This window comes from Streptomyces sp. NPDC006655 (assembly GCF_040703965.1).
In the GTDB taxonomy this organism is placed as follows: domain Bacteria; phylum Actinomycetota; class Actinomycetes; order Streptomycetales; family Streptomycetaceae; genus Streptomyces.
This window is the reverse complement of record NZ_JBEYJU010000027.1, coordinates 1-56947: the sequence shown is the minus strand read 5'-3', so window position 1 is coordinate 56947 and position 56947 is coordinate 1. Positions and strand designations below refer to the sequence as shown.

Below are 56947 nucleotides of genomic sequence, written 5' to 3'. Positions count from 1 at the left end.
AGGCACTGACGCCCCGGCTGCAGGACCGGGCCCTGAGCAGCTGCCTGGAACAGCTGCGTCTCGCCGCCGACGGCGGCCTGGTGTTCCTGTACGGCCTGACCAACCTGGGCCACCCGCAGCGGCATTGCATCGACATGGCGGTGGGCTCCTCGGACCTGTCCGAACTGGGCCTGCCGCCGCGGGACCTGATGAGCATCAACCGCTCCCTGCGGATCGGCGCCTCGGGCCGGGCGATCCTCGCCCATCTCTCCGACAACCTGCAGCAGCGCGTCCTGGCCGAGAAACTGCCGCCGGCCGTCGGTCCCGGGGTGTACCGGGGCCGCAACGAGCTGCTCGCTTCCCTTGCCGAGATCCGGGCCAAGGGTTACGCGGTCGGCTATCAGGAGTGTGTCCGGGGCTGGGACTCCGTCGCGGCCCCCGTGCTGTGGGGCGGCACCGTACTCGGCTCGGTCGTCCTGATGAAGCCGTCGTCCCCGCCGACCGTCGCCCGGGACCGGTACGAACGTGCCGTCACTTCCACGACCGCCGAAGTGGGCCGGCTGATCGGGGGGTTCTGACCGCACAGCGGTCGTCCGGCGATCCACCCCTCGTCTCCCCGCGGGGCCCGCGCGCGTGCCGTCGTCCGGCCCGCGCGGACCCCTCGGGGTCCGCGCGCTCAACGCGGTGCCGTGACGGCCCGGCCCTCCGCCAGTGTGTCGCCGCTGTCGTCCTGCGACCGGCGCAACCCCCGCCTGATCAGCAGGTGACCCGCCTCGCCGATGAGCAGACCTGCGACGACGATCGCGGCGGACGGCACGCCGAGGTAGCGCATGTCCACCACGTGATCGAGGAGGAACGCACCGATCACGGGGGCGAGGGAGACACCGATGTAGTTCGCCGACGAGCTGAGAGAGATGGACATCTGCGCCACCGCCGCGTTCACCCCGGCGAGCCGGTGCTGGATCGGGACGAGCATCGCCCAGCCGCAGGCGCCCCACAGCATCACGGCGACGAAGGCGGTCGCCAGGTGCCGGCTGGTCCACGGGGTCGTGGCGAAGACGACGACCGCGACGACCCCCGCCGTGTTGATCACCACCCGGTTGCCGAACTTGTCGGTCAGCCGTCCGGAGCTCATGTTGCCGACGACGGCCGCGATGCCCCAGGCGAACAGCAGCCAGGCCAGGGTCCTGCCGCTGCCGCCGGTGGCGGGGGCGAAGATCTGGCTGACATAGGTGTAGAGGATGAACAGGCCGCTGTAGCCGACCAGAACCAGCAACAGGGTCAGACCGATCCGCGGATCGGCGATCGGCGACAGACGCTGTTTGAGCGTCGCCGCCGGCGGGTTCGGCACGGAGGGCAGAGCCGCCGAGATGGCGATCGTGGCCAGGACACCGACCGCGGCGACGAAGAACATGGTGCCCCGCCAGTCGGTGAATCCGCTGATCGCGGTGCCGATGGGGGACCCGAGGGCGGTGGCCGCGCTCAGGCCACCGAACAGGATGGACAGCGCGGTTCCCCGCCGCTCCGGTCCGGCGAGCGCAACCACGGCTCCGGCTGCGGTCGGGGTGAACATGGCACCGCCGAGCGCGGCCATCACGCGGAAGCCCAGTGCCGCCCCGAACACGGGCGCGAGACCGGTGCCGATGTTGCCCGCGATGAACACGCACAGGCCGCTGATCAGCAGCACCCGGCGAGGTACCCGGGCGGCGACGGCCGCCACGACAGGCGAGAGGATGGCGTAGGACAGCGCATAGGCCGTGATGAGCTCCGCGCTCGTGGACACGTCGACGTCCAGGTCCTTGGCCACGCTGGGCAGGATGCCGGCGACCACGAAGCTGTCGGTGCCGATGGCGAACATTCCGATGGCCAGCGTGATGAACCGCAGGATGAGCCCTTTGTCTGTCTTTGCCATACGAGATTCCCCTGGTCGACACCGAGTCCGGACGCTGCCCAACGGCAAAAGGCTCAGCTATCCGTTATACGGAATCGGACCTTACTCCACCCTCACGGCATCCCTCAAGTGTTACCGTTAGGCCATGGACGCTGCCGACTCCCCCGCCGCCACGCCGATGACGCAGGTGCCCGGCGAGGGCCGCCATGTCGCCCTGGCACTGGTGAACACGGAGTTCGACCGGCCCCAGGGCCCCTACGACGGACTGGGGGACGCGCACGGTGCGATCGCCTGGTTGACGGAGCGCGGCCTGGTCCCCCCGGGAGTCGCGATCGGCGAGCGGGAGAGGGAGCGGCTGTGCCGGCTGCGCCACTCCCTGAGGAAGTTGCTCGACGCACACGTCAAGGGCACCACCCCCGATCCGACGGCCCTGTCCGCGCTGAACAAAGCGCTCGCGACGGCTCCCGCCGTGCGTGAGGTCCGTTGGGAGGAGGAGGGGGCCGTGGTGGTGACGCGCCATCCGGGCGACGATGCCCTCGACGTCGCCGTCACCGTGATCGCGGAGGATGGCGTGGACCTGCTGACCGGACCGCCCAGCGGGCGTCTGGCCGTCTGCGGCGCGTCGGGCTGCACCCGCCTGTTCGTCCGCAATCATGGCGCCCGCCGCTGGTGCTCGGACCGCTGCGGCAACCGCGTCCGTGCCGCGCGCCACTACCTCGACCACCGCTCGGCACAGCACCCGCCCGCGTGAACAGCCGCTGATGCGCGGAGCCGGAAGATCTCCGGTGCCGCCAGACCAGCACGATCGAGCCGCCGAGCTGCTGGTGGGCGGTCTGGATCAGGTCGCGGTAGTCCTTCCAGGAGAAGCTCTCGCGTCCGCCGGGCCGCGCGTCCGGGCAGGGCCGGTGGATCAGCCGTGAGGGTTCACCGGACGTGTAGCAGGCCAGTGCGGCCACCGATGAGCGGCGGCGGCCGCGGCCCCGCACGCGGGTCACCGGGGTGTGGCCGCGACGGGACCAGGTGCGGGTGAGCCAGGCGTCGAGCGCCGCCACGGACCGTCCACGCTCGGCCAGGTCTCCTTCACCCAGCCGGCCTTGGCCGGCTCCCGCTCGAGCGCGGCGAACAGTTCGTCACTGAGCAGCGGCAGCGATGCCGGGCCTTTGGAGGCCAGAGCCCGGGGCCCGTTCTGCGACCAGGCTCTGCGCCACCGCTGAACCGACCGGCCCAAGAAATTAGCAGGTCAGAGACCCTTTGCAGCAGGCTCGAGGATCGCCACGCACTCCACGTGATGCGTCATCGGAAGCATGTCACCCGGGTGAACTCAGAGAAAACCGCAGGTCAGGTCCGTCCCTCGTCTCCGTCTTGGGGCCACCAGGTGCGAAGAGCGTCAAACGAGCGTCACGGCGGACGCCCAGTGATCCCAGCAAGGAGTGCACCAGGCGCCGTCCCCGTGGTCAGGTTCAGGCTTCGGCGCTCACACGAGGGAAGCATGATCCTTATCAGCGTCGATCGTTTGGGACGCCCCATTCAGACGGCACCTCGCTCAGGAAGCGGATGACGTACTCCCCGCTGACTTCGTTCCGGCCACCGGAAGCACGTACTCACCGTAGACGGAGAAGCGGTCGCCGGCGACGGAGAGGTCGCGGCGGGCAGCAGGTGTCTCGGCGTCCGGTACGTCGTAGGCGCGCACCCTGGGGTCGAACCTCTGGTAGGTGTCCAGCGCATCGAGCCAGGTACGGCTCCGGCGCAGCGTCCACAGCGAGTACCGGGCGATACGCAGGGTCTTCGCCGCGTCGGATGACAGCGGTGCCCGGTGCGCCTCGGCCCACGGAATGAGGTTCTGGGAGCGGTGCTGGCTTCTGGCAGTCCGCCGGGGGACTGACCCGTTCGTTCAGCGGGGCCCACGACGTCGAACGTCAGGAAACGGGGAACCAGGCCGACAGGCGCTTGGCAATAGCCGGTACATCGATGTTGTCCTGCGCGACTTCCTCGACGAACGGGCCAGCCACGGAGACGGGTGGCGGGGCGGTACTGGCGCTGACGCCGTTGAACCGCAGGAAGACACGCATGGCAAGCCAGGCGGTGCGCTTGTTGCCGTCGATCAGCGCGTGATTGCGAGCGACGGAGTGCAGCAGTGCCGCCGCCTTCTCGTGCAGCGTGGGATACAGCTCGGCCCCGAACACGTTCGTCCGGGGCCGTTCGATCGCTGACACCAAAAGTCCCATGTCACGCACGCTGTGCTCGGTATCGTTGACCGTGCGAGCGATGGCCAGGATCTCGTCGATATGGATGTAGCGCACTTGGGTCACTTCAGGTAGTCCAGGATCTCCGCATCGCTGTCCATCAGCTCGGCCAGGACGTCATCGACCTTCAGCTCGGCCCTGTGCTGGGCGTCACGGATGGCCTCTATGGCAAGTTCCTGCTTACTGCGACCCTCCCGACGAGCCCGCTCGGTGAGCTTCGCGTCAAGGTCGTCGGGGAGTCGGAGTGTCATCGCCATACAGGAATGATACCGGACTGGTATCTGGGTAGTGAGGTGATACCGGCCACTCAAGACCTCGGACCACGACGCCGTCCTTCGTGGCCCGGTCGGGCCGCGGTCTCGGTTCCGAGGTACGTGCGACGAGACAGCAGCACCCCCGCCGCCGGCGAGGTGCAGTCGGCCCCCGGAACCGGAGTCCTTGCCCCGCGCCGACGGCCCGTCTGCGGCCCAGGGCCGGAGAGGTCCGAGGTTGAGGCTTCCGATATTCGAGCGTCATCCGAGCGTCAAAAATTCTGCATTGTGCATCGCCACGTCGCCGCGAGACCTACGCCGGCCCTTGAACCTGCAGCTCAGAGCGTTCTGCACAATCGAACCTCAGTCGACGCATTCCGCGAGCGAAAACAGGTCGAGCTGACCACCTGAAATGCAAAACGGCAAGTCAGCGGCCCTTTTCGGCAGGCTCCAAAAGAGCCACGCACTCCACGTGATGCGTCATCGGAAACATGTCCGGATTCCCCAGCTGGAGAAAACCGCGGGTAAGAGAGGGCCTTTCCCGGGCACCGGAACGGCCTGCCCCGGGCCGGAGCGTCATATGAGCGTCACGGGCGTGCCCCTCTGAGGCCGTCATTCGGCCCCGGCTGCTGCCCTTGATCAGCCCGCTTCGGTCAAGGCTGCGTGCGCGGCGGCGAGGATCTCCCCGGAGAGCGGGGAGCCCTTGGTGGCACGGGACAGGACCAGCGCACCGAACAGCGTGCAGAGCCGGACGATGCCGTCCTGGTCGTCACTGGCCAGGAAACCGGCGAAGTCGGCCACCCCCTCGGCGTAGACGCGACGGGCCTCGCGCCCCCCGCCCTCGCGCGCGATGTCGGTGGCGAGCGCGGCGACCGGGCAGCCGTCCGCCGGGTCATCGCGGTGCTCGACGGAGAGGTAGGTGTCGATCAGCGCCTGCTGGGCGGCGGCACGCTCACCGTCGTACCGCTCCAGCCCGGCGCTGTGGCGTTGGGCGAGCTCGGCGAAGGCGTGGGCGGTGGCCTCGTCGACGAGCGCTTCCTTGGAGGCGAACTGCTTGTAGAAGGCGCCGTGAGTCAGACCGGCCGCCTTCATCAGGTCGGCGACGCTGACCTGCATGCCCTGCTCCCGGAACAGCCGGGACGCGGTGTCCACCACCCGCCTGCGATTCTCCTCCGCCTGCGCCTGTGATGCGCGACCCATGACCACCTCACATTTGGATGTCAATTGGCATCTATCATAGCCCCCGTGTTTAGATTGCCATCATCATCTAATTCCTTGCGGGTGGCCGACGGCGCCCCCGACAGCCAGGAGTGAGCATGGAACTGGAGAACGCGGTCGCGGTCGTGACCGGCGCCAACCGGGGCTTGGGACGGCACCTGGCCGCCCAGCTCGTCGAGCGCGGCGCGAAGGTGTACGGCGCGGCCCGACACCCCGAGACGGTCGACGTGCCGGGCGTCATCCCGCTGCGGCTGGACGTCACGGACGAGGCGTCGATACGGGAGGCCGCGCGCGTGGCGTCCGACGCGACACTGCTGATCAACAACGCGGGCATCTCCACCGGCGCGTCGCTGATCGGGGGCGAGGTGGCCGAGGTGCGCCGGGAGATGGAGACCAACTTCTTCGGCCCGCTCGCCGCGACACGATCCTTCGCCCCCGTCATCGAGGGCAACGGCGGCGGCGCCGTACTCAACGTCCTGTCCGTCCTGTCCTGGTTCCACCCGGCGGGACTCGGCTCCTACGCCGCGTCCAAGGCCGCCGCCTGGGCGCTGACCGGTGCCACCCGCGACGAGCTGGCGCCCCGCGGCATCGCTGTCTCGGCGCTGCACGTCGGCTACATGGACACCGACATGGCCGCCGGTGTGCCCGCCGAACAGAAGGTCGCCGCCGCCGACGTCGCGGCCCAGGCCCTGCACGGGATCGAGACCGGCCTGCCCGAGATCCTCGCCGACGAGACCAGCCGGTACGTCAAGCAGAGCCTGTCCGTGGCACCTCAGCCGAACGCGGACTGACGCTCACCCCTCCACTCCAGCGCAACCACCTTCACACCCCTTCACACCCCTTCGTGCCCCTTCGTGCCCCTTCATGCGAGGACGTCTCATGCGTTACACGACCTTCGGCCACCGGACCGGACTGCGCGTCTCCGAGTACGCGCTCGGCACCGCGAACTTCGGCACCGGCTGGGGCGCAGGCGCCGAGCCGGACGAGGCACGCCGGATCTTCGACCGGTTCGCCGAGGCCGGCGGGACCTTTCTCGACAGCGCGGACGGCTACCAGTTCGGCGAGGCGGAGGAACTGACCGGAAAGCTGATATCCGCCGACCGCGACCACTTCGTCCTGGCCACGAAGTTCGCCCTCGGCGCCGCCCCGCAGCCGGACATCTCCAGAACCGGCAACAGCCGCAAGACCATGGTCGCCTCGGTCGAGGCCAGCCTGAAGCGCCTGAGCACCGACCACATCGACCTGCTGTGGGTGCACTTCCCCGACCAGCTCACACCGATGGAAGAACTCCTGCGCGGACTCGACGACCTGGTGAGCGCCGGCAAGATCCACCATGCCGCGCTGTCCAACTTCCCGGCATGGCGCGTCTCGCGCGCGGCAACCCTCGCGGACCTGAAGAACTGGGCCCCGATCGTGGGGATCCAGCACGAGTACAGCCTCGTCGAGCGCACCGCCGACCGTGAGCTCCTGCCCATGGCCGAGAGCCTCGGGCTCGGGGCCGCCCTGTGGTCTCCGCTCGGCGGCGGACTGCTCACCGGCAAATACCGCAGCTCCTCCGAGGGGCGCCTGCGCGACCTGGGCATGGTCATCCACACCGAGAGCACCGACCAGAAGACCGCCGTCGTCGACACCGTTCTGGCGATCGCCGAGGAGACCGGCCTGAGGCCCGCCCAGGTGGCGGTGGCCTGGGTGCGCGAGCGCGCCGCCCGTTCCGTGGCCACGCTCGTCCCGATCATCGGCCCGCGCAACCTCTCCCAGCTCGACAGCTACCTCGGCGCCCTTGACGTCCACCTGACCGATGAGCAGTACACCCGCCTGACCGAGGTCAGCGCGGTGCCGCTCGGTATACCCCACGAGGGGATCGCCGCCTCCCTGGACCGCCTCCAGGGAGGCGCCGCCGACCGCGTCACCGCCCCGGTCGTGCCGGTGGCCTGATGGGTGAACGCGGCTGAGGACGCGGTGCGCCAGCGCGCGGCCAGAAAAACAACACGAACCATCTCGTACTGGGAAAAGCCCGGGGCGAACGGAGCCCCCGGCCTTTCACGGACGGGAACGGAACGGAGACGACGATGAAGGCTTTCATGGTCGAGAACTACGGCGCCCAAGCCGGGATGCGCGCCGCCGAAATACCCGACCCCCAAACAGGTGCCGACGACGTCCTGGTCAAGATCCACGCGGCGGGCATCAACCCGCTGGACCTCAGGATCCGCAACGGAGACTTCAAGGCGTTCATGCCCTGCCGTCTCCCGCTCGTTCTGGGCAACGACCTCGCAGGAACGGTCGTCCGGGTCGGCCCGTCGGTCACCCGCTTCGCGGTGGGCGACGAGGTCTACGCCCGGCCCGACAAGGACCGCATCGGCACCTTCGCCGAACTCATCGCCGTCCACCAGGACGACCTGGCACCCAAACCGGCCACCCTCACCATGGCCGAGGCCGCCTCCCTCCCCTGGTCGCCCTGACCTCACGGCAGGCACTGGCCGAGCGGGCACGGGTTCAGCCAGGCCAGAAAGTCATCATCCACGCGGGCGTCGGCGGCCTCGGCTCCATCGCCGTCCAGCTGGCCAAGGCGCTGGGCGCGCATGTGGCCACCACCGTGAGCACCGCCAAGGTCGACTTGGCCAAGGACCTCGGCGCGGACGTCGTCATCGACTACCGCACCCAGGACTTCGAAGAGGTCCTCGACGGCTACGACGTCGTCCTCGACAGCCTCGGCGGCGAGAACCTCGCCAAGTCCCTGCGCGTTCTCAAGCCCGGCGGCACAGCCATCAGCGTCGCGGGGCCGCCCGACCCTGCCTTCGCCCGCGAACTGGGCGGGAACCCGATCCTCCGCCTGGCCATGACAGCCCTCAGCTTCACAGCCCGGCGCAACGCCAAGCGCCACGGTGTGTCGTACTCGTTCCTGTTCATGAAGGCCAGCGGCAACCAACTGCGCGAACTCACCCCCCTCATCGACACGGGGAAGGTCCGTCCCGTCATTGACCGCGTCTTCCCGTTCGAGCAAACCCTCCAGGCCATGGAATACGTGGAGAAGGGACGGGCAAAGGCCGGCAAAGTCGTCGTCGCAATGACGTAAGGGCGGTGACGAGTCGCAGGCGCCCGTCACCTCCGGCAACAAGAAGTCCCCGAACACCCCGCTCCCCGCCACGCCACCTGAGGACCCGGCCATGAGCACGCCGCCCAGCTCCCCCACCCCGACGTCGTACAAGAACATCCCGAACCGCTCCGTTTCCGTGCGTGGCGTGACCTTCGTCTACCGGCAACTCGGCCCGGACGACGGCGTACCACTGATCCTCCTCAACCACCTGTCCGCAGTCCTGGACAACTGGGATCCCCGCGTCGTCGACGGACTCGCCGCCCGGCGCCCGGTGGTCACCTTCGACAACCGCGGCGTCGGCGGGTCCGGCGGCACCACACCCGACACGATCGAGGCGATGGCCCGCGACACCGTGCTGTTCATCCGGGCCCTCGGGTACGACAGGGTCGACCTGCTCGGCCTGTCGATGGGCGGCTTCATCGCCCAGGTCATCGCGGCAGAAGAACCCGATCTTGTACGCAAACTCATCCTCGCCGGCACGGGACCCGCCGGAGGCCCCGGCATCGACAAGGTCACCAGCCTCACCATCAGGGACACCATCGAGGCCGTCCTGACCCGCAAAGACCCCAAGCAGTACCTCTTCTTCACCGGCACCGCGGATGGCCGCCGAGCGGCCCACGCCTTTCTGGCCCGGCTGAAGGAACGCACGGACGACCGCGACAAAGCCATCTCGCTCTCATCATTCCGCGCCCAGCTCAAGGCCATCCACCACTGGGGCCGCCAGGCACCGGCCGACCTGTCGCGCATCCACCAACCGGTCCTGGTGGCCAACGGTGAGAGCGATCGCATGGTCCCGAGCGTCAACTCAGTCGACCTGGCGGCCCGGCTGCCCCAGGGCGAACTCGAACCCCTCTACCCCGACGCCGGACACGGCGGTATCTTCCAGCACCACGACAGATTCGTCCCGCGGGCGCTTGAATTCCTGGAACCGTAGCCAGCCGCCTGGCAGGTCCAGGCCCTGCCCCGCACCCACGAGGTCGGCACCAGGAAATCCGTCCTCGCACATCGCCACCATGAACAGTTACCTCGGCTTCAGCCGGCACCCCATTCGCTGCTTCGCCGCGCTCGCGGCCGGGCCACCCCGTCTGCAGTGCGCCGGGGCGTGCCTGCAGACGGCGGAACCATCGTCTACGTGACCGCCCCTCTCCGGGAGAGAAGGGCCTGAGCTCTGGCGAATCCGGCGAGCAGGTGAGCGGAGCGCCCGGGGTCGACAACCGTTCCCGCAGGGTGGGGTCGGCTATGACCAGGACGGCCTTGAGTTGGTTGATCGCCTGGGTGCGGGCCTTGACCGCGGAGTCCTTGGCAAGTTTGTACATTCCGGCGCTGTGCACCGGACCGTCGCCGGATGTGGCGCGGGCCTGGGCGCGACCACTGAGCCCGGCCCGCTCAGCAGCCAGCGCATCGAGCGGGTCCGACTTCTCGAGCAGACGGCGGACCGTGCGGTCGGGCCGGTTCACTTCGTAGGTACGGTGCGCCGGGCCGGTGTGTTGGGCACCGGCACCTTCGGAGCGGGCCTGTCCCGCTACCTTCTCGCTCAGCACGTCCAGGTTGACCACGGCGTACGCCGCCCCCTGGCGAGGCCGGAGTGGCCAGTCGGTCAACGCTCTGTCGAAGTCTGAGGCGGCCCGAGGAGGCAGGGCCGACTGTGCCTCCGCCGGGCCCCGCCGGGCCCATGCTCGGGCACCGGCAAGGGAGGCCGTCATGCACTACGGCCACCGGCTCATGCCTTGATCATCAACGCTTCGGCCGGGCTGAGCCCCTCATCGCGGGCACGGGCCCTCCGGCAGGAACAGGGCGGGCTGGACCGGCCCTCACGTCATTCGGGTCCACGGCCACCATGCGGCCTCCCTGAGAGCACCCGCGGTCACGGATACTTCGTACGGGCGGCTGAGGCTTGCCGGGTGTCCGCGCCGGAGCTGACGTGTCGCTGGGTGTGCTGGGGGCCGTGCCAGTCGAGGCACATCACGGTGACGTCGTCCTCGAGGCGGCCGCCTGCCGCGTCGAGGACTGCGGAGGTCAAGATCAGCGCGGTCTCCCGCGGGTGCAGATCCCGGGTCTTCTCCAGCAGGTCGGCAAGGTCGACCTTGTCTCCGTGACGTTCGAGCATGCCGTCGGTCAGCATGAGCAGACGGTCACCGGAGCGCAGATCGATGTCCTGGACGCGGTAGGGCTGGGGTAGGCGTACGGACAGCCCGAAGGGATGGTCCACCTGGCAGATGATCGTCTCCGTGATCCCGTCGCGCATGCGCAGGGGCCAGGGGTGGCCGGCGTTGACGAGCTGGGCCCGCCCGGTGTGGAGGTTGATGCGCAGCAGCTGCCCGGTGGCGTGGCCGCGGTTGTGGTCGGCCAGGGCCTGGTCGGCCAGGTGGGCCTGCTCCGCGAGACCGGCTCCTGCGCGGCGGGCGCCGCGCAGGGCGCCCACCAGGACGGTGGCGGCCAGGGCGGCGTCGATGTCGTGGCCCATGGGATCGGTCACCGAAATGTGCAGGGTGTCGCGGTCCAGGGCGTAGTCGAAGGTGTCGCCGCTGAGGGCCGCGGAGGGCTCCAGACTCCCGCACAGAGTGAACTGGGCGGCCTCGCACGAGAGCGACGGCGGCAGCAGCTGGTACTGGATCTCCGCTGCCAGGGTGGGTGGCCGGGAGCGTTTGCCCCAGGTGTACAGATCGGTGAAGCGCCCGTTGGCGATCACGACGTACGCCAGCACGTGGGCGGCTTCCCCGACCGCTTCCAGGACGTCCGGGGCGGGGGTGGCCGGCAGGAACAGTTCCAGCAGTCCGATGGCGTCTCCGCGGTTGGTGACCGGCACGATCACCCGCTGCCCCTGGTCTGTCGCCTTTTGATAGGGCCGCTGGGTTCGGATCACGACCTCGTAGACGCTGCCGAAGAGAGGGATCCGCTCCGCCTCCCGCCCGTCCTCCACCGCCCCGGCCGTGGAGAGCCGCGCCACTGCCCTCCCCGTCAGATCGACGATGAGGAATGAGACCTTCGTGGCGCCGAAGCGCCGCAGCAGCTCCTCCGCGAACACGTCGACGGCCTCCACCGGCGCCGCCGTCTCCGCAGCCGTCAGCAGCTCGGGATACCCACTGCGCCCACCACTCACGACCGCGGTCCTTTCACCCCCCTAACAGAGTGGAAGCTGCCACGCCGAGCGTCAACCGCGGCCGATCACGGGCCATGCTTCACTGCACCGCCGCGATCAGGCGACGGCCTCGTTCGCTGACGGTCAGGATGCGACCGACGGCCGGCGTGCTCGAGTCAGGCTGAGGTCTTCGGCTGCGCCCCGCCCCGGGTGCGCATTTGCTCGTTGATGCGCTGGGTTTCTTCGAGCCGGTCTTCGAGAACGACGATGCGGCAGGCGGCTTCTGTGATCGACCTTGACGGACGTCCGAGTGGCCCGCCGCACCGCACCGGTTGTCCTACGTCGACGCTCACACGAACGGCTTCGAATCTTTATTTTCCACTCCTGCGGTTGCTGCGCGAGTTCGGCCTCGACCTGCTGCGATCTCCGCTGCGGTGCGGGGGCGCGAAGGCGGCACGCCGACTGAACGCCGCGTGTCGACAGAGCCCGCGGTGCGCTCGATGGCGTGCCGGCGATCACCGACGCTGGGCAGGCTGACGATGCGGATGTGGTCGGCTCGGGCCGTACCCCGCGACGTGGTGTAGGGGGTCAAGCGCTCCGCGTTCCGGTTCGAGGCCCGTGGCGATCTCCGTCGAGGCGGCCGTCCGCGACGCGCCCCGCCGGAGCAGGGCGAATGCCCGAACCCGCGTAGCCACCGTCTCCGACCTGCGGATTCCGGCGCCTTGATCCCCTACACCACTTGGCGGGACGCCACCTCGGCTGGTTGCGTCCAGGGAAGTGGTGTACGGGTTCGACCTGATCCGGGGGTTTGCTCCGGCATCGGGATGAGGCCCGCACAGATGAACGGCCACCGGCTGATCTTCGAGGTGTCGAAGCCCGAAGGAGATCAGCACGATGTCCGCACCCGACAGTCTGCCCCTGCACGTCCTCGCCGAGGACAACCTCGCCGCGGCGAGTCCCGATCTGCTGCGCACGATGGTCAAGACGTTCGCCGACGCACTCATGTCCGCGGAGGCCGACGCCCTCTGCAACGCCGAATACGGGCAGGTCAGCGACGAGAGAGTCAACCACCGCAACGGATATCGCCCTCGCGAGTGGGACACCCGTGCGGGCACCGTCGAACTCGCCGTTCCCAAGCTGCGTCAGGGCAGTTACTTCCCGCACTGGCTCCTCGAACGCCGCCGGCGGCCGAGCAGGCCCTGATCTCGGTGGTCGCCACCGCCTACCTCCTCGGCGTCTCCACCCGCAGGGTCGAGAAGCTCGCCGAGTCCCTCGGCGTCACCCAGCTGTCGAAATCCCAGGTCAGCGCGATGGCCAAGCACCTGGACGAGCAGGTCGCCGCGTTTCGCAACCGGCCTCTGGACGCGGGCCCGTATGCGTTCGTCTGGGTGGATGCGCTGACCCAGAAGGTCCGCGAGGGCGGCCGCATCATCAACGTCCACGCGCTGATCGCCGTCGGTGTCCACGCGGACGGGCACCGCGAGATCCTCGGCCTGGACGTGGCCACCGCCGAGGACGGCGCCGGCTGGCTCGCCTTCCTGCGCTCCTTGACCGCCCGCGGCCTGTCCGGCGTCCAACTGGTCACCTCCGACGCCCACAGTGGCCTGGTGAACGCGATCGGCGCGGTTCTGCCGGGCGCCTCCTGGCAGCGATGCCGCACGCATGACGTCCGGAATTTGCTGAGCCAGGTGCCCAAGTCGGCCCATTGGTGGGTGGCCACGCTGCTGCGGACCGTCTTCGAACAGCCCGATGCCGACGCGGTCCAGGCCCAGATGCGGCAGGTGCTGGACGCCCTGGAAGCCAAGTTTCCCAAGGCAGCTGCCCACTTGGACGCCGCCCAGCACGATCTGCTGGCGTTCACCGCCTTCCCGCGTGAGAGCTGGCGGCAGATCTGGTCGAACAACCCGCAGGAACGGCTGAACAAGGAGATCCGCCGCCGCACCGACGTGGTCGGCATCTTCCCCGACCGCACGGCTCTCATCCGCCTGGTCGGCGCAGTGCTGGCCGAGCAGAACGACGAGTGGGCCGAAGCCCGCCGCTACATGGGCCTCGACCTGCTCGCCAAGGCCCGCCTCCACCCGATCGAGTCAGAAAACGACGACACCGACCTGCCCACCGAACTCACCGCATAGCCTCAAAGAAGAGATCACCGAGTGGCCGTCGATACACCACTCCAGCGGACGTGACCCGGGCCTGACCCGCGCCGGTCCCGATGACGTGAGCTGGTGGAGCTCATGCGACCGAGTACGTGTCCTCCTGTAGTGGCGCCCACGCCAACTCAGGCTTGGCGGGAGGGCGGGCTCAGGGAGCGAGGCTGAGTTCCGCCCAGACCGTTTTGCCGGGGTGGCGTCGGGTGACGCCCCAGCGGTACGCGAGCCGTTCGAGGAGCTGCATGCCGAAGCCGCCGGGCTCGGTGTTCTTGGTGGCACGCATGCGCGGCCAGCGGTCGCTGTCATCGCTGACCGCGATGCGCAGCAGCCGGCCGTTCCAGGTGAGCCGGATCAGGGGCGGGCCGACGCCGTGGCGGATGGCATTGGTGATCAGTTCCGAGACGAGCAGTTCGGCGGTCTGGATCATCCGGTGCTGGTGCAGCGGGCCGCCGAAACCTTCCACGCAGTCGCGGACCCAGTGCCGGGCGGCCGCGATGCTCGCCGTAACAGCGGGGAAGCGCGACTCGCAAGTCGGGAAGGTCGGTTCGCCATTCACGAGGTTCCTCCAGCCTGGGTGACGGCCCTGCTCTGCCGCCGGCCGGCGCCGCGTTCAGCCGGTCGCAGTCGTCTGTCGGGTTACCCCTGCCTGCCTGGTGAACCATCTGCGTCCGTCGGGTGACGGGCTGATCCTGTGAAGGGTTGATCGCCGCTGTCGACGGGACTGGTGGTGGCGGGCTGGAGTGCGCTGGCAGAATCTTCCCGTCACACGACATGAGGCCATGCCGGTCGCGCTGCCGCCGGGGCCCGAGGGTGAGGAAGCCGACATGGAACAGATTTCGGATGTGGAGATTCCGCTGGACCGTGATGTGTTCCTGCGGACTCTCGTGCGTGAGTTGGCGACGTCGCTGGAGTCGGTGATCGGTCTGGAGGAGGCGTCCGGCTACGTCAGCCTGGTGGGGCAGGCCGTCGGCACGCAGATCGACGAGATGTACCTCAAGGCACTGGGAACCGACCGTCTCAAGGGTGAGCAGGTCGCCGAGGCGCTGGTGGACCTCAAGCGTCGTATCAAGGGTGACTTCTACGTCATCGAGCACGACGAGACGAAGATTGTGCTGGGCAACCGGGTGTGCCCGTTCGCGGAGAAGGTGGTGGGCCGGGAGTCGATGTGCATGATGACGTCCAACGTCTTCGGCACCGTCGCCGCCCGAAACCTGGGCTATGCGCGGGTGGAGTTGGAGGAGACCATCGCGCGCGGCGACGCGGGCTGCCGGGTGGTGGTGCACCTGGTGCCCGACGTGGATGTCGAGACGGTGAGTGGCCGTGAGTACTTCGGCGACCGGGCTGTGGCTCCGTGACCCTTGGCCTCTTCCGGGCCATCACCAGACCGCTGCCCCATCCGGTGCTGTTGTGCGGGGCCGACGGCCGCGTGCTGGCCGCCAACCCGGCTGCCCGCCGCTGTGACGACCGGCTGCGCCCGGGCGCCAGCGTGTTCGATCTCCGGCCGGACGACACCCCGCAGCTGCGTCAGCAGTTGGCTGTGTGGCTGCGCAGCGGCAGTCCCGTGCCCGGCGCGCTGGTCCTCAAGGACGCCGACGGCCGCACGCGGCGCTTCCGCTGTCACGGAGCGCGGGCCACGTGGTGGGACGGCCCGCAGCCGGCCGTGCAGTTGCATCTCGTCGAGGCCGGGGCGTCGGACCAGTTCGTCGTGCTCAGCCAGCAGGTGGAGGCGCTGAACCGGGAGGTGGCCTTCCGCCGGGCCACAGAAGTGGACCGGGCGCGGCTGCTGGCCGCCGAACAGGCCGCCCGTGCCCAGTTGCAGCATCTGTACGACCTGACCGCCGCCCTTGCCGGTGCGATCACACTCGCCCAGGTGTCCCGCGCTGTCAGCGACGTGGCGCCGGCGGCCCTGGGGGCCACCGCGGCCGAGCTCTATCTGCACTCGGCGCGACTGGTTCCGCCCCTGCAGCCGGAGGACAATGGCCTGCCGGCCGGCGCGGGCGGCTGGACCGACCTGGACCGGCCGTCGTCCGCGGACGGCCCGCTCCCCCGTGAAACCGCGGACACGGTTCCCTTTGCCCTGTCCCTGGAAGCGGACGGCGTCCACCTGGGCATGCTGATCGTCTACGGCTCGCCCAACGCCACCGCTCCCGAACACGTGACAGCGGTCGCCCAGCAGATCGCCCAAGCCCTGCGCCGAGCCGGCCTGCACGAGCACGAGCACCGAGTCGCCGAACGCCTGCAGCTCAGTCTGCTTCCCCAGCTGCCACAGCTGCCCGGTCTGGAGTCGGCCACCTGCTACGCCCCGGGCAGTGACCTGCTCTCGGTCGGCGGCGACTGGTACGACGTCTACGACGTGGACTCCGATCACATCGGCCTGAGCATCGGCGACGTCGCCGGCCACGGACTTCACGAAGCAACTGTCATGGCACAGATCACCGCCGCCCTGCGCAACATCGTGCCGCGCTGCGGCACCGACCCCGCAGCCGTCCTGGACGAACTCAACACCTTCCTGAGCCGCTACCACCCGAACCGCATGGCCACCGCCTGCTACCTGGTCTTCGAGCGCCGGACACGCACCCTGACCTACGCCAGAGCAGGCCATCCGCCGCCGCTGCTCATCCATTCCGACGGCACCAGCGCCTACCTCGACCACGCCACCTCACCACCTCTCGGGCCCGTCCGGAACATCCGCTACCGGCAGGCCGACACCACCGTGACCGAGACCGACACACTGCTGCTGTACACCGACGGCCTGATTGAGCGCCGTCGCGAGGACCTCGCCATAGGAATGGAACGGCTGACCGAGTTCGCCCACACCACCAGCAGCCTGAGCATCACCGAGCTGTGCGACCGGTTCCTGCACCACCAGCCCGAAGCGGCGTTCCCCGACGACCGCGCCCTGCTCGCCGCCCGCTTCCCCTCACCCTCCTGAGCGCGCCTCCGCTCAGCGACAGCAGGGCATAGGGGCGCCGAGGACGGCGTGAGCCCTTGCCCCTGGCAGGCCGGTGCCTGGCAGAACGAGAACGCTCAGCTCCGTCGACACACTCCCTGGCCTCCTGAGTCGCCATGCCGACCAGTGTCTTCCGGCGCCTTCCCTCGCCAGCCGACGGCGACGGGCCGCTCCTCGACGAGGCGGCCGGACCTCGCCCTTGTCCTGTGGCGGGCGGAGGCCGTCCCGAGGGGGAGCGGGCCGGCTGTCCCGACACGGGACAGAGCAGTCGCAGACCGAGTGGGTCGGGGCCAGTTATGACCAGGTATCCCGCGTGCCACCCACCTGATGGTCCGTCGGAAGTAGCCTCAAATGAGCGTCGGGACGGTTTCCCCTTCCCGAAATGCACAATGTGGCACGTGTCCTGGTACCGAGGGGGGTGACCTGCGGCTTCGTGGGTCGAGCACGAACGGCCAGACCCGAAGAACCCGAGAAAACCGCAGATCAGAGCCTCTTTACCGCAGACTCAAGAATCGCCACGCACTCCACGTGCGACAGTCATGAGAACAGGTCGACCCGACCCGCCCAGACCGGCATCATCCGGGGAAACGGCAGGTCATGAGCCCTTTGGCGCGGGCTCGAGAATTGCCACGCACTCCACGTGCGACGTCATCGGGAACAGGTCGAACGCGCGCAGCATCCGCACCCGGTACCCCCCGTCCCGGAAGTACGCCAGGTCGCGGGCGAGGGCTGCCGGGTCGCAGGCCACGTAGGCGATGCGGCGGGCACTCAGGGACGTCAGGTGTTCCACCGTCCTGCGGCCCGCGCCCGCGCGGGGCGGGTCGAGGACGATGAGGTCGACCTCGGTGATGCCGGTGCGCGGGAGGACCGACTCGACCTTGCCCTGTTCGATGCGGACCCGCGGGAAGTCCGCGAGGTTGTGGCGCGCGTCCTCGACCGCTCGCTTGCCGGACTCGATGCCGAGCACCGCCCCCTTCTCGCCCAGGCGGTCCGCGAGGGCCCCCGCGAAGAGGCCGACACCGCAGTACAGGTCCAGCGCCATCTCGCCCTTGCGCGGGAGCAGGCCCTGCATGACCGCGGTGACCAGGGTGTCCGCCGCCTTCGGGTGGACCTGCCAGAAGCCGCCGCTGCCGACCCGGTGGGTGCGGCCGTCGGCGCGCTCACGGACGAAGGCGCGGCCGTGGACGCGGTGGATGCCGCCGTCGTGCTCGTCGACCCGCATGACCGAGACCGGCCTGTCGAGTTCGACGAGGGGCAGGCGGGCGCCGGGACGGGGTTCCAGGATCACCATGCGGTCCTGGGAGCCGGTCGCGGCGATCGCCTCCACCGAGGCCATGCCGGACCAGTCGCGCTCCTCGATGCCCAGCTCGCTGACGCCCGGCGCCGCGATCATGCAGTGCTCGATGGGCTCCACCTCGTGCGAGCGGTGCCGGCGCAGTCCCGCGTTGCCGTCGGCGTCGACGGCGTACTGCACCCGGGTCCGCCACTGCGGCACCTCCCCCGCCGGCAGCTTGTCGCCCTCGGCGGGCATCACCGTGCCGTCCCAGCCGACGTCCTCGGGCGTGAGACCCGCGAGCCGCCGCAGCTGTTCGGCGATCACCTCGCCCTTGAGGCGGCGCTGGGCGCCCGGCTTGGCGTGCTGCCAGTCGCAGCCGCCGCAGCGGCCGGGGCCGGCGTAGGGGCAGGGGGCCTCGACCCGGTCCTTGGACGCGTCCACGATGTCGACCGCGTCCGCGCGCAGGAAGCGGGCCCCCTCCTCGCCCTCGGTCACCCTCGCCACGACCCGCTCGCCGGGCAGCGCGTGCCGGACGAACAGCACCTGGCCCTCCGCGGTCCTGGCGATGCAGTGCCCGCCGTGCGCGACCGGGCCGACCTCGACCTCGTACTCCGTCCCCACCAGCGATTTCTTCGGTTCTGCCTGCATGGCGGGATGACTCCAGATCGAGGGGAGGGGGAACGGTCCGGGCACGGACCGACGACAGCCCACCAGTCTACGCGGTCGCCCGGACCCCCCGGTCAGCTCCCGCTGTGCTCCTTCGGCCGGTGCTCCGCGGGACCGCGCCGCACCGCACCCGGGGCGTTCCACTCCTGCCGCTTGCGGGCCCGCTTCTTCGCCGCCTCGGAGGACGCCAGCTGATAGGGCACGGAGGTCACCATCACGCCGGGCGTGAAGAGCAGCCGGCCCTTCAGTCGCAGGGCGCTCTGGTTGTGCAGGATGTGCTCGTACCAGTGGCCGACGACGTACTCCGGGATGATCACGGAGACCGCGTCCCGCGGGGACTGGGCGCGCAGGCCCTTGACGTACTCGATGATCGGCCGGGTGATCTCGCGGTACGGGGAGTCCAGGACCTTGAGCGGCACGTCTATCCCGCGCCGCTCCCACTCCTCGCGCAGGGCCTTGGTCTCGGCCGGGTCGACGTTGACGGTGAGCGCCTCCAGGGTGTCGGAGCGCATCAGCCGGGCGTACGCGAGGGCCCGCAGGGTGGGGCGGTGGATCTTGGAGATCAGGACGACGGAGTGCACCCGGGAGGGGCGGGCCAGGTCGTCGTCGGGTTCCTCGGGGGCCACGATCTCCTCGGCGACCCGGTCGTAGTGCTTACGGATCGCGGTCATCGTGGCGTAGAAGATGCACATGCCGAGCAGCGCCACCCAGGCGCCGTGGGTGAACTTCGTGACCAGGACGACGACCAGCACCAGGCCGGTGAAGAAGGCTCCGAAGGCGTTGATCGCGCGCGAGCGCATCATGTGGCTGCGCTTGGCCGGGTCCGTCTCCACTGCCAGGTGGCGGTTCCAGTGCCGGACCATGCCGGTCTGGCTGAGCGTGAAGGACACGAACACGCCGACGATGTAGAGCTGGATGAGGCGGGTCGAGTCGGCGCCGTAGATGACCGTGAGCAGGGCGGCCGCGCCGGCGAGCAGCACGATGCCGTTGGAGAAGGCGAGCCGGTCGCCGCGGGTGTGCAGCTGGCGCGGCAGGTAGCGGTCCTGGGCGAGGATCGAGCCGAGCAGCGGGAAGCCGTTGTACGCGGTGTTGGCGGCGAGGAAGAGGACCAGGGCGGTGGCGGCGGCGAGCAGCACGAACAGGAAGCTGCCCTTGCCGAAGACGGCCTCGGCGACCTGGGAGATCACCGGGTTCTGGACGTAGCCGGAGCCGATCGGGACACCGCCCCGGATGAGGTCGGTGGCCGGGTTCTCGGCCATGCGGACCTTGGTGGCCATGGCGAGGGCGATGATGCCGCAGAACATCGTGACGGCCAGCAGGCCCATCATGGCCAGGGTGGTCGCCGCGTTCTTCGACTTCGGCTTGCGGAAGGCCGGGACGCCGTTGGAGATCGCCTCGACACCGGTGAGCGCGGCACAGCCGGAGGAGAACGCGCGCAGCAGGAGGAAGACCAGGGCGAAGCCCGCGAGGCCCTGGTGCTCGGCCTTGATGTGGTAGTCCGCGGTCGGGGCGCGCATCGTGTCCCCGAGGACCAGGCCCCGGAAGGCACCCCACGCGATCATGATGAAGACGCCGCCGACGAACACGTAGGTCGGGATCGCGAAGAGCTTGCCCGACTCCTTCACGCCCCGCAGGTTCATCAGGGTGAGCAGCACGATCACGGTGACCGCGCAGAACACCTTGTGCTCGACGACGAAGGGGATCGCGGAGCCCAGGTTCTCGATGCCGGAGGCGATGGAGACGGCGACGGTCAGGACGTAGTCGACGAGCAGGGCGCTGGCCACGGTGAGGCCGGCCTTGCCCCCGAGGTTGGTGGTGGCGACCTCGTAGTCACCGCCGCCGCTCGGGTAGGCGTGCACGTTCTGCCGGTAGGAGGCGACCACCGTGAACATCAGCACGACGACCGCGACCGCGATCCAGGGGCTGAAGTGGTACGCCGACACGCCCGCGATGGACAGGACCAGCAGGACCTCCCCCGGCGCGTAGGCGACGGAGGACAGCGGGTCGGAAGCGAAGACGGGGAGTGCGATGCGCTTCGGCAGGAGCGTTTCGCCCAACCGGTCGCTGCGCAGTGCGCGCCCGATCAGGATCCGTTTGGGCACGTCGGTCAGTTTGGACACGAGAGAGGATCGTATGCCTTCCGCGTGGCAGGTCTCCAGCCGCGGGGCCGGATCTGCCTCACGGGTGAAAAAGGAGACGTGGGGAACTGCGGATTCCGCGGCCTACGCCCGATCCGTGCCTAGATGACAGATCCCGCCCGTCATCGCACTTCGGAGGTCACATGCCCGCTGCCGCTGAGCTGATCGGCGCCGCGGTCGCCCTCGTCGGCCTCGGAATCCTCACCGCCTGGAGCGTGCGCAGCATCACTCGCCGGTGAGCGTGTCCGAAGGGTGCCCGGCCGGGACGGTGCGTGTGTAGCTTGGGGCTCGGTCTGAGACCCTGATGTGGCTGAGCAGTAACTTTTGGACACCGGAAGGACGGTCGTGCACATCGTCATCATGGGCTGCGGCAGAGTGGGTTCCGCTCTCGCCCAGACCCTGGAGCAACAGGGGCACACGGTCGCCGTGATCGATCAGGACCCCACCGCCTTCCGCAGGCTGGGTCCCGGGTTCGGTGGCCGCCGGGTCACCGGGGTCGGCTTCGACCAGGACACCCTTCGTGAGGCGGGCATCGAGGAGGCCGGCGCCTTCGCCGCCGTCTCCAGCGGTGACAACTCGAACATCATCTCGGCGCGGGTCGCCCGAGAGATGTTCGGCGTGGAGAACGTCGCCGCCCGGATCTACGACCCACGGCGCGCCGAGGTCTACCAGCGCCTCGGCATCCCGACCGTGGCCACCGTGCGGTGGACCGCCGACCAGATGCTGCGCCGGCTGCTGCCCTCGGGCGCCGAGCCGTTGTGGCGCGATCCCACCGGCGGGGTGCAGCTCGCCGAGGTGCACGCCTCCCCGAAGTGGGTGGGGCACAAGATCAGCAAGTTGCAGGAGGAGACCGGGGTCCGGGTCGCGTTCCTGACCCGGCTCGGGGAGGCGATGCTGCCCACCTCGCAGACGGTGCTGCAGGAGGGCGATCTGGTGCACGTGATGATGCGGACGGACGACGTCGACAAGGTCGAGGCCGCCTTCGCCGGGGGTCCGGAAGAGGAGGGCGGTCACTGATGAGGGTCGCCATTGCCGGGGCCGGTGCCGTCGGCCGCTCCATCGCGGGCGAGCTGCTGGAGAACGGCCACGAGATCCTGCTGATCGACAAGGCCCCGACCGCCATCTCGGTGGAGCGGGTCCCCCAGGCGGAGTGGCTGCTGGCCGACGCCTGCGAGATCACCTCCCTGGACGAGGCCGCGCTCCAGCGCTGCAACGTCGTGATCGCCGCGACCGGTGACGACAAGGTGAACCTGGTCGTCTCGCTGCTCGCGAAGACGGAGTACGGCGTTCCGCGCGTCGTCGCCCGGGTGAACAACCCCAAGAACGAGTGGCTGTTCAACGAGTCCTGGGGCGTGGACGTCGCCGTCTCCACACCGCGTCTGATGTCGGCGCTGGTCGAGGAGGCGGTGAGTGTCGGCGACCTGGTCCGCCTGCTGCGCTTCAGCCACGGCGACGCCAACCTCGTCGAGCTCACCCTCCCGGAGGAGTCGGCCCTGGCCGGCACCCAGGTCGGTGACGTGGCGTGGCCCGAGGACACCTCGCTGGTCACGATCATCCGGGGCACCCGGGTGCTCACCCCTTCCCGGGAGGACTCCCTGGAGGCGGGCGACGAACTCCTCTTCGTGGCGGCCCAGGCCCGCGAGGAGCAGCTGGAGGACCTGCTGTCGGTACGGCGCGAGGACGACTGACGCGGAGCAGGTACGGGAGAAGGGCGCCCTCCGCTGCGGGGGGCGCCCTTCTCCGGTGTCCGGCTACTTGCGGTGGCGTCCGGCGGAGGGCTCGCCCTGCTCCGCCGCCAGGGCGGCCTTGCGCTCCTCCTCGGCCTTCTCCGCCGCCTCCATCTCCGCGAAGACGTCGATCGGAGCCGGTGCCTTCGCCAGGAAGACCCAGGTGAGCCAGACGGCGAGCAGGAACGGCGGGATCTTCAACGCGACCAGTACCCAGCCCAGTTGGGCGGTGTTGGCCCACCAGTACAGCGGGAAGAGGATCGCGCACTTGGCGAGCAGGATCAGGCCCCACGCCCAGCTGGCCTTGGCGTACGCCGTCTTGCGGCCCGGGTTGCGGGTGCGCCAGGAGAGGTTCTCCTTGAAGACCGGGCCGAGGATCAGTCCGATCAGGGGGACCCCGCAGAGGGTCGTGACGATGTACGCCAGCGCCAGGCCCAGCGTGTAGAGCATGCCGGGGAGGTAGAAGTCCTTGGCGTTGCCGGTCATCATCGCGAAGACGACACCGAAGGCGACGCCGAAGACACCGCTGAAGGCGTGCTTGACGGTGTCCCTCATGGCGAGCCGCACCACGACCAGCACCACGGAGACCGCGAGGGCGGCGATCGCCGACCAGTGCAGGTCCTTGTTGATGGTGAAGATCGTGACGAACAGCAGGCCGGGCAGCACCGTCTCGACCATGCCGCGCACCCCGCCGAAGGCCTCGAACAGCGCGGCCTCGGTCACCGCCCGCGCGTCGTCCTGAGCCTGCGTGTCTTCGGTCGGCTTGTCGAGCGACGTCACCGGCTACTCCCTACCGAGGGGTCTCAGTTCGTACTTGGGGTTGAACAGCACCCGGCGGCCCCGGCTCAGCGAGATCCGGCCCGATGCGATCAGCCTGCGCCCCGGTTCTATGCCGACGATGGAGCGCCTGCCGAGCCACACCACGTCCAGTGCGGCGGAGCCGTCGAACAGCTCGGCCTCCAGGGCCGGGACTCCGGCTCGCGGTCGTAGGGTGACCGTGCGCAAGGTACCAGTAACGGTGACGATCTGCCGGTCCTGACAGTCACCGATCCGGGTGCATCCGGTCGTGTCGGCGTCCTCGCGCAGCTCCTCCGACTCCAGGTCCTCCTGCGACGAGGAGAGCCGGTCGAGCATGCGCCGGAACCGGCCGGCCGGCTTTTCGGAACGAGGAACAGCACTCATGTCTGAAAGCCTACCGGGGCCCGCGGACACCGCCGTAGCCCAGCTCACGTCGTCCCCGAAAGCCCGGCTCACGTCGTCCCGGAAAGCCCGGCTCACGTCGTCCCCGAAAGCCCGGCTCACGTCTCGAACCGGTACCCCATCCCCGGCTCCGTGATGCGCCATCCCCCGGGGGCCAACCCCCGGACCCCCGGCCGGACCCCGGCTCACGTCTCGAACCGGTACCCCATCCCCGGCTCCGTGATGAAGTGCTTCGGGTGCGCGGGGTCCGTCTCCAGTTTCCTGCGGAGCTGGGCCATGTACACCCGCAGGTAGTTGGTCTCCGTCCCGTACGACGGTCCCCAGACCTCCTGGAGCAGCTGCTTCTGGCCGACCAGCCGGCCGGTGTTGCGGACCAGGACCTCCAGCAGGTGCCACTCGGTCGGCGTGAGCCGGACGTCGCGGCCGGCCCGGTTGACCTTCTTCGCGGCCAGGTCGACGGTGAACCCCTCGGTCTCCACCAGGACGTCGTCCTCGCCGCCCCCGGCGACGGGCTCGGCGCGCCGTACGGCGGCCCTGAGGCGGGCCAGCAGCTCGTCCATCCCGAAGGGCTTGGTGACGTAGTCGTCGGCACCCGCGTCGAGCGCCTCGACCTTCTCGTCGGAGGAGTGGCGGGCCGACAGGACCAGGATCGGCACCCGGGTCCAGCCGCGCAGCCCCCTGATCACCTCGACGCCGTCCATGTCCGGCAGGCCGAGGTCGAGCACGACCACGTCGGGGTGGCGGGAGGCGGCGAGCTCGAGGGCGGTACGGCCGTCGGGGGCCGCGTCGACCTCGTACTTGCGCGCCTTGAGGTTGATCACGAGGGCGCGCACGATCTGCGGCTCGTCGTCGACCACGAGCACACGGGTCATGAGGCCTGCCTTTCCGGTTCCGCCACTGCCTTCACCGTCTCCGCCGTCTCCCCCGCCGCCGCGGCGGAGGATCCCGCCGCGCGCAGGCTCAGGACCATGGTGAGCCCGCCGCCCGGCGTGTCCTCGGCGTCGAGGGTGCCGCCCATCGCCTCGGCGAAGCCGCGGGCGACCGCGAGCCCGAGTCCGACCCCGGCGCCGCGCGGAGCGTCACCGTAACGCTGGAAGGGCTCGAATATGCGCTCCTTGGCGTCGTCGGGCACGCCGGGCCCGCGGTCCACGATCCGCACCTCCACGCGGTCCGCGAGGGGACTGGCGGAGACGAGCACGGGCCGGTCGTACGGGCTGTACTTGACGGCGTTCTCGACCAGGTTGGCCACCGACCGCTCCAGCAGCCCGGCGTCGGCCTCGACCATCGGCAGGGTCTCGGGCACGTCCAGGTCCACGCTGCCCTCGGGGACGCCGACCAGCGCCATCGGGACCACCTCGTCGAGGTCGATCTCACGGACGATCGCGGTGACGGTGCCGGTCTGCAGCCGGGACATGTCGAGCAGGTTGCCGACGAGGTGGTCGAGCCGGTCGGCGCCCTCCTCGATGGCTTCGAGGAGTTCCGCCCGGTCCTCCTCGGACCAGGCCACGTCGTCCGAGCGGAGCGAGGTGACCGCCGCCTTGATCGCGGACAGCGGCGTGCGCAGGTCGTGGCTGACGGCCGCCAGCAGCGCGGTGCGGATCCGGTTGCCCTCGGCGAGCGCGCGGGCCTGTTCGGCCTCCTCCTGGAGGCGCCTGCGGTCCAGTACGACGGCTGCCTGGGCGGCGAAGGCGGCGAGCACCCTGCGGTCCTCGGCGGGCAGCACCCGGCCGGTCAGCGCGAGGGCCATGTGGTCGCCCACGGGCATGTCGACGTCGGCCTCCTCGGGCCGCTCCAGGGCGGGTCCGAAGCCGGCCCGTCCGGCGCAGGTCCAGGGCTCGACGTCGCCCGCCCGCTCCAGCAGGGCCGCGGACTCCATGCCGAAGGTCTCCCGGACCCGTTCGAGGAGTTCCTCCAGGCTGGTCTCGCCGCGCAGCACGTTGCCGGCGAGGAAGGAGAGGATCTCGGACTCGGCGCGCAGCCGGGCGGCCTGGTGGGTGCGGCGGGCGGCCAGGTCCACGACCGAGGCGACCGACAGCGCGACCCCGAAGAAGATCACTATGGCGACGATGTTCTTCGGGTCGGCGACGGTCAGCCGGTGCAGGGGCGGGGTGTAGAAGTAGTTGAGCAGCAGCGAGCCGAAGGCCGCCGAGGCCAGCGCCGGGAAGAGCCCGCCGAGCAGCGCCGCCGCGACCGTGAGGGTCAGGAACAGCAGCATGTCGTTGGCGAGGCCCAGGTTGACCGTGTTCAGCAGGACCGCCATGACGGCCGGGCCGGCCAGGCCGACCACCCAGCCCGCGATGATCCGGCCGCGCCCGAGCCGGGCACCCCGGGCCACCGGCAGCCCGCGGCCCTTGCCCGCCTCGCCGTGGGTGACGATGTGGACGTCCAGGTCGGGTCCCGACTCCCGGGCGACGGTGGCGCCGACGCCGGGTCCGAGGACGTACTGCCAGGCCTTGCGGCGTGAGGAGCCGAGGACGATCTGGGTGGCGTTGACCCCGCGCGCGAAGTCGAGCAGTGCCGCCGGGATGTCCTCGCCGACGACGTGGTGGAAGGTGCCGCCGAGGTCCTCGACGAGGGTGCGCTGGACGGCGAGTTCCTTCGGGGAGGCCGAGGTCAGTCCGTCGCTGCGGGAGATGTAGACGGCGAGCACCTCGCCGCCGGCGCCCTTCTCGGCGAGCCGGGCGGCCCGCCGGATCAGCGTGCGCCCCTCGGGGCCGCCGGTGAGCCCTACGACGATCCGCTCCCGGGAACCCCAGATCGCCGACACCTGGTGCTCGCTGCGGTACTGCTTCAGGTACTCGTCGGCCCGGTCCGCGACCCACAGCAGGGCGAGTTCCCGCAGGGCGGTGAGGTTGCCGGGCCGGAAGTAGTTGGACAGGGCCGCGTCGACCTTGTCCGGCTGGTAGATGTTGCCGTGCGCCATGCGCCGGCGCAGCGCCTGGGGTGACATGTCGACCAGTTCGATCTGGTCCGCGCGCCGTACCACCTCGTCGGGCACCGTCTCGCGCTGGCGTACGCCCGTGATGGCCTCGACGACGTCGCCGAGCGACTCCAGATGCTGGATGTTGACGGTGGAGACGACGTCGACGCCGGCCGCGAGCAGTTCCTCGACGTCCTGCCAGCGCTTGGCGTTGCGGGAGCCGGGGACGTTGGTGTGGGCGAGTTCGTCCACGAGGGCGACCGCGGGGGCGCGGCGCAGCACGGCGTCCACGTCCATCTCGGTGAAGACGGCGCCCCGGTACTCCAGCTCCCGGCGCGGGACCTGCTCCAGGCCGTGCAGCATCACCTCGGTGCGGGTGCGCCCGTGGTGTTCGACGAAGGCGACCACGCAGTCGGTGCCGCGCTCCACGCGCCGGTGCGCCTCGGAGAGCATGGCGTACGTCTTGCCCACGCCCGGTGCCGCACCGAGGTAGATCCGAAGCTTGCCGCGTGCCATGGCCCCATTGTCTTCCCGTAACTGCCGCCTACGCAGCGTCGACCTTACGGCCAACGGTCCCGGCGAGCGGGACGGAAGGCGGGGCCGCGGGCATCTTTGACGGAACCCTGATGGACGCGCGCGCCGGCGCCCGAGCCGAAAAGAGCCGCACCCGGAGGATGCGGCTCTCGAACGGTTCCGTCGGGCGCGGCGCCTAGCGGACCTCGGTGATCTCCGGTCCGCGCTGCAGCTGGCCCATGCCGCCGGAGAAGCGCGAGGACTCCTCCTGCTGGACGCCCTCGGGGACCATCTGGGCGTCGTTCGGCAGCTTCAGGACGATCGGGTCGCGGGGGGCCATCGGGCCCTCGCCGCGGACCACCACGGTGTCCCGGAAGATCTGCTCCAGGAGCCCGGCGGCCTGCGGCTGCACCGCCCCCTGCCCGGAGATCACCCCGCGCAGGAACCAGCGCGGCCCGTCCACGCCCACGAACCGCACGACCTGGAAGCCGCCCGTGCCGTCCGGCAGCTGCACCGGCACCTGGGCCCGCAGCTCCCAGCCCAGCGGACCCTCGACCTCGTCGACGATGCCGCCCTGCTGGGTGATGCCGGAGCCGATCTCCTCGCGCACCTCGCCCCAGATGCCCTCGCGCTTGGGCGCGGCGAAGGCCTGCAACTGGATGGCGCTGTCGCGCAGTACGACGGTCGCCGCGACGATCGCGTCGCCCGCGACCTCCACCCGGAGCTCCATGCCGTCCACTCCGGGCACGAACAGACCGCCGAGGTCCACCCGGCCCTCGCCGGGGTCGCGCACCTCACTGGCGTCCCACGGCCCGTCGGGCCGGGGCTCCGGTTCCAGGCGTACGCGCTCGCGCTCGCCCTCTTCCTCGTCCGCCTCGGTGTCGACGTTGTCGACGACCTGCTCGGCCTCGCCGGCCGCGTCCTCGGCGGCACCCTTCTTGTTGCGACGTCCGAACACGTCACTGTCCTTCCCGGTCGGATACGACCGAAGCGTATCGATTCCCACCCGTCCGACCGCCCTCGGCGGCCTGACCGCTTGTGCCGCTCACGTCGCCCACCGCGGCATGACCGCCGGTGGACCCGAAGCCCCCCTCGGCCCGCGCCGAGTCGGGAAGTTCCGCCACCTCCTGGAAGCGGACCCTCTCGACCTGCTGGACGACCAGTTGGGCGATCCGGTCGAAGCGCTCGAACCGCACGGCCTCGCGCGGGTCGAGATTCACCACGATCACCTTGATCTCCCCACGGTACCCGGCATCAATCGTCCCCGGGGCATTCACGAGAGCCACACCGCACCGGGCGGCGAGCCCCGAACGGGGGTGCACGAAGGCCGCGTACCCGTCCGGGAGGGCGATCGACACCCCCGTGGGCAGCACGGCCCGTTCACCCGGTGCCAGCTCGCACGCCTCGGTGGTGCGCAGATCGGCGCCCGCGTCACCGGGGTGCTCGTACGCGGGGAGCGGTACGTCGGGGTCGAGGCGGCGCAGCAGGACGTTCAGGGGAGCGGGGCTCACGGGTTCACCTCGAAGGCGCGGGCGCGCCTGATCCGGTCCGGGTCGCTCATGGCGGCCCGGATCTCTTCCTTGCGGCCGTGATCGGTGAAGTGCTCCACCGGCACCTCGATGAAGAGGGCGTCCGCGCGGACGGCGACGGGACCCTCCGGGCCGTCCACACGGCCGGTGGCGGTCGAGTAGATCTTCCGGCCCGCCACGGCGAGGACCTCGGCCGCCAAGTGGAGCGTGGTGCCGACGGGCACCGGCCGCACGAAGTCCGTCTCCAGACGTCCGGTGACGGCGATCTTCCGCAGCAGCCAGTTGAGCGAGCCGAGCGTCTCGTCGAGGGCGGTGGCGAGCACCCCGCCGTGCGCGAGACCCGGGGCGCCCTGGTGAGCGGGGCGCACGGTGAACTCGGCGGTCAGGGAGACCCCCTCGCCGGCCCGTGCCTCCAGGTGCAGCCCGTGCGCCTGCCCGTGGCCACATCCGAAACAGTGTTCGTAGTGTGCGCCGATGAGCTCGCCGGGCGCGGGCGCATCGGGATGCCGCTCGGGTTTCCGGCTACCGGCGGGAGGCTGAAGAGCTGCGGAACTACCACTCACAGCCGCAGACCTTACCCGCGCGTCCGGTGAATCCGGACACCGTGCCAAGCTTGCTCCATGCAGCTTTCCGCCACCCCGTACGAAGAACGCCTCACCGCCCCGCGGTCGTGGTGGTTCATCAGCTTCCTGGTCGGTGTCTCCTTCGCCCTGATACTGCTGCCCTTCGGCACCCTGCCGGCGCTCGGCGGCCTGGCCGGCGGCACGGCGGCGGCAGCGGTGGTGGCCAGCTCGTACGGCTCCCAGCGGATCCGGGTGGTGGGCGACTCGCTGATCGCGGGCGAGGCGAAGATCCCGGTGTCGGCCCTCGGCGAGGCACACGTCCTCGACCCCGAGGAGACACGCGCCTGGCGCACCTACAAGGCCGACGTGCGCGCGTTCCTGCTGCTGCGCGCCTACATCCCGACGGCACTGCGCGTGGAGGTCACGGACCCGCAGGACCCGACGCCGTACCTGTACCTGTCGACGAGGCAGCCGGAGGCCCTGGCGGCGGCGATCGAGGCGGCGAAGACCGCGCAGGCGTGAGGACCACCGCGCCGAGGTGAGGACCACGCAGGGGTGAGGGCCACGCAGGTGTGGCGGGTGTGACGGGCCCGGAGCGGGCGGGCGTCAGGCGCCGAAGTCCTCGGGCAGCTCGGCGATCGGCAGCGGCTCGGCCGGCTTCTCCAGCGGCGGCAGCTCCGGCAGTTCCTCCCAGGGCACCTGGATCTTTCTCAGGTCCTTGCGGATCCGCGCCGCGAGTTTCCTGGTGTCCCGGCGGTTCATGACCGCGCCCACCGCGGCGCCGACCATGAACGGCATCAGGTTGGGCAGATCCCGGACCATCCGCTTCATGATCTGCTGGCGCAGCTCGCGCTTCATCTGCCCGCCGAGGGCGTTGTTGACCGTCGACGGTCTCATCACGTCGATCCCGCGCTCCCCCGACCAGGAGGACAGATACGCGGTGCTGCGGGCCTTCAGGTTCCCCGGCGGCCGGGCGCCGTACACCTCGTGGAGTTCGGCGATCAGTTTGAGCTCGATCGCCGCCACCCCGGTGATCTCCGCGGCCAGCTCGGTCGGCATCGCCGGCGGCACCGGCAGCATCGCCGCCGCGCCGACCCCGGCCCCGACCGCCGAGGTCGCGCCCGCGGCGCCCGCCACCAGTTTGTCGGCGAGCTGCTCGGGCCCGAGGCCCGGGAACTGCCGGCGCAGGGTCGCGAGGTCACGTACGGGGACACGCGGGGCGATCTCGATGATCCGGTCGGCCAGGTACGCCAGCCCGGCCTTCGCCCGGCTGCCGCCCTTACGGGCGCCTTCCCGGGCCATCTCCACGGCCTTGCCGCGGATGACCGCGGCCCGTCGCCTGGCGACGGGCGCGGGCTGCTCCGACGGCGCCGGGAGGTCACCCCGGCCGGCCGCCGGTTCGAGCGAGGCTCCCGGATCGGACGAGCCCCGCTCGACGTCACGCGCGCGTGGGCCGTCGGACGGCCCCGAGTCCGCTCCCCGCAGAGGGAAACGGCGCTTCCGAGGTGGGGTCGAGCCAGTCATGCCCGACCCGCTCTCAGTCGCAGTCGCGGCAGATCGGCTGACCGTTCTTCTCGCGGGCCAGCTGGCTGCGGTGGTGCACCAGGAAGCAGCTCATGCAGGTGAACTCGTCCTGCTGCTTGGGCAGCACCCGGACGGCCAGTTCCTCGTTCGAGAGGTCCGCGCCGGGAAGTTCGAGGCCTTCCGCGGCCTCGAACTCGTCGACGTCCACCGAGGACGTCGACTTGTCGTTCCTCCGAGCCTTCAGCTCTTCAAGGCTGTCCGAGTCGACGTCGTCGTCGGTCTTGCGTGGAGTGTCGTAATCGGTTGCCATGTCGCTCTCCCCCTCTGGGTGTCTGCGGTGTCTCCAGCGCACGTAACGCGTGAGAGGCCGGACTTGTGCCCGACCCGAGGCGGAGATTTTGCCTCACATCAAGGTCTGTTACTCAATCGACACCCAACCGGACCCCTCAAGAGTGATCGGGTTGAATGGCGATGGGGACCGTACACGGTCCTCACGAGACACCTCAAAGGCGCCTCACCCTGTACTTCCCGTGATCAAGACCCCTGAAAACAGGGATTTTCCCGCCTTTATTCCCCCGGCCATGATCACTGAGAGTAGATGGCCGGAAATCCGCCCCTGTGATCGATCACACACGGGGCGACGCACCACGCCGTCCGAAAATTCAGCGCAAAGCGAACATCCCTCGCGTGTGTCGCGATCTTGTAAAGCCATCAGACCGGCAGCGTGACTCTCATCACGAGCCCTCCGCCCTCGCGGGGCTGGGCGGCGATGTGACCGCCGTGCGCCCGCGCCACGGAGCGCACGATGGACAGGCCGAGGCCGACGCCCTTGTCGCTGCCCGTGCGCTCGGTACGGAGCCGCCTGAAGGGCTCGAAGAGGTTGTCGATCTCGTACGCCGGCACCACCGGACCGGTGTTCGACACGGAGAGTACCGCCTGGCCGTGCTGGATCTCGGTGGTGACCTCGACCCACCCGTCCTCGGGCACGTTGTAGCGCACCGCGTTCTGCAGCAGGTTCAGGGCGATCCGCTCCAGCAGCACGCCGTTGCCCTGGACCACGGCCGGTTTCCGTACGCCCCTGATCGTCACGCCCTTGGCCTCCGCCTCGGCGTGCACCTGGTCGACGGCCTGGGTGGCCACCTCGGCCAGGTCGACGGGTTTGCGCTCGACGATCTGGTTGTCGCTGCGGGCGAGCAGCAGCAGGCCCTCCACGAGCTGCTCACTGCGCTCGTTGGTGGCCAGCAGCGTCTTGCCGAGCTGCTGGAGCTCCACGGGAGCGCCCGGATCGGAGAGGTGCACCTCCAGGAGCGTGCGGTTGATCGCCAGGGGCGTGCGCAGTTCGTGCGAGGCGTTGCCGACGAAGCGCTGCTGGGCGGTGAAGGCCCGCTGCAATCGCTCCAGCATGTCGTCGAAGGTGTCCGCGAGTTCCTTCAGCTCGTCGTCGGGGCCGTCCAGCTCGATCCGGCGGGACAGGTCCGAGCCGGCCACCGCGCGGGCGGTCCGGGTGATCCGGCCGAGCGGGGACAGCACCCGGCCGGCCATCGCGTAGCCGAACGCGAAGGCGATCACGGCCAGGCCCAGCAGGGCGAGCAGCGAGCGGCTGAGCAGGTTGTCCAGGGCCGCCTGGCGCTGGTGGTCCACGCACTGGGCGATCGCGCTGTTGAAGTCCCCCAGCGACAGGGAGCTGGAGCCGGCCATGTTGATCGCGGGGCAGTTGTCGCTGGAGACCGACAGCTTGTCGTAGCCGACGATCTTGAACAGCGGCTGGTTGCCGGTGCTGATCGCCTGCGCGGCGAGCAGGTAGATGATCGACAGCAGCAGGATGCCGGCGATCAGGAACATGCCGCCGTACAGCAGGGTGAGCCGTATCCGGATGGTCGGGCGCAGCCACGGGAAGACCGGCTGCGGTCTCCTGGGGTCCCAGGTGGGCTTCGGAGGGGCCTGCGGGGGTGCGGGAGTGGTCGCCACGTTCATCAGATCCGGTATCCCGAGCCGGGGACGGTGACGATGACAGGGGGCTCGCCGAGCTTGCGGCGCAGGGTCATCACGGTCACGCGCACCACGTTGGTGAAGGGGTCGGTGTTCTCGTCCCAGGCCTTCTCCAGGAGCTGCTCGGCGCTGACCACCGCGCCCTCGCTGCGCATCAGCACCTCCAGGACGGCGAACTCCTTGGGCGCGAGCTGGACCTCCTTGCCGTCCCGGAAGACCTCGCGGCGGTTCGGGTCGAGCTTGATGCCGGCGCGCTCCAGGACGGGCGGCAGCGGCACGCTGGTACGCCGGCCGAGGGCGCGCACGCGGGCGATGAGCTCGCTGAACGCGAAGGGCTTGGGGAGGTAGTCGTCGGCGCCGATCTCCAGGCCCTCGACGCGGTCGCTGACGTCGCCGGACGCGGTGAGCATCAGCACGCGCGTGGGCATGCCGAGTTCGACGATCTTGCGGCAGACGTCGTCGCCGTGCACGAGGGGGAGGTCCCGGTCGAGGACGACCACGTCGTAGTCGTTGACGCCGATGCGCTCCAGGGCGGCCGCGCCGTCGTACACGACGTCGACGGCCATGGCCTCCCGGCGCAGTCCGGTGGCCACCGCATCGGCGAGCAGCTGCTCGTCCTCGACGACGAGTACGCGCACGTCGCTTGTCCTTCCTCTGTCCACCCGCGTAGCGCGCACCAGGCGCACCCGGGCGGGGGTCTGCATGGGGTGTGGTGCCTCCATCCTGCCCTTTTCGGCCGTAAGTCGGCAGTAAGACGGGGGCCGGGACAGCCGGATCGGATGCCGTGGGGCGGGAATGCCAGATTTTCTCCTGCGGTTGAGGTTTCCACGGAGGGGAGCGGGGGGAGGACCGCATGTACACCCCGCGATCACGCTCTGCATGTGCCGCAGCACCATGCGGTACGTACGTCGCCGCTACAGCAGAGTGGACGACGGGGGTGTCCGGCACCGTCGCCGCCCAGCAGGGCAGCGCTGGGCACCCGCTAAGACGTGATCGCCCCTTCCCAACGGCACTTCCCCGTGCCACCGACCCACGACCCAGGACGAGGGGGCGCAGCATGGACGCATTCACGACAGGACTTCTGCAGCGCATAAAGGCGACCGAGTCCGACATCACCCGGGCTCGTGACGAGGGCGACGACTTCCTCGTCGAAGTGGAGCAGGCCGAGCTCGACGACCTGCGCCGCCTCGCCGCCGAACACGGTGTGGAAGTCGGCGCGACCAGCGTCTGACAGTCCCGCAGCAGCAGCACACCGGCACACGAGCAGGGCCCCGGCGAATCCAGCGCCGGGGCCCTGCTCGTGTGTGATCTCCTACCCCCGCATCGGCGTTCGATTCCTGCCGGCCGCCGTTGCGAGCATCTTCCCGGGACCGGGACCGCGCCCGGGGCGGCCCTCAGTCGTGCCAGGCCCCGAAGTCCTCCAGGAGGCGCTGGAGGGGCTCGAAGACCCCTGGGGTGCCCGCGACCGTCAGGTCCCGGGACGGGCGTTCTCCGGGGCGGCCACCCGTCAGGGCACCGGCCTCGCGCGCGATCAGGTCGCCCGCGCCCCAGTCCCACGCGTTCAGGCCGCGCTCGAAGTACCCGTCCAGCCGGCCGCAGGCCAGGTCGCACAGGTCGATCGCGGCCGAACCGCCGCGGCGTATGTCGCGCAGCAGCGGGATCAGCCGGGCGGCGACCTCGGCCTGGTGGGTGCGGACGTCCGTCACGTAGTTGAAGCCCGTGGAGACCAGGGCCTCGGCCAGCGGCGCGGCCGGCCGGCAGGCCAGCGCCCGCTCGCCCCGCCACGCCCCGGTCGCCCAGGCCCCGCCGCCCCGCACCGCGTGGTACGTCTCGCCCCGCATCGGCGCCGCCACGACCCCGACCACGGTCTCCCCGTCCTGCTCGGCGGCGATGGACACCGCCCAGGTCGGCAGGCCGTACAGGTAGTTGACCGTGCCGTCGAGCGGGTCGATCACCCAGCGGATCCCGCTCGTGCCCGGCGTCGACGCGCCCTCCTCGCCGAGGAAGCCGTCGTCGGGCCGGTGGCCGGAGATCAGGTCGGTGATGAGCTTCTCGGCCGCGATGTCCATCTCGGTCACGACGTCGATCGGGCTGGACTTCGTACGGGCCACGGAGAGGTCGGCCGGACGGCCGTCCCGCAGCAGCTCGCCCGCGCGGGCGGCCGCCTCCCGGGCGAGGTCCAGCAGGTCCGAGTACGGGGCGTCGGTCACGGGGCTCCTCACGCGTAGGGGCTGTCGGCGCCCGCGGCGGCCGGCCGGGGAGCACGGGCGGGGCAGCAGCCGACGGGGCAGAGGTCGTGGCTCGCGCCGAGCGCGCCCAGGACGCAGGGCGCGACCTCCTGGCCGCGCTCCCTGGCGGCGCGCTCCAGGACGAGGTCACGGATCGCGGCGGCGAACCGCGGGTCGTCGCCGACGGTCGCGGACCGCCGTACCGGCAGGCCCAGCTCCGCGGCCTTGGCCGTGGCCTCCGTGTCGAGGTCGTAGAGGACCTCCATGTGGTCGGAGACGAAGCCGATGGGGGCCATGACGACGGCGGGGACGCCCGCCCCGTGCAGGTCCTCCAGGTGGTCGCAGATGTCGGGTTCCAGCCACGGGATGGTCGGGGCGCCCGAGCGGGACTGGTAGACGAGCCGCCAGGGGTGGTCGACGCCGGTGCGCTCGCGGACGGCGTCGGCGATCACCTCGGCCACGTCCAGGTGCTCCTCGACGTACGCGCCGCCCTCGCCGTGCGCCTCGACGGGGCCGGAGGTGTCCGCGGACGCGGTCGGGATGGAGTGGGTGGTGAACGCGATGTGGGCGCCCGCACGGACGTCCTCGGGCAGGTCGGCGAGCGAGGCGAGCACCCCGTCGATCATCGGGGCGAGGAAGCCGGGGTGGTTGAAGTAGTGCCGCAGCTTGTCGATCCTCGGCAGTTCCAGGCCCTCGGCCTCCAGCGCGGCCAGCGAGTCGGCGAGGTTCTCGCGGTACTGGCGGCAGCCCGAGTAGGAGGCGTAGGCGCTGGTGGCGAGCACCAGGATGCGTCGGCGGCCGTCGGCGACCATCTCGCGCAGGGTGTCCGTCAGGTACGGCGCCCAGTTGCGGTTGCCCCAGTAGATCGGCAGGTCCAGGCCGTGCTCGGCGAAGTCCTTGCGCAGGGCGTCCAGCAGGGCGCGGTTCTGGTCGTTGATCGGGCTGACTCCGCCGAACAGGAAGTAGTGCTGCCCGACCTCCTTGAGGCGTTCCTTCGGGATACCTCGCCCGCGTGTCACGTTCTCCAGGAACGGGACCACGTCGTCCGGGCCTTCCGGGCCGCCGAAGGAGAGCAGGAGCAGGGCGTCGTAGGGGGTGGCATCGAGCGCGTCTGACATGAGCCGATCCTGCCACCCGGCACTGACGGCCCGGAAACAGGAGCGTGAAGAGTCGGATTCGGGAGCTTTATCCCGGCCGCCGACCGGGTGCATCCGGGCGCCCCCACTCGTAAGCTGTATCAGCCGCAGTCACGCCTTACCCAGCCGTCGGAGTCCCCGTGCCCAGCCCTTATCGCGCTCTGTTCGCCGCACCCGGCACGAAGGGCTTCTCCGCCGCGGGCTTCGTCGGCCGGATGCCGCTGTCCATGATGGGCATCGGCGTGGTCACGATGGTCTCCCAGATCAGCGGGCGGTACGGCCTCGCGGGCGCGCTCTCCGCGACCATCGCACTGTCCGCCGCCGCGATCGGCCCGCAGGTGTCCCGGTCGGTCGACCAGTACGGCCAGCGCCGGATGCTGCGCCCCGCGACGCTGCTCGCGCTCGCGGCGGCGGCCGGGCTGCTGTTCGCCGCGCACTACGGGTGGCCGGACTGGACGCTGTTCGTGTGCGCCGCCGGGATCGGCGCGGTGCCGAGTCTGGGCGCGATGATCCGGGCCCGCTGGGCGGTCCTGTACCGGGGCACCCCGCAGCTGCACACCGCCTACTCGTTCGAGTCCGTCGTCGACGAGGTCTGCTTCATCTTCGGGCCGATCATCTCCATCGGTCTGTCCACGGCCTGGTTCCCGGAGGCGGGACCGCTGCTGGCCGCCTGCTTCCTGGCGGCCGGCGTCTTCTGGCTGACCGCCCAGCGGGCCACCGAGCCGCAGCCGCACCCGCGCGAGCACCACGGCGGCGGCTCGGCGCTGCGCGCGTCCGGCCTCCAGGTGCTGGTGGCGACCTTCGTGGCCACCGGGGCGATCTTCGGGGCGGTGGACGTGGTGACCGTCGCCTTCGCCGACGAACGCGGCCACAAGGGCGCTTCCAGCGTGGTCCTGGCCCTGTACGCGGCCGGTTCCTGCGCGGCCGGGGTGGTCTTCGGCCTGATGCGGTTCGCGGGCAGGCCGGAACGCAGGTGGCTGCTGGGCATATGTGCGATGGCCGTGAGTATGATCCCCCTCCTACTGGTCGGAAACTTGCCGCTTCTGGCCGTGGCGCTGTTCGTTTCGGGCCTGTCCATCGCACCGACGATGATCACGACGATGTCCCTCATCGAAGAGCACGTACCTCGCGCGAAGCTCACCGAGGGCATGACCTGGGTGAGCACCGGCCTCGCGGTCGGGGTGGCGCTCGGCTCCTCGGTCGCCGGCTGGGTGATCGACGCGGCCGGCGCCCGTGCGGGGTACGGGGTCCCGGCCGTGTCCGGGGCCGTCGCGGTCGCGGTCGGTTTCCTCGGGTACCGCCGGCTCAACAGGCCGGTCACGCGTCGGGGAGGCACCGTTGAGCAGTACAGCGAGCGGCAGGAGCGGCACGTGGCGTAACTGGGGCGGGAACGTCACCGTTCGCCCCGCGCGGGAGGTCGCCCCCGCCTCCGTCGACGAGCTGGCCGCGGCCGTACGGCAGGCGGCACGGGACGGACTGAAGGTGAAGGCGGTGGGCAGCGGCCACTCCTTCACCGCGATCGCGGCGACCGACGGTGTCTCGATCCGCCCTCACCTGCTGACGGGCATCCGCGCCATCGACCGCAAGGCGATGACCGTCACGGTCGAGGCCGGCACCCCGCTCAAGAGGCTCAATGTGGCCCTGGCCCGCGAGGGTCTGTCGCTGACCAACATGGGCGACATCATGGAGCAGACGGTCTCCGGGGCCACCAGCACCGGCACCCACGGCACCGGCCGGGAGTCCGCCTCGCTCGCCGCCCAGATCAGGGAACTCGAGCTGGTCACCGCCGACGGCTCCGTGCTCACCTGCTCCGAGAAGGAGAATCCGGAGGTCTTCGCGGCCGCCCGGATCGGCCTGGGCGCCCTCGGCATCGTCACCGCGATCACCTTCGCGGTGGAGCCGGTCTTCCTGCTCACCGCGCGCGAGGAACCGATGCCCCTGGACCGGGTCCTCGCCGAGTTCGACGAGCTCCGCACCGAGAACGAGCACTTCGAGTTCTACTGGTTCCCGCACACCGGCAACACCAACACCAAGCGCAACAACCGCAGCGCGGGCCCGCCGCAGCCGGTGGGACAGCTCGCCGGCTGGTTCGAGGACGAGTTCCTCTCCAACGGCGTCTTCCACGCGGCCCAGTTGGTCGGCCGCGCGGCCCCCGCCGTCGTGCCGGCCATCGCCCGGATCTCCAGCAGGGCACTGTCCGCGCGGACCTACACGGACATCCCCTACAAGGTCTTCACATCGCCGCGCCGGGTGCGCTTCGTGGAGATGGAGTACGCCGTTCCGCGCGAGGCGCTGGTGGACACGCTGCGGGAACTGAAGTCGGCGGTCGACCGTTCCGGTCTCAGGGTCAACTTCCCGGTCGAGGTCCGCACCGCCCCCGCCGACGACATCGCGCTGTCCACCGCATCCGCCCGCGACAGCGCCTACATCGCCGTACACATGTTCCGGGGCACCCCCTACCAGGCGTACTTCACGACCGCCGAGCGGATCTTCACCGCGCACGAGGGGCGTCCGCACTGGGGCAAGGTGCACACCCGCGACGCGGACTACTTCGCGGAGGTCTATCCCCGCTTCGGCGAGTTCACGGCGCTGCGGGACCGGCTTGATCCGGACCGGCTGTTCCAGAACGACTACCTGCGGAGGGTTCTGGGGCAGTAGCCGAGGAGCCGGTGGGCGTGGGAGTCGCGTTCGGCTGCCCGTCCGCGCCCGACTCCCCGGCTGTGCCCGGGGTCCCGCTCGTGACCGGCGCCGGCGTCGTGGTCCCGGCGTCGGCGGGCGTCCGCGCCGGGCTCCTCGACGACCCGTCCCGCGCCGGGGACGAGGGCGAAGGACCCGGCGAAGCGGTGCCGCCCTGCCCGGACTTCGGGACGGACGAGGCCGGGGTCCGCGAGGATCCCGACGCCCCGGACGGCCTGGTCCCGCCGGCGACGGCGCCGCTGACCGTCGTACCGGAGCCACCGCTGAAGCTGCCGCCGGAGACCAGTTCGTAGGTGCTGATGCCGGCCATGGTCACGGCGAACACCAACGCGGCCGCGACCAGCGGGCGCCGCCAGGTCCGCACCCGGGCGCGGTAGACGGTGCCCTCGGTGAACGCGCCGGGCGCCGCGGGTTCCGGGCCCCGGGGTCTGGCCGCCCCGGTCGCGTCGCGGAACTGCTGACCCGTGCGCTGGAAGAAATGCTGGAACAAGGTGCCGCCACAGGTGGCGATCACGCTCACGACGCCGGCACCGAGGATCGTGCCGTACACCCCGAAGGAGGATGCGAGTTTGGCGGCCATCACGGCGGCCACCGCACTGCCCGCGACCTGGGGCACGCTGAGGTCGATCCGCTTCGGACGTCCCTTCACCTCCTCCCCCGCTCTGGTCTCGACACCGGATCCGGGCCTTTCACGCATTCCTGAACCTTGCCTGCCCTTCCCCTATTTGTTCGACCGACTGCACAAGAAAAGGACGTACGGACGAAACCATTGGTTCCGTTTCTGCGGATTGCGTGAAGTACGCCACGTTCAAGATCCCCGCGAGCGGGCAACCGACGGTGGGTGAGCGGTTGTTGCGAGAAGTTCGGCGGCGTGCCAATCCACGCACGTGGCCCAAATGGAGTACTGTTGCGAGCCCTGGGTCCGGTCTCCCGCCAGGGTGTCCGGGGCCTTGCAGGACCGCCGGGAGGGGGCTCGTTGCACAGGGTGACGGAGTTGGTCACTTAGCGTTGCGAATAGGTAACCGTGCCATAACGGCGTTCCAGGGCCTGCGCCCGACACGCCGGGCAACTCGGCAAGGTTGTGGCAGGCTGCACCCGGGCAGGCCACACTCGACTAGCGGAAGCAGCGACGCACGTGACGTCGGCAGGCACCACCCGGGAGGTCCCCATGCCCGAACTGCGTGTCGTGGCCGTCTCCAATGACGGCACACGGCTGGTGCTCAAGGCTGCCGACTCTACGGAGTACACCCTTCCGATCGACGAACGGCTCCGTGCCGCCGTACGCGGCGACCGGCCCCGGCTCGGGCAGATCGAGATCGAGGTCGAGAGCCATCTGCGGCCCCGAGACATCCAGGCGCGGATACGTGCGGGCGCGACGGCGGAAGAGGTCGCGCAGCTCGCCGGGATCCCCGTCGACCGGGTGCGGCGCTTCGAGGGTCCGGTACTGGCCGAGCGCGCCTTCATGGCCGAGCGGGCCCGCAAGACGCCCGTCCGCCGGCCCGGTGAGAACTCCGGTCCACTGCTCGGCGAGGCCGTGCAGGAACGGCTGGTGCTGCGCGGTGCCGACAAGGACACCGTGCAGTGGGACTCCTGGCGCCGCGACGACGGCACCTGGGAGGTCCTCCTCGTCTACCGGGTCGCCGGTGAACCGCACTCGGCGAGCTGGACCTACGACCCGCCCCGGCGGCTCGTGCAGGCGGTCGACGACGAGGCCCGCTCGCTGATCGGCGAGTCCGACGACCTCGCGGTGCCGGAGCCCAGCTTTCCGTTCGTGCCCCGGATCGCACGGCTGCCGCGCGACCGGCCGCTGGACCGTCCCGGTGACCGGGACCGCGAGCGGCCGAGCCTGCCCGCGGCGGCCGAGCCGGTCGAGGAGACGGCCGCCGAGCGCGACTCGCTGACCAGCCTGCTGGAGGCGGTGCCGAGCTTCCGGGGCGACCTGGTGGTGCCGGAGCGCCCGGCGGAACCGCTGGAGGAGCCCGTCGAGGAACCGGTGGCCGAGGAGCCGCCGGCCCCCGCGGCCTCGGCCGGCTCCGCCTACGCCGACGTCCTCATGCCCCGCTCGGTCGGCGCCCACCGCGACCGGCTGATCGGTGCCACCGACCGCCAGGCCGAGGCCGACGGCGTCCGCCCGGGGCGCCGGGCCGCGGTGCCGAGCTGGGACGAGATCGTCTTCGGCACGCGCCGCAAGAAGCAGGAGTAGGCGCGAGGACGAGAACAGGTCTTACGACCGTATGAACGAGGGGAGGGGCACGTGCGCGTGCCCCTCCCCTCGTTCACGTCGCCCTACTGCGGGTCGGGGCCGATCGCGACCGGTCGGGAGGCGTCGGCGGACCACTCCGACCACGAACCGACGTACAGCGCCGCCGGGATGCCCGCGACGGCCAGCGCGAGCACCTCGTGGGCGCCGGAGACGCCCGAACCGCAGTACACGCCGACCGCGGCCCCCTGCGTGGCACCCAAGCCCTTGAACCGCCCCTGGAGCTCGGCGGCGGGCAGGAACCGGCCGTCCGGGCCGACGTTCTCGGCGGTCGGCGCCGACACGGCGCCCGGGATGTGCCCGCCGACCCGGTCGATCGGCTCCACTTCCCCCCGGTACCGCTCCCCCGCGCGGGCGTCGAGCAGCACACCCGAGCGAGCCAGCGCCGCCGCCCCGTCGGCGTCGAGCAACCCGGCCGCGTCGGGCGCCGGTTCGAAGTCGCCCTGGACCGGCGTGACCACGTCGGTCGAAAGGGCGCCCTCCCAGGACGGCAACCCGCCGTCGAGGACCCGCACGTCCGGGTGACCCGTCCAGCGCAGCAGCCACCAGGCGCGCGCGGCCGCCCAGCCCAGCCCCCCGTCGTAGACCACGACCGGGCGGCCGGCCGAGACGCCCGCGCGGCGCATCGCCGCACCGAAGACGGCCAGGTCGGGCAGGGGATGCCGGCCGTTCTCGCCGGGCGCGGAGGCGAGTTCCCCGTCCAGGTCCACGAAGACCGCGCCCGGCAGGTGGCCTTCCGCGTAGGCGGCCCGGCCGTCGAACGGCGGTGCGCCCGGCGAGGTCAGCCGCCAGCGGACGTCCAGCAGGACGGGTGGGTTCGGCCCGGTCAGAGCGTCGGCGAGTTCGGTTGCGGTGATGATGGCTTCCATGGCCCCATCCTTACGCCAGGGGTGGCCGCGGCGTCCAGGTACGACTACTCTGCTCGGCCGGGCAGGCTCGATCACCTGGCGTACGGGACCGGGCACATGCTGTACAGCAGATGGACGCCCCCCGGCGATCGACCGGGACGGGCGGAAGCGGCAGACAAGGCATCCCCGCGGCGAGGCCGCCCCACAGCCGTGACCACAGGTCGCCACGGACGGTGCGGGCATCGGTACGGGGCGTACCCGCGACCGGGGTGCAACCGGTCCGCGGAGCGGAAGCGACACGGCCACCGCGAGGGGCCGAGGAGAGAGTGACGATGACCGAGGTACGGGGATCGGCCGGCCCGAACGGCGCGCACGCTCGGCGCGCGCCCGGCACCCCCTGCTGGGTGAGTCTGATGGTGCACGGCTTGACCACGACCGAGGAGTTCTACGGGGCGCTGTTCGGCTGGGAGTTCGAGCCCGGCCCGCAGCAGCTCGGCCCCTACGTCCGGGCCCTGCTCGACGGGCGGGAGGTCGCGGGCATCGGTCAGCTGCCGCCGGACCTGCGGCTGCCGATCGCCTGGACGCCGTACTTCGCCTCGCACGACGTGGATCTGACGGCGGAGACGGCCCGGTTGTGCGGGGGCACGGTGGGGGTCGGGCCGCTCGACGCGGCCGAGGCCGGGCGGATGGCCATCGCCAGCGACCCCTCCGGCGCGGTGTTCGGCATCTGGCAGGCCTCGGCCCACCTCCTCACCTCCCTGACCGGGGTTCCGGGCACACCGGTCTGGGACGAGCTGCTCACCTTCGAGACGTCGAGCGTCGCCAAGTTCTACGCGACGGTGTTCGGTTACGAGGAGGAGCCGGTGGTGTCCGCCGACTTCGACTACGTGACCCTGCACGTCGGGGGCCGCCCGGTGGCCGGCATCCACGGCGTCGGCCTCTCGCTGCCCCGGGACCGGGGGCCGCACTGGCTGACGTACTTCGAGGCGGCCGACGTGGACGCCACCCTGCGTGCGGTCGCCGAGCTGGGCGGGCAGGTCCTGAGGCCGGCCCGGGACAGCGCGCACGGCCGGGTCGCCACGGTGGCCGACCCGGAGGGCGCGGTGTTCTCGCTGATCGAGGGCCCGCGGTGACGGGCCGGTGCCGGCGTCCTACGTGGTGACCGGGAGCACGTCCGGGGACAGGGCCGCCGCGCGGGCCGACGCGGCGGTCATCCGGCGCCGGTGGTGGCGTCGGCAGAGCACCTCGTAACCGACCTTCCCGGCCGCCTCGTTGACGTCTCCCACGACCACCTGGGCGCCCTCGACGACCATCTCGCCACCGACGGTGCGGGCGTTGTGGGTGGCGCGGGCGCCGCACCAGCACAGCGCCTCCACCTGGAGGACCTCGACGCGGTCGGCCAGCTCCACCAGCCGCTGCGAGCCGGGGAACAGCTTGGAGCGGAAGTCGGTGGTGATGCCGAACGCGTAGACGTCGAGACCGAGATCGTCGACCACGCGCGCGAGCTGGTCGATCTGCTCCGGTCCCAGGAACTGCGCCTCGTCGGCGATGACGTAGTCGGCCCGGCCGCCCTGGGAGAGATGGTCGACCAGGTAGGCGTACAGGTCCTGCTCGTCCTCGACCTCCACGGCGTCGGTGACCAGTCCGAGGCGGGAGGAGAGCTTGCCGTGGCCCGCGCGGTCGTCACGGCTGAAGATCATGCCGACGAGGCCGCGCGCCGATCGGTTGTGCTCGATCTGCAGAGCCAGCGTCGACTTCCCGCAGTCCATCGTTCCGGAGAAGAACACCAGCTCGGGCATGGGGAGTTGAGCACCTTTCGGCGAGTTTCGGTCAGGGGGCGTCAGGAGCGTACTTCGAGCAGCGGCACGAGCTGCTCGGCGGGGGTCATCGAACCGTGGTTGCCGACCATCGCCGACTCCTTGGGCTCCCGCTCGGAGGCGATGATCAGGACGTCGTCGTGCGCGGCCGCGACGACGTCGCCGATCCGCTCGTACACCCGCTCGTCGAACCTGCCCGGCGGGCCGAACCAGCCGGCGGTGATCGCCTCGTCCCGCGAGGCCACCCAGAACTGCTCGCCGAGCACCTCGCGCCAGCAGGTCAGCACGTCGTTCTCGGCGCCCGGCACGGCGTACACGTGCCGGGCCCGGCCCTCGCCGCCGAGCAGCGCGACCCCGGCCCGCAGCTCCCAGTCCTCGTCGAAGTCGATGCGGTGCTGTTCGTCGAACGGGATGTCGACCATGCCGTGGTCGGCGGTGACGTAGAGCGCGCTGCGCGGGGGCAGTTGCTCGGCGAGCCGCTGCACCAACCGGTCGACGTGCATCAGCTGGCCCCGCCAGGTGTCGGAGTCGACGCCGTAGCGGTGGCCCGCGCCGTCCAGCTCGGCGTAGTACGTGTACACGAGGGAGCGGTCGGCGGCGCCGAGCTGCTCCGCCGCGAGGTCCATCCGCTCCTCGCCGGTCAGCCGTCCGTGGAACGTTCCGCCGCTGAGCGCGACCTTCGTGAGCGGGGTGCGCTCGAAGGTCGGCGAGGACACCTGGGCGGAGTGCACCCCGGCGTCCTTTGCGAGCTGGAAGACGGTGGGGTACGGCTGCCAGGCGGCCGGGTCGGTCCAGGGCTGCCAGCGGAGCTGGTTCATCAGCTCACGGGTCGACGGGTTGCGGACCGTGTAGCCGGGCAGACCGTGCGCGCCGGGCGGCAGACCGGTGCCGACGGAGGCGAGGGAGGTCGCGGTGGTCGCCGGGTAGCCGGCGGTGATCGGCCGTCCCGTGCCGCCGCGCGAGCTGCCGAGCAGCGAGGTCAGGTAGGGCGCCTCGGCGGGGTGGGCCTTGATCTGCTCCCAGCCCAGTCCGTCGATCAGGAAGACGCAGTTGCGGTCCGCCGGGGTGAGTTCCGCGATCGACGCGGTCATGCCGGGTACGGCCATCCCGGCGGCCAGGGTGGGCAGGAGGTCGGCGAGGGAACCGCTGCCGTACTCGGGCAGCGGCGCGGAGCCGAGGGCGAGGGGTTCCGGATGGTCCCAGGCGGCGTACGCCATCAGCGTGTGACGTCCGCGGTCGCCTCGGAGATCGCCTGCGCGAAGGCGAGCGCCTGGCGCACCGTCTCCGGGCCGTCCCCGGCCTCGCTCACGCGCAGGCTGAGGTCGTCCGCCGTGGAGCTGCCGGTGTAGCCGTGGTCGGCGTCGCAGTTGGGGTCGCCGCAGGCGGCGGGTTCCAGGTCGATCCGGGAGACGGCACCCCAGCCGATGGTCAGCACGATCTCCCGGGGCAGGGTTCCGGGCGTGTACTGCTCCGGGTTGGCGACCACCCGGCTGACCACGACCGACGAGATCCGGCCGAGCTTGACGGACTCGGTCGAGGTGGTGGCGTACGGCGTCGGGGAGGTGCTGTCGGCGGCCTGCTCGTCGGTGTGGCTGACGATGAAGCGGTTGCCGGTGAGGACGAGCACGGTCACGTGCCGCCGCACCTCGTTCTGGTCGAACGTCGTCTCCTGGTGGACCAGGTACGACCGGATCGGCTCACCACCCACGGCAGCCTCCACCGCCTCGGCCACGAGGGCCGGGTAGTAGCCGCTGCGCTCGATCGCGACGCGCAGCCCCTGGGTCGTCGTACTGGTCTTGGCCATGGCGTCCATCCTAATCCGTGGGCAAGGGGCCCCGGGCCAGTCGCGGGCACCTCCTCGAACGCCGCCACCGGGTGCAGAGGTTCGCCGCCCTCAGTACGCGGGCAGGGTGCGGGGGCCGAGGTCGTCGCGGGCCGGCGGGGGTGCGAGGCGGACCGTGGCACCGAGGACGCTCACGCCCTGCCGGGCGACGACGACCGGTTCCAGGGTGACCGCCACCACCTCCGGGTGGTCGTCGACCAGCCGGGAGACCCTGAGCAGCAGCTCCTCCAGGGCGGGCGTGTCGACGGGGGCCGAGCCGCGCCAGCCGAACAGCAGGGGGGCGGTCCGGATCGACCGCACCAGCGAGGCCGCGTCCCGGTCGGTGACCGGAACCAGCCGGTGCGCCATGTCGTCGAGCAGCTGCGAGGCGGCCCCGGCGAGCCCGAACGACAGCACGGCCCCGGCCGCCGGGTCGATCACGGCCCGTACGACGGTGTCGACGCCCCGGGGCGCCATCCGCTGCACCACCGGCCGCAGCTCCTCCGGCGGCCCGAACAGCTGTGCCAACTCGGCGTAGGCCCGGCGCAGTTGCCCCTCGTCCGCGAGGTCGAGGCGGACGCCGCCCAGGTCCGCGCGGTGCCGCAGATGGGGAGCGGTGGCCTTGAGGGCGACGGGGTAGCCGAGGTCGCGGGCGGCCCGGACGGCGGCTTCCGGGCTGGGCGCGGGCAGCGCCCGGTGCACGGGGATCCCGTACCTGCCGAGCAGCGCGCAGGTCTCCTCGACGCCGAGGGTGAGGCCCTGGCCGCCCGCCGACAGCGCGCCGATCAGCTCGGCGGCCCCCTTCTCGTCGATGTCGTCGTATTCGGGCACCCGTCCGGGCTCGGCGGCCTCCCGCCGCCACTGCGCGTACTTCACGGCCTCGGCGAGCGCCCGCACGGCGCGCTCGGCGGCGGGGTAGGCGGGGATCAGGCGGGAGTACGAGTGGCGCACCGCGGTGGGAAGCGCTTGCGCAGGGGGGACCGGGTGGGCATCGGCGCCGGTGCCCGGTGCCGTCGCTCCCGCCTGCGGTGCGGTACGGCCCGCGGCCGACAGCGCCTCCGCCAGCCCACCGAGTTCCACGTGCACCACCAGCACGGGCTTCCCGGGCACCGACTCGGCCGCCGACCGCAGCGCCTCCGCCAGCTCGGCGTCCCCCACCGGTCCCTCCCCGATCGCCGGTATCGCCGTCACGACCACCGCGTCGCAGGACTCGTCCGCCAGCGCCCGGGCCAGCGCCCGGTGGAAGTCGGCCGCGGTCGCCCCGGTCGTCAGGTCCAGCGGCCCGGCCGGGCGCAGCCCTTCCGCGAGGCACCGGTCGTACGTCAGCAGCCCCAGCGATTCGGAGTTCCCGAGGATGGCGACCCGCGGTCCGGACGGCAACGGCTGCCGTGCGAGCAGCAGCCCCGCGTCGACCAGTTCGGTGATGGTGTCGACGCGGATCACCCCGGCCTGCCGCAGCAGCGCGGAGACCGTGGCGTGCGGCAGCCGCGTCGCCCGTACCGCGTGCCCCTGCGGCGCCGATCCCGCGCTCTGCACCACGACCAGCGGCTTGGCGGCCGCCGTGCGCCGTGCGAGCCGGGTGAACTTGCGGGGGTTGCCGATCGACTCCAGGTACATGAGGACGACGTCGGTCTCGGGGTCGTCGTACCAGTACTGGAGCACGTCGTTGCCGGAGACGTCCGCGCGGTTGCCCGCCGAGACGAAGGTGGACACGCCCGTGGTCCCGGTGACTCCCCCGCCCCGCCGGTGCAGCCGGGACAGCAGGGCGATGCCGATGGCGCCGGACTGGGCGAACAGCCCGATGCGGCCGGGGCGCGGCATCTCGGGTGCGAGGGATGCGTTCAGCCGGACGTCGTCCGCCGTGTTGATGACCCCGAAGGCGTTGGGCCCGACGATCCGCATGCCGTACGTGCGCGCGCGGCGGACCAGGTCGCGCTGGCGTTCGCGGCCGTCGGGCCCGCTCTCCGCATAGCCGGCGGCGAGGACGACGAGGCCCTGGACGCCGTGCTCCCCGCACGCGGTGACGACGTCGGGGACGTGGTCGGCGGGTACGGCGACCACCGCCAGGTCCACCGGTTCTCCGATGTCCCGTACGGAGCGGTGCGCGGGCACCCCGTCGACCTCCTTGAGGTCCTCGGGGAAGGCCCTGTTCACGGCGTGCAGACGGCCGGTGAACCCGGCGTCCCTGAGGTTGCCGAGAACGCTGCGGCCCACCCCGCCGGGCGCGCGGCCGACGCCGATCACGGCCACGGCGCCGGGCGCCAGCAGCCGTCGTACCGAACGGGCCTCGGCACGCTGCTCGCGGGCCTGCTGGACCGCGACCGAGCGGTCCGTGGGCTCCAGGCCGAACTCCAGGCGGACGACGCCGTCCTCGAAGCTGCGCTTCTGGGTGTAGCCGGCGTCCGTGAACACCTTGATCATCCTGCTGTTGGCGGGCAGCACCTCGGCGGCGAACCGGCGGATCCCGCGCTCGCGCGCGACGGCGGCGATGTGCTCCAGGAGCGCGGAGGCGACCCCGCGGCCCTGATGGGCGTCCTGGACGAGGAAGGCGACCTCGGCCTCGTCGGCGGGGGCGGAGGCGGGCGTGCCGTCGGCGCCAATGCGGTCATAGCGTACGGTTGCGATGAACTCGCCGCCGATGGTGGCCGCGAGTCCCACCCTGTCCACAAAGTCGTGGTGAGTGAAGCGGTGGACGTCCTTGGCGGAGAGTCTGGGGTAGGGCGCGAAGAAGCGGTAGTACTTCGACTCGTCCGAGACCTGCTCGTAGAAGCTGACCAGGCGGTCGGCGTCATCAACGGTGATGGGCCGGATGCGCGCGGTACCACCGTCGCGCAGCACCACGTCCGCCTCCCAGTGGGCGGGGTACTCGTGCCGGTCCTGCCGGTCCGCCGGGGTCTGCATGGGCCCCAGAGTACGGCTCGCGTCCGACAACGGCGCGAGGCAGTCTGTGGAGGACGGAAGCCGGACCGAGGCCGCGGTCCGGCGACACACCCGAAGGGACTCAGGTCCGCTCCGGGGATGCTTCACGATATGGAAAACTGGTCTAGACAACCCTGAACACCGAAGGGCAGCATCACATGGCTGAGCGCCGCGTCAACGTCGGCTGGGCCGAGGGCCTCCACGCCCGCCCCGCTTCCATCTTCGTCCGAGCCGCCACGGCCACAGGCGTCCCGGTCACGATCGCCAAGGCCGGGGGCAACCCCGTCAACGCGGCCTCCATGCTGGCGGTCCTGGGACTGGGCGCCCAGGGCGGCGAGGAGATCGTCCTCGCCTCCGACGCCGAGGGCGCGGACGCCGCCCTCGACCGCCTGGCGAAGCTGGTCGCCGAGGGCCTCGAGGAACTCCCCGAGACCGTCTGAGCACCGCAGCGCCCGCACGACCGGGGCCGCGCCACCCCTCCGGGGGCCGGCGCGGCCCCGCCCTTTTTCGCGCACGAAAGACACGCAGCCGGAATCAGCGGCACGCTTGAACAAGTGCGCGCCGCAATACGGGCGCGCTCGGCAGCGGCACCGGTAAACGTAAATAAGGGCACGCCTCGGAACGGGCACGCCTGGATAAAGGGCACAGCTGGATACGGGCACCGAAAAAACGGCCCCCGCGAATAGCACCTCTTTGTATACGGCGCCCGTGTTAATGCCGCACGCCCGACATGTTTACGGGATGTTGCGAAGTCCTCACAGGGTTCGCCCGTTCGGCGGCGCCGGGAAACCGGAGCCGGTGGAAGGCCGTGGAGCGCTCGGTGTGCAGCGCCGTCACCGCCCGGGCGCGCTCCCCGTCCCCGCGCGCCACCGCGTCCACGATCGCGCCGTGCTCCGCCCAGGACTCCACCGGGCTGACGGGCGCCTCCACCGTGTACATCCAGGCGATCTTGTGCCGCAACTGGGTGAGCGTCGCCGTCAGGGCGTGGCTGGCGGAGGCCTGGGCGAGCGTCTCGTGGAACCAGCCGCCCAGCGAGCGCAGGTCGTCGCTGTTGCCGGTCCTGGCCCGCTCCTGCCCCAGCCTGACCAGCCCGCGCAGCACCTTCAGGTGGGCCTCGGTGCGGCGCTGGGCGGCCCGCAGGGCGCCGAGCGGCTCCAGGAGCAGGCGCATCTCCAGCAGGTCGGCGGCCTCCTGCTCGGTCGGTTCGGCCACGCAAGCGCCCGCGTGCCGGCGGGTCACGACGAAGCCCTCGGCCTCCAGGGTGCGCAGCGCCTCGCGGACCGGGACGCGCGAGACGCCGTAGCGGCGGGCCAGGAGTTCCTCGGTGAGCCGGCTGCCGCGCTCGTGGACACCCGCGACGATGTCGTCCCGGATCGCCGTGCATACCGAGTGCGCCGGAATGCGCATGTCCGACCTCCGCCTTAATCCCCGTGAAACGCCGCCGAGTGACGCCGGTTCCGTGACTCTATTGCAATGCGCGGGAATTTCCGACGGGGGGCCGGAATCCATGAGTATTTTTTGGACAGCGGGGGCGCGAAAACGGCGAAAGCCCCGGCCGGCTGCCGGGGCTTCGCAGGATGTCACCGAAAAGGACGGACGTCAGACGTTCACACCGTGCTTGCGGAGGTAGGCGACCGGGTCGACGTCGGAGCCGTACTCCGCGGTCGTACGGGCCTCGAAGTGGAGGTGGGGGCCGGTGGTGTTGCCGGTGGACCCGGAGAGGCCGATCTGCTGGCCCGGGGTCACCTGCTGCCCCACCGAGACACCGATGGACGACAGGTGGCCGTACTGGGTGTACATGCCGTCGGCCATCTTGATGACGATCTGGTTGCCGTACGCCCCGCCCCAGCCGGTGGAGACGACCGTGCCGGTGCCCACCGCGTGCACGACCGTGCCGGCGGCGGCGTGGAAGTCGATGCCGGTGTGGGAGCCGGAGGACCACAGGGAGCCGCCGGTCTTGTAGCCGGTGGAGACGTACGAGTCGCTGATCGGCGCGACGAAGGCGTTGAGGCGCTTGCGCTCGGCCTCCCGCGCGGCCCGTGCCTTGGCCTCGCGCTCCTTCTCGGCCCGCGCCGCGGCCTTCTCGCGCGCGGCCTGTTCGGCCGCCTTGCGCTCGGCCACCGCCTGCTGCGCGGCAGCCTGGGCGTCGACGTGCTCGGCGACCGAGTCGCTGACCGTGATGACCGGGGTGAGACCGGTCTGCTCGACGCTGTTCTCGGCGGCGAGCGCCGGGGCGGCGGAGACGGTGCCGATGACGCCGGTGGTGGTGAGGGCCGCGATGCCGGCGGCCTGCGCGGTGGTGCGCTTCACCCGGCCGGGACGACGGTGCTTCCCGGAGGCGCACATGAACGCCATGTAGAGGCTGGTCCTTTCCTTCCCTCTCGCCTACCGGGTTAGCTGACGGGTTCGGAGCAGGAAGGTCTCCTACGGACCCCCTCGCGACACGCGCGGGCGCCCGATTCACCCCAGGGACTGCGTGGGTCCCCGGCTCCCCTGGCTCGCGCCGTACGGGGACTCGGCGATGGCTGTCCGGTGCCGCGGGTGCGGCGCGGTGCCTGACGGACAGCCCGAAGGAACCTACGGCGGCGTTCTTTCAAGACTCAAACCGATCGCGGCTTTTGTAGCGCATCCCACAGGGCAGACAGGCAACCTCCGCCCCAATTCGGACATACGAGAGCCCTGGTGGCCGACGGCCGCCAGGGCTCCGCACGCGTGCGTGGAGCTACTCCGCCGCGACGACGGTCACTTCGCCGATGCCGAGGGCCTCGACGGGTTCCCTGATCTGCGCCGCGTCGCCGACGAGGACCGTCACCAGGCGGTCCACCGGGAAGGCGTTCACGACCGCCGCGGTGGCCTCCACGGTGCCGGTGGCGGCCAGTTGCCGGTAGAGCGTGGCCTGGAAGTCGTCGGGCAGGTGCTGCTCGACCTGGTCGGCGAGGGTGCCTGCGACGGCCGCCGCCGTCTCGTACTTGAGCGGCGCCACACCGACGAGGTTCTGCACGGCGACGTCGCGCTCGGCGTCGGTGAGGCCCTCGGCGGCGAGGGTGCGCAGCACCGTCCACAGGTCGTCGAGGGCGGGCCCGGTGTTCGGGGTGTCCACGGAACCGCTGATGGCCAGCAGGGAGGCACCGGTGCCGTCGGGGGCGGAGCGCAGCACCTGCCCGAAGGAGCGGACGCCGTACGTGTAGCCCTTCTCCTCGCGCAGCACGCGGTCCAGGCGCGAGGTGAGGGTGCCGCCCAGGCAGTAGGTGCCGAGCACCTGGGCGGGCCAGACCCGGTCGTGCCGGTCCGGGCCGACGCGGCCGATGAGCAGCTGGGTCTGGACGGCACCGGGGCGGTCCACGACGACGACCCGTCCGGTGTCGTCGGCGGTCACCGGCGGCACCGGCCGGGGCTCGGCGGTGGAGCCGGTCCAGGCGCCCAGGGTGTCGCCGAGCAGCGCGTCCAGGTCGATGCCGGTCAGGTCGCCGACGACGACCGCGGTGGCGGTGACGGGGCGTACGTGGCGGTCGTAGAACGCTCGTACGGCGGCGGCGTCGATCTTCTCGACGGTGTCCTCGGTGCCCTGGCGCGGGCGGGACATCCGCGCGGTCGCCGGAAACAGCTCCTTGTAGAGCTGCTTGGCGGCCCGGCGGCTGGGGTTGGCCAGCTCGTGCGGGATCTCGTCGAGACGGTTGCGGACCAGCCGCTCGACCTCGCTGTCGGCGAAGGCGGGCGCCCTGAGGGCGTCGGAGAGCAGTCCGAGGCCCTTGGCGAGACGGGAGGCCGGGACCTCCAGGCTGATGCGGACGCCGGGGTGGTCGGCGTGCGCGTCGAGGGTCGCCCCGGCCCGCTCCAGCTCGGCGGCGTAGTCCTCGGCGGAATGCCGGTCGGTGCCCTCGGAGAAGGCCCGCGCCATGATCGTGGCGACACCGTCCAGGCCGGCCGGTTCGGCGTCCAGAGGCGCGTCCAGGAGCACCTCCACGGCGACGACCTGCTGGCCGGGGCGGTGGCAGCGGAGCACGGTCAGGCCGTTGTCCAGGGTGGTGCGCTCGGGGGCGGGGAAGGCCCACGGCCTGGCCTCGCCCGGCTGCGGCTGGGGATGGAAGTCCATGCTGGCGAGCTCGGTCACTTGGCCGTCTCCTCATCGTTGTCGCCGGCCTCGACCGTGGCCTCGGCCTCGGGGTCCTCGGGCACGTCGGCGTCCTCGACCGCCTCCGGGGACTTGGGCTCGTAGACGAGCACCGCGCGGTTGTCGGGGCGCAGCCGGGCCTTGGCGACCTCCTGGACCTCCTCGGGGGTGATCTGGAGGACGCGCTGGACGGCGGTCAGGGCGAGCTGCGGGTCGCCGAACAGGACGGCGAACCGGCACAGTTCGTCGGCGCGGCCGGCCACGGTGCCGAGCCGGTCCAGCCACTCGCGCTCCAACTGGGCCTGGGCGCGCTCCATCTCCTCGGGCGTGGGGCCCTCCTCGGCGAACCGGGCGAGCTCCTCGTCGATGGCGGCCTCGATGACCGGCACCTCGACGTCACCGGAGGTCTTCACGTCCAGCCAGCCCAGGGACGGCGCGCCGGCGAGCCGCAGCAGGCCGAAGCCGGCCGCGACGGCCGTGCGGTCGCGTCGCACCAGGCGGTTGTAGAGGCGGGAGGACTCACCGCCGCCGAGGACGGTCAGGGCCAGGTCGGCCGCGTCGGACGCGCGCGTGCCGTCCTCGGGGAGCCGGTACGCGGCCATCAGCGCCCGCGCGGGTACCTCCTCGACGACGACCTCGCGCAGCTGCCCGCCCATGATCTCGGGCAGCGCGCCGTCGCGCGGGGTGGGCTTGCCGTCGTGCGCCGGGATGGAACCGAAGTACTTCTCGATCCAGGCGAGCGTCTGCTGCGGGTCGATGTCGCCGACGACCGACAGGACGGCGTTGTTGGGCGCGTAGTAGGTGCGGAAGAACGCGCGGGCGTCCTCCAGGGTGGCCGCGTCCAGGTCCGCCATCGAGCCGATCGGCGTGTGGTGGTAGGGGTGGCCCTCCGGGTAGGCGAGGGCGGTCAGCCTCTCGAACGCCGTGCCGTAGGGGACGTTGTCGTAGCGCTGGCGGCGCTCGTTCTTCACGACGTCGCGCTGGTTCTCCATCGACTCGTCGTCCAGGGCTGCGAGCAGCGAGCCCATGCGGTCGGCCTCCAGCCAGAGGGCGAGCTCCAGCTGGTGGGCGGGCATGGTCTCGAAGTAGTTGGTGCGCTCGAAGCTCGTGGTGCCGTTGAGCGAGCCGCCGGCGCCCTGGACGAGCTCGAAGTGGCCGTTGCCCTTCACCTGGGCGGAGCCCTGGAACATCAGGTGCTCGAAAAGGTGAGCCAGGCCGGTACGGCCCTTGACTTCGTGCCGGGAACCGACGTCGTACCAGAGGCAGACCGCCGCGACCGGGGTCAGGTGGTCCTCGGAGAGCACCACGCGCAGACCGTTGGCCAAGCGGTGCTCGGTCGCTGTCAGGCCTCCGGAGCCTGTCTCGGCCGTGGTCGTGTGACCCATGGGCATGTACGTCCCTTCGCTCGCGGAAGCGGTCTCGAACCGCGGTTTTTCTGCCGGTCCTGCCACTGTATGCAAGCGGGCGGGGACCCGGCGAAGTTCCCGCACGACGTACGCCCACAGCGGATCGCGTAGCCTGCGTCAGACCCGCTCTCGAACGCCGCCGGGCGGCGGAGCGGGCCGCGGAGACCGGGTCCTGACCCGGGTTGTCAGTACGGCGGTCCACAATGGTCCGCGTCAGATCCCGTTCACGCATGAGCAAGGAGCCGGCAGCGATGGCCCGCCGCAGCACGAAGACCCCGCCGCCCGACGACTCGTTCGAGGAGAGGATCCTCGACATCGACGTCGTGGACGAGATGCGCGGCTCCTACCTCGAGTACGCGTACTCGGTCATCTACTCGCGCGCCCTGCCGGACGCCCGCGACGGGCTCAAGCCGGTGCACCGCCGGATCGTCTACCAGATGAACGAGATGGGGCTGCGTCCCGAGCGCGGCTACGTGAAGTGCGCGCGTGTGGTCGGCGAGGTGATGGGCAAGCTGCACCCGCACGGCGACTCGTCGATCTACGACGCGCTGGTGCGGATGGCGCAGCCGTTCTCGATGCGCGTCCCGCTGGTCGACGGCCACGGCAACTTCGGCTCGCTGGGCAACGACGACCCGCCGGCCGCCATGCGGTACACCGAGTGCCGGATGGCCGAGGCGACCAGCCTGATGACCGAGTCCATCGACGAGGACACGGTCGACTTCGCGCCCAACTACGACGGCCAGGAGCAGGAGCCGGTGGCGCTGCCCGCCGCCTTCCCGAACCTTCTGGTGAACGGTTCCTCGGGGATCGCCGTCGGCATGGCGACCAACATGCCGCCGCACAACCTCGGCGAGGTGATCGCGGCCGCGCGGCACCTGATCCGCTACCCGAACGCGGACCTGGACGCGCTGATGAAGCACGTCCCGGGCCCCGACCTGCCGACCGGTGGCCGGATCGTCGGCCTGGAAGGCGTCCGGGACGCGTACGAGACGGGCCGCGGCACCTTCAAGATCCGGGCCACGGTGGCGGTGGAGACGGTGACGGCCCGCCGCAAGGGCCTGGTCATCACCGAACTGCCGTTCGCCGTCGGCCCCGAGAAGGTCATCGCCAAGATCAAGGACCTGGTCAACGCCAAGAAGCTGCAGGGCATCGCCGACGTCAAGGACCTCACCGACCGCGAGCACGGACTGCGCCTGGTCGTCGAGATCAAGAACGGGTTCGTGCCGGAGGCGGTCCTGGAGCAGCTCTACAAGCTGACGCCGATGGAGGAGTCCTTCGGCATCAACAACGTGGCCCTGGTGGACGGCCAGCCGCTCACCCTGGGCCTCAAGGAACTCCTCGAGGTCTACCTGGACCACCGTTTCGACGTGGTGCGCCGCCGCAGCGAGTTCCGCCGCACCAAGCGCCGCGACCGCCTGCACCTGGTCGAGGGCCTGCTCACCGCCCTGGTCGACATCGACGAGGTCATCCGGCTCATCCGCTCCAGCGAGAACAGCGCGCAGGCGAAGGAGCGCCTGATGGAGCGCTTCTCCCTGTCGGAGGTCCAGACCCAGTACATCCTCGACACGCCGCTGCGCCGCCTCACCAAGTACGACCGCATCGAGCTGGAGGCGGAGAAGGAGAAGCTCACCGCGGAGATCGCCGAGCTGACCCGGATCCTGGAGTCGGACGCGGAGCTGCGCAAGCTGGTCTCCGCGGAACTGGCCGCCGTGGCCAAGAAGTTCGGCACCGAGCGGCGCACGGTCCTGCTGGAGGCCTCCGGTGCCGCGGCGGCCGTGGTGCCGCTCCAGGTGGCCGACGACCCGTGCCGCGTGCTGCTGTCCTCCACGGGCCTGCTGGCCCGCACCCTGAACGGCGAGCCCTTCCCGGCGGAAGCCGACGGCAGGCGCGCCAAGCACGACGTGATCGTCTCGGCGGTCCCGGCGACCGCGCGTGGCGAGATCGGCGCGGTCACCTCGACGGGCCGGCTGCTGCGGATCAACGTGGTCGACCTGCCGCAGCTCCCGGAGACGGCCGCCGCCCCCAACCTCGCGGGCGGCGCCCCGCTGTCCGAGTTCCTCTCCCTGGAGGACGGTGAGAGCGTGGTCTGCCTGACCACGCTCGACGAGTCCTCGCCGGGCCTGGCCCTCGGCACCGAGCAGGGCGTCGTCAAGCGGGTGGTGCCCGACTACCCGTCCAACAAGGAAGAGCTGGAGGTCATCACCCTCAAGGAGGGTGACCGGATCGTCGGCGCGGTGGAGCTGCGCACCGGTGAGGAGGACCTGGTCTTCATCACGGACGACGCGCAGCTGCTGCGCTACCAGGCCTCCCAGGTGCGTCCGCAGGGCCGTCCGGCGGGCGGTATGGCGGGCATCAAGCTCGCGGAGGGTGCGAAGGTCATCTCGTTCACGGCGGTGGACCCGGCGGCCGACGCGATGGTCTTCACGGTGGCCGGGTCGCGCGGCACGCTCGACGACTCGGTGCAGACGACGGCCAAGCTGACCCCGTTCGACCAGTACCCGCGCAAGGGCCGGGCCACCGGCGGTGTGCGCTGCCAGCGCTTCCTGAAGGGCGAGGACTGCCTGTCCTTCGGCTGGGCCGGTCCGGTCCCGGCGAAGGCGGCCCAGAAGAACGGCACCCCGGCCGACCTCCCGGAGGTCGACCCGCGCCGCGACGGCTCCGGCGTCTCCCTGCCGAAGACGGTGTCGGTGGTGGCGGGGCCGGTCTAGGGCCCTTCTGAGGGATCTCCGTGGGAGAAGGAGCGGCGTTCGGTGCGTGCGATCGGCGTGCGGGGTGGCGGGTCATGTGGCGGAGCCACCTGGCC

50 protein-coding genes, 4 pseudogenes and 1 riboswitch (1 of these 55 cut by a window edge) are annotated in these 56947 nt (G+C 71.0%); of the genes and pseudogenes, 21 read left to right on the top strand and 33 right to left on the bottom strand.

What is annotated here, in order from left to right:
- On the top strand, nt 1–557 hold the 3' portion of the coding sequence (locus AB0958_RS17965; protein WP_366891378.1) for an IclR family transcriptional regulator C-terminal domain-containing protein. The gene continues 193 nt to the left of window position 1, outside the view; only the last 557 of its 750 coding nucleotides appear in the window; its start codon lies beyond the left edge, outside the window; its stop codon occupies nt 555–557.
- 98 nt (nt 558–655) lie between these two features.
- On the opposite strand, the gene AB0958_RS17960 is transcribed toward AB0958_RS17965, so the two are convergent.
- Complete coding sequence (locus tag AB0958_RS17960) at nt 656–1891, bottom strand: MFS transporter (protein ID WP_366891377.1); 1236 nt, start codon at nt 1889–1891, stop codon at nt 656–658.
- Nucleotides 1892–2015: 124 nt separating this feature from the next.
- Here AB0958_RS17960 and AB0958_RS17955 point away from each other — a divergent pair, with 124 nt between their 5' ends.
- Nucleotides 2016–2621, top strand: a complete 606-nt coding sequence (locus tag AB0958_RS17955; RefSeq protein WP_366891376.1) for an ABATE domain-containing protein — start codon at nt 2016–2018, stop codon at nt 2619–2621.
- Nucleotides 2622–2661: 40 nt separating this feature from the next.
- Here the strand turns inward: AB0958_RS17955 and AB0958_RS17950 are convergent.
- The 5 genes and pseudogenes from AB0958_RS17950 to AB0958_RS17930 all read right to left on the bottom strand — a co-directional run.
- Nucleotides 2662–2922: pseudogene (locus AB0958_RS17950) on the bottom strand (DDE endonuclease); the annotation flags it as partial.
- A gap of 491 nt (nt 2923–3413) precedes the next feature.
- The gene (locus tag AB0958_RS17945; RefSeq protein WP_366891410.1) at nt 3414–3704 is read right to left on the bottom strand and encodes a hypothetical protein; all 291 of its coding nucleotides are present in this window, start codon (nt 3702–3704) and stop codon (nt 3414–3416) included.
- 82 nt (nt 3705–3786) lie between these two features.
- Nucleotides 3787–4179 (bottom strand): type II toxin-antitoxin system death-on-curing family toxin, encoded by a 393-nt coding sequence (locus tag AB0958_RS17940; RefSeq protein WP_030566794.1) that lies wholly within the window; start codon nt 4177–4179, stop codon nt 3787–3789.
- Complete coding sequence (locus AB0958_RS17935) at nt 4176–4370, bottom strand: ribbon-helix-helix protein, CopG family (protein ID WP_216719094.1); 195 nt, start codon at nt 4368–4370, stop codon at nt 4176–4178. The genes AB0958_RS17940 and AB0958_RS17935 overlap by 4 nt, the downstream gene beginning before the upstream one ends.
- Before the next feature lie 633 nt (nt 4371–5003).
- On the bottom strand, nt 5004–5564 hold the full coding sequence (locus AB0958_RS17930) for a TetR family transcriptional regulator (protein WP_366891375.1): 561 nt from the start codon (nt 5562–5564) through the stop codon (nt 5004–5006).
- A 116-nt stretch (nt 5565–5680) separates the two neighbouring features.
- Between AB0958_RS17930 and AB0958_RS17925 the strand changes: the two genes are divergently transcribed.
- The 4 genes and pseudogenes from AB0958_RS17925 to AB0958_RS17910 all read left to right on the top strand — a co-directional run bounded on the left by AB0958_RS17925 (nt 5681) and on the right by AB0958_RS17910 (nt 9610).
- Nucleotides 5681–6373 carry an SDR family oxidoreductase gene (locus AB0958_RS17925; protein WP_366891374.1) on the top strand — a complete coding sequence of 231 codons (693 nt, stop codon included), beginning with the start codon at nt 5681–5683 and terminating at the stop codon, nt 6371–6373.
- Between the two features lie 88 nt (nt 6374–6461).
- The gene (locus tag AB0958_RS17920) at nt 6462–7517 is read left to right on the top strand and encodes an aldo/keto reductase (RefSeq protein WP_366891373.1); all 1056 of its coding nucleotides are present in this window, start codon (nt 6462–6464) and stop codon (nt 7515–7517) included.
- A gap of 134 nt (nt 7518–7651) precedes the next feature.
- Nucleotides 7652–8655 (top strand): annotated as a pseudogene (locus tag AB0958_RS17915) (NADP-dependent oxidoreductase).
- Between the two features lie 91 nt (nt 8656–8746).
- Nucleotides 8747–9610, top strand: coding sequence for an alpha/beta hydrolase (locus tag AB0958_RS17910; protein WP_366891372.1), 864 nt, complete (start codon nt 8747–8749; stop codon nt 9608–9610).
- A gap of 930 nt (nt 9611–10540) precedes the next feature.
- Here the strand turns inward: AB0958_RS17910 and AB0958_RS17905 are convergent.
- Nucleotides 10541–11716, bottom strand: a complete 1176-nt coding sequence (locus AB0958_RS17905; RefSeq protein WP_366891409.1) for a PP2C family protein-serine/threonine phosphatase — start codon at nt 11714–11716, stop codon at nt 10541–10543.
- Nucleotides 11717–11931: 215 nt separating this feature from the next.
- Nucleotides 11932–12039, bottom strand: a pseudogene (locus AB0958_RS17900) (MerR family transcriptional regulator); the annotation flags it as partial.
- A gap of 610 nt (nt 12040–12649) precedes the next feature.
- Here AB0958_RS17900 and AB0958_RS17895 point away from each other — a divergent pair.
- Nucleotides 12650–13887, top strand: a pseudogene (locus tag AB0958_RS17895) (IS256 family transposase).
- Between the two features lie 169 nt (nt 13888–14056).
- On the opposite strand, the gene AB0958_RS17890 reads toward AB0958_RS17895, so the two are convergent.
- Complete coding sequence (locus AB0958_RS17890; RefSeq protein WP_366891371.1) at nt 14057–14461, bottom strand: ATP-binding protein; 405 nt, start codon at nt 14459–14461, stop codon at nt 14057–14059.
- A gap of 223 nt (nt 14462–14684) precedes the next feature.
- On the opposite strand from AB0958_RS17890, the gene AB0958_RS17885 reads away from it, so the two are divergent.
- Together AB0958_RS17885 and AB0958_RS17880 are read left to right on the top strand one after the other, a co-directional pair.
- Entirely contained in the window at nt 14685–15260 is a 576-nt protein-coding gene (locus AB0958_RS17885) for a methanogen output domain 1-containing protein (RefSeq protein ID WP_366891370.1), read from the top strand.
- Nucleotides 15257–16837 (top strand): SpoIIE family protein phosphatase, encoded by a 1581-nt coding sequence (locus tag AB0958_RS17880; protein ID WP_366891369.1) that lies wholly within the window; start codon nt 15257–15259, stop codon nt 16835–16837. The genes AB0958_RS17885 and AB0958_RS17880 overlap by 4 nt, the downstream gene beginning before the upstream one ends.
- A gap of 613 nt (nt 16838–17450) precedes the next feature.
- Here AB0958_RS17880 and AB0958_RS17875 read toward each other — a convergent pair.
- Entirely contained in the window at nt 17451–18779 is a 1329-nt protein-coding gene (locus AB0958_RS17875; protein ID WP_366891368.1) for a TRAM domain-containing protein, read from the bottom strand.
- 92 nt (nt 18780–18871) lie between these two features.
- Nucleotides 18872–20917: an APC family permease gene (locus AB0958_RS17870; protein ID WP_366891367.1), complete on the bottom strand. Its 2046-nt coding sequence runs from the start codon at nt 20915–20917 to the stop codon at nt 18872–18874.
- A 363-nt stretch (nt 20918–21280) separates the two neighbouring features.
- On the opposite strand from AB0958_RS17870, the gene AB0958_RS17865 reads away from it, so the two are divergent.
- Both AB0958_RS17865 and AB0958_RS17860 read left to right on the top strand, forming a co-directional pair.
- A complete protein-coding gene (locus tag AB0958_RS17865; RefSeq protein ID WP_089104280.1) occupies nt 21281–21952 on the top strand; it encodes a TrkA family potassium uptake protein in 672 nt (223 codons plus the stop codon).
- Nucleotides 21952–22623: a TrkA family potassium uptake protein gene (locus AB0958_RS17860; RefSeq protein ID WP_366891366.1), complete on the top strand. Its 672-nt coding sequence runs from the start codon at nt 21952–21954 to the stop codon at nt 22621–22623. The genes AB0958_RS17865 and AB0958_RS17860 overlap by 1 nt, the downstream gene beginning before the upstream one ends.
- Before the next feature lie 63 nt (nt 22624–22686).
- On the opposite strand, the gene AB0958_RS17855 is transcribed toward AB0958_RS17860, so the two are convergent.
- The 7 genes from AB0958_RS17855 to AB0958_RS17825 form a co-directional block, all read right to left on the bottom strand.
- Entirely contained in the window at nt 22687–23442 is a 756-nt protein-coding gene (locus AB0958_RS17855; RefSeq protein ID WP_366891365.1) for a DUF3159 domain-containing protein, read from the bottom strand.
- A gap of 3 nt (nt 23443–23445) precedes the next feature.
- Complete coding sequence (locus AB0958_RS17850) at nt 23446–23844, bottom strand: OB-fold nucleic acid binding domain-containing protein (protein ID WP_132893513.1); 399 nt, start codon at nt 23842–23844, stop codon at nt 23446–23448.
- Nucleotides 23845–24047: 203 nt separating this feature from the next.
- Nucleotides 24048–24734 (bottom strand): response regulator, encoded by a 687-nt coding sequence (locus AB0958_RS17845; RefSeq protein WP_366891364.1) that lies wholly within the window; start codon nt 24732–24734, stop codon nt 24048–24050.
- Nucleotides 24731–27298, bottom strand: a complete 2568-nt coding sequence (locus AB0958_RS17840) for a sensor histidine kinase KdpD (protein ID WP_366891363.1) — start codon at nt 27296–27298, stop codon at nt 24731–24733. Before AB0958_RS17840 ends, AB0958_RS17845 begins: the two co-directional genes overlap by 4 nt.
- A gap of 193 nt (nt 27299–27491) precedes the next feature.
- Nucleotides 27492–28253, bottom strand: a complete 762-nt coding sequence (locus AB0958_RS17835) for a DUF3710 domain-containing protein (protein WP_366891362.1) — start codon at nt 28251–28253, stop codon at nt 27492–27494.
- Nucleotide 28254: 1 nt separating this feature from the next.
- Nucleotides 28255–28806: a dUTP diphosphatase gene (dut, locus tag AB0958_RS17830; protein ID WP_366891361.1), complete on the bottom strand. Its 552-nt coding sequence runs from the start codon at nt 28804–28806 to the stop codon at nt 28255–28257.
- Nucleotides 28803–29387 carry a PaaI family thioesterase gene (locus tag AB0958_RS17825; protein WP_366891360.1) on the bottom strand — a complete coding sequence of 195 codons (585 nt, stop codon included), beginning with the start codon at nt 29385–29387 and terminating at the stop codon, nt 28803–28805. The genes dut and AB0958_RS17825 overlap by 4 nt, the downstream gene beginning before the upstream one ends.
- 57 nt (nt 29388–29444) lie before the next feature.
- Between AB0958_RS17825 and AB0958_RS17820 the strand changes: the two genes are divergently transcribed.
- On the top strand, nt 29445–29909 hold the full coding sequence (locus tag AB0958_RS17820) for a DUF3093 domain-containing protein (RefSeq protein WP_132893522.1): 465 nt from the start codon (nt 29445–29447) through the stop codon (nt 29907–29909).
- A gap of 84 nt (nt 29910–29993) precedes the next feature.
- Here AB0958_RS17820 and AB0958_RS17815 read toward each other — a convergent pair whose 3' ends face one another.
- From AB0958_RS17815 to AB0958_RS17800, 4 genes are all read right to left on the bottom strand, one after another.
- Nucleotides 29994–30911, bottom strand: coding sequence for a hypothetical protein (locus AB0958_RS17815; protein ID WP_366891359.1), 918 nt, complete (start codon nt 30909–30911; stop codon nt 29994–29996).
- A gap of 13 nt (nt 30912–30924) precedes the next feature.
- Entirely contained in the window at nt 30925–31221 is a 297-nt protein-coding gene (locus AB0958_RS17810) for a DUF4193 domain-containing protein (RefSeq protein ID WP_003997302.1), read from the bottom strand.
- A gap of 401 nt (nt 31222–31622) precedes the next feature.
- Nucleotides 31623–32879 carry a HAMP domain-containing sensor histidine kinase gene (locus AB0958_RS17805; protein ID WP_366891408.1) on the bottom strand — a complete coding sequence of 419 codons (1257 nt, stop codon included), beginning with the start codon at nt 32877–32879 and terminating at the stop codon, nt 31623–31625.
- 5 nt (nt 32880–32884) lie between these two features.
- Nucleotides 32885–33538 (bottom strand): response regulator transcription factor, encoded by a 654-nt coding sequence (locus AB0958_RS17800; protein ID WP_003993508.1) that lies wholly within the window; start codon nt 33536–33538, stop codon nt 32885–32887.
- A 419-nt stretch (nt 33539–33957) separates the two neighbouring features.
- On the opposite strand from AB0958_RS17800, the gene AB0958_RS17795 reads away from it, so the two are divergent.
- Complete coding sequence (locus AB0958_RS17795) at nt 33958–34131, top strand: hypothetical protein (protein WP_165939545.1); 174 nt, start codon at nt 33958–33960, stop codon at nt 34129–34131.
- Between the two features lie 163 nt (nt 34132–34294).
- On the opposite strand, the gene AB0958_RS17790 is transcribed toward AB0958_RS17795, so the two are convergent.
- Together AB0958_RS17790 and AB0958_RS17785 are read right to left on the bottom strand one after the other, a co-directional pair.
- Nucleotides 34295–35110 (bottom strand): inositol monophosphatase family protein, encoded by an 816-nt coding sequence (locus AB0958_RS17790; protein ID WP_366891358.1) that lies wholly within the window; start codon nt 35108–35110, stop codon nt 34295–34297.
- An 8-nt stretch (nt 35111–35118) separates the two neighbouring features.
- Nucleotides 35119–36246, bottom strand: coding sequence for a ferrochelatase (locus AB0958_RS17785; RefSeq protein ID WP_366891356.1), 1128 nt, complete (start codon nt 36244–36246; stop codon nt 35119–35121).
- A 158-nt stretch (nt 36247–36404) separates the two neighbouring features.
- On the opposite strand from AB0958_RS17785, the gene AB0958_RS17780 reads away from it, so the two are divergent.
- The 5 genes from AB0958_RS17780 (at nt 36405) to sepH (ending at nt 41164) form a co-directional block, all read left to right on the top strand.
- Nucleotides 36405–37643 carry an MFS transporter gene (locus tag AB0958_RS17780; RefSeq protein ID WP_366891355.1) on the top strand — a complete coding sequence of 413 codons (1239 nt, stop codon included), beginning with the start codon at nt 36405–36407 and terminating at the stop codon, nt 37641–37643.
- The gene (locus AB0958_RS17775; protein ID WP_366891354.1) at nt 37603–38922 is read left to right on the top strand and encodes a D-arabinono-1,4-lactone oxidase; all 1320 of its coding nucleotides are present in this window, start codon (nt 37603–37605) and stop codon (nt 38920–38922) included. Before AB0958_RS17780 ends, AB0958_RS17775 begins: the two co-directional genes overlap by 41 nt.
- Nucleotides 38923–38939: 17 nt before the next feature.
- Nucleotides 38940–39254 (top strand): hypothetical protein, encoded by a 315-nt coding sequence (locus tag AB0958_RS17770; RefSeq protein WP_366891353.1) that lies wholly within the window; start codon nt 38940–38942, stop codon nt 39252–39254.
- A 210-nt stretch (nt 39255–39464) separates the two neighbouring features.
- Nucleotides 39465–39806 carry a hypothetical protein gene (locus AB0958_RS17765; protein ID WP_366891352.1) on the top strand — a complete coding sequence of 114 codons (342 nt, stop codon included), beginning with the start codon at nt 39465–39467 and terminating at the stop codon, nt 39804–39806.
- 323 nt (nt 39807–40129) lie between these two features.
- A complete protein-coding gene (gene sepH / locus AB0958_RS17760; protein WP_366891351.1) occupies nt 40130–41164 on the top strand; it encodes a septation protein SepH in 1035 nt (344 codons plus the stop codon).
- A gap of 83 nt (nt 41165–41247) precedes the next feature.
- Here sepH and AB0958_RS17755 read toward each other — a convergent pair whose 3' ends face one another.
- On the bottom strand, nt 41248–42090 hold the full coding sequence (locus AB0958_RS17755) for a sulfurtransferase (protein ID WP_366891350.1): 843 nt from the start codon (nt 42088–42090) through the stop codon (nt 41248–41250).
- A 311-nt stretch (nt 42091–42401) separates the two neighbouring features.
- On the opposite strand from AB0958_RS17755, the gene AB0958_RS17750 reads away from it, so the two are divergent.
- Nucleotides 42402–43202 (top strand): VOC family protein, encoded by an 801-nt coding sequence (locus tag AB0958_RS17750; protein ID WP_366891349.1) that lies wholly within the window; start codon nt 42402–42404, stop codon nt 43200–43202.
- Nucleotides 43203–43220: 18 nt separating this feature from the next.
- Here AB0958_RS17750 and AB0958_RS17745 read toward each other — a convergent pair whose 3' ends face one another.
- The 4 genes from AB0958_RS17745 to AB0958_RS17730 all read right to left on the bottom strand — a co-directional run bounded on the left by AB0958_RS17745 (nt 43221) and on the right by AB0958_RS17730 (nt 48609).
- The gene (locus AB0958_RS17745) at nt 43221–43868 is read right to left on the bottom strand and encodes a thymidine kinase (RefSeq protein WP_132893540.1); all 648 of its coding nucleotides are present in this window, start codon (nt 43866–43868) and stop codon (nt 43221–43223) included.
- A gap of 41 nt (nt 43869–43909) precedes the next feature.
- Nucleotides 43910–45103, bottom strand: a complete 1194-nt coding sequence (locus tag AB0958_RS17740; protein ID WP_366891348.1) for a nucleotide pyrophosphatase/phosphodiesterase family protein — start codon at nt 45101–45103, stop codon at nt 43910–43912.
- On the bottom strand, nt 45103–45690 hold the full coding sequence (locus tag AB0958_RS17735) for a DUF5998 family protein (RefSeq protein WP_132893543.1): 588 nt from the start codon (nt 45688–45690) through the stop codon (nt 45103–45105). The genes AB0958_RS17740 and AB0958_RS17735 overlap by 1 nt, the downstream gene beginning before the upstream one ends.
- Before the next feature lie 90 nt (nt 45691–45780).
- Nucleotides 45781–48609, bottom strand: a complete 2829-nt coding sequence (locus tag AB0958_RS17730; protein WP_366891347.1) for a GNAT family N-acetyltransferase — start codon at nt 48607–48609, stop codon at nt 45781–45783.
- Between the two features lie 176 nt (nt 48610–48785).
- On the opposite strand from AB0958_RS17730, the gene AB0958_RS17725 reads away from it, so the two are divergent.
- A complete protein-coding gene (locus tag AB0958_RS17725) occupies nt 48786–49067 on the top strand; it encodes an HPr family phosphocarrier protein (protein WP_133919479.1) in 282 nt (93 codons plus the stop codon).
- Nucleotides 49068–49338: 271 nt separating this feature from the next.
- Here AB0958_RS17725 and AB0958_RS17720 read toward each other — a convergent pair whose 3' ends face one another.
- From AB0958_RS17720 to AB0958_RS17705, 4 genes are all read right to left on the bottom strand, one after another.
- Entirely contained in the window at nt 49339–50034 is a 696-nt protein-coding gene (locus tag AB0958_RS17720) for a GntR family transcriptional regulator (protein ID WP_366891346.1), read from the bottom strand.
- A gap of 192 nt (nt 50035–50226) precedes the next feature.
- Nucleotides 50227–50982 carry a M23 family metallopeptidase gene (locus AB0958_RS17715; protein WP_366891345.1) on the bottom strand — a complete coding sequence of 252 codons (756 nt, stop codon included), beginning with the start codon at nt 50980–50982 and terminating at the stop codon, nt 50227–50229.
- A 12-nt stretch (nt 50983–50994) separates the two neighbouring features.
- Nucleotides 50995–51158, bottom strand: a riboswitch (cyclic di-AMP (ydaO/yuaA leader).
- 191 nt (nt 51159–51349) lie between these two features.
- Nucleotides 51350–52738 carry a pitrilysin family protein gene (locus tag AB0958_RS17710; protein ID WP_366891344.1) on the bottom strand — a complete coding sequence of 463 codons (1389 nt, stop codon included), beginning with the start codon at nt 52736–52738 and terminating at the stop codon, nt 51350–51352.
- The gene (locus AB0958_RS17705; RefSeq protein ID WP_366891343.1) at nt 52735–54129 is read right to left on the bottom strand and encodes a pitrilysin family protein; all 1395 of its coding nucleotides are present in this window, start codon (nt 54127–54129) and stop codon (nt 52735–52737) included. The genes AB0958_RS17710 and AB0958_RS17705 overlap by 4 nt, the downstream gene beginning before the upstream one ends.
- A 266-nt stretch (nt 54130–54395) precedes the next feature.
- Here AB0958_RS17705 and AB0958_RS17700 point away from each other — a divergent pair, with 266 nt between their 5' ends.
- Nucleotides 54396–56852 (top strand): DNA topoisomerase IV subunit A, encoded by a 2457-nt coding sequence (locus AB0958_RS17700; protein ID WP_366891407.1) that lies wholly within the window; start codon nt 54396–54398, stop codon nt 56850–56852.
- Nucleotides 56853–56947 lie beyond the last annotated feature (95 nt).

Coding starts and splice junctions, on each gene's coding strand:
- AB0958_RS17850 (WP_132893513.1), bottom strand. CDS start 23,844: ATGAGTGCTGTTCCTCGTTCCGAAAAGCCGGCCGGCCGGTTCCGGCGC.
- AB0958_RS17920 (WP_366891373.1), top strand. CDS start 6,462: ATGCGTTACACGACCTTCGGCCACCGGACCGGACTGCGCGTCTCCGAG.
- AB0958_RS17700 (WP_366891407.1), top strand. CDS start 54,396: ATGGCCCGCCGCAGCACGAAGACCCCGCCGCCCGACGACTCGTTCGAG.
- AB0958_RS17885 (WP_366891370.1), top strand. CDS start 14,685: ATGCCGGTCGCGCTGCCGCCGGGGCCCGAGGGTGAGGAAGCCGACATG.
- AB0958_RS17925 (WP_366891374.1), top strand. CDS start 5,681: ATGGAACTGGAGAACGCGGTCGCGGTCGTGACCGGCGCCAACCGGGGC.
- AB0958_RS17840 (WP_366891363.1), bottom strand. CDS start 27,298: ATGGCACGCGGCAAGCTTCGGATCTACCTCGGTGCGGCACCGGGCGTG.
- AB0958_RS17960 (WP_366891377.1), bottom strand. CDS start 1,891: ATGGCAAAGACAGACAAAGGGCTCATCCTGCGGTTCATCACGCTGGCC.
- AB0958_RS17705 (WP_366891343.1), bottom strand. CDS start 54,129: ATGCCCATGGGTCACACGACCACGGCCGAGACAGGCTCCGGAGGCCTG.
- AB0958_RS17785 (WP_366891356.1), bottom strand. CDS start 36,246: ATGTCAGACGCGCTCGATGCCACCCCCTACGACGCCCTGCTCCTGCTC.
- AB0958_RS17715 (WP_366891345.1), bottom strand. CDS start 50,982: ATGGCGTTCATGTGCGCCTCCGGGAAGCACCGTCGTCCCGGCCGGGTG.
- AB0958_RS17875 (WP_366891368.1), bottom strand. CDS start 18,779: ATGCAGGCAGAACCGAAGAAATCGCTGGTGGGGACGGAGTACGAGGTC.
- AB0958_RS17930 (WP_366891375.1), bottom strand. CDS start 5,564: ATGGGTCGCGCATCACAGGCGCAGGCGGAGGAGAATCGCAGGCGGGTG.
- AB0958_RS17755 (WP_366891350.1), bottom strand. CDS start 42,090: ATGGAAGCCATCATCACCGCAACCGAACTCGCCGACGCTCTGACCGGG.
- AB0958_RS17935 (WP_216719094.1), bottom strand. CDS start 4,370: ATGGCGATGACACTCCGACTCCCCGACGACCTTGACGCGAAGCTCACC.
- AB0958_RS17730 (WP_366891347.1), bottom strand. CDS start 48,609: ATGCAGACCCCGGCGGACCGGCAGGACCGGCACGAGTACCCCGCCCAC.
- AB0958_RS17795 (WP_165939545.1), top strand. CDS start 33,958: ATGGACGCATTCACGACAGGACTTCTGCAGCGCATAAAGGCGACCGAG.
- AB0958_RS17725 (WP_133919479.1), top strand. CDS start 48,786: ATGGCTGAGCGCCGCGTCAACGTCGGCTGGGCCGAGGGCCTCCACGCC.
- AB0958_RS17820 (WP_132893522.1), top strand. CDS start 29,445: ATGCAGCTTTCCGCCACCCCGTACGAAGAACGCCTCACCGCCCCGCGG.
- AB0958_RS17720 (WP_366891346.1), bottom strand. CDS start 50,034: ATGCGCATTCCGGCGCACTCGGTATGCACGGCGATCCGGGACGACATC.
- AB0958_RS17740 (WP_366891348.1), bottom strand. CDS start 45,103: ATGGCGTACGCCGCCTGGGACCATCCGGAACCCCTCGCCCTCGGCTCC.
- AB0958_RS17955 (WP_366891376.1), top strand. CDS start 2,016: ATGGACGCTGCCGACTCCCCCGCCGCCACGCCGATGACGCAGGTGCCC.
- AB0958_RS17810 (WP_003997302.1), bottom strand. CDS start 31,221: ATGGCAACCGATTACGACACTCCACGCAAGACCGACGACGACGTCGAC.
- AB0958_RS17910 (WP_366891372.1), top strand. CDS start 8,747: ATGAGCACGCCGCCCAGCTCCCCCACCCCGACGTCGTACAAGAACATC.
- AB0958_RS17815 (WP_366891359.1), bottom strand. CDS start 30,911: ATGACTGGCTCGACCCCACCTCGGAAGCGCCGTTTCCCTCTGCGGGGA.
- AB0958_RS17750 (WP_366891349.1), top strand. CDS start 42,402: ATGACCGAGGTACGGGGATCGGCCGGCCCGAACGGCGCGCACGCTCGG.
- AB0958_RS17735 (WP_132893543.1), bottom strand. CDS start 45,690: ATGGCCAAGACCAGTACGACGACCCAGGGGCTGCGCGTCGCGATCGAG.
- AB0958_RS17845 (WP_366891364.1), bottom strand. CDS start 24,734: ATGACCCGTGTGCTCGTGGTCGACGACGAGCCGCAGATCGTGCGCGCC.
- AB0958_RS17745 (WP_132893540.1), bottom strand. CDS start 43,868: ATGCCCGAGCTGGTGTTCTTCTCCGGAACGATGGACTGCGGGAAGTCG.
- AB0958_RS17860 (WP_366891366.1), top strand. CDS start 21,952: ATGAGGGTCGCCATTGCCGGGGCCGGTGCCGTCGGCCGCTCCATCGCG.
- sepH (WP_366891351.1), top strand. CDS start 40,130: ATGCCCGAACTGCGTGTCGTGGCCGTCTCCAATGACGGCACACGGCTG.